The following is a 51,266-nucleotide window of genomic DNA, read 5'->3' as shown; positions in this document are numbered from 1 at the left end:
CCCATTTTGACGGCAAATCTCGGCAACCCGATGTTTATTCCTGGCTACTTCTACCCCTAAACCATCCAATTCCACTAATAAAACTGACTCGGCATCCCGGGGATAACAGCCGGTGGCCACCACATCCTCCACGGCGTTGATACTGAGATTATCCATAATCTCCATCCCCGCCGGAATCATTCCCGATTTAATAATATCCGCCACCGCTTGGCCCGCCGACTCGATACTGGTAAAATCGGCCAGTAAAACACAGATAGACTCGGGAGTTTTCAGGATTCTTAGGGTGATTTCCGTGGCGATGCCTAAAGTTCCCTCGGAACCCACAAATAAACCGGTTAAGTCGTAGCCCGGTTGTTCTGGTACTGCCCCCCCCACATCGCTAATTGAACCATCGGGAAGGACGATTTTTAAGCCCATAACGTGATTGGTAGTCACACCGTATTTTAAACAGTGAACCCCGCCGGAATTTTCCGCCACATTACCGCCGATCGAGCAGATAATTTGACTAGAGGGATCCGGTGCGTAATAAAATCCCGCCCCGCTTACCGCTTGCGTCACCCAATTATTAATCACCCCGGGCTGTACCACCACCCTTTGATTATCTAAATCAACCCTGAGAATCTGATTCATCCGCGCCGTGACGATGAGAATCCCCTCTTCTAAGGGTAACGCCCCTCCCGATAAGCCCGTTCCTGCACCCCTCGCTACCCAGGCAATCTCGTTATCGTGACAGAGTTTCACCACCGCCGCAATTTCTGCGGTGCTGCGAGGTAGTACCACAAGAGCGGGTCTTTGTCTGTATCCTGTGATACCATCGCACTCGTAGGTTAATAATTCGTCTTTGCGACGGATGACTCCATCTTTACCGAGGATCGCTTCTAGCTGTTTGATCAGATTGGGGGAGATTTTCGGGGGATTTTTGAGTAACATAGGTTTCAGGGCGGCGGAGTCGCCATAAAATCGCTCTATAGGTTAAAATATCGTAAAAAAGCCAGAAATGAAGCTTTAAAAGCTGCTCTCTCCTATTTTAGCACTAGAACCCCTTCCTCTGTAGATAGAAACCTGCAAGGGTCTGGATTATAGAGAAAATTGCCGATAAATTTCCCAGTGCTTGCCGTTATGAATTAGGAGGGTAATTTCATCGATTATCACCTCAAAAAATAGCTCTTGATCAGCATATTTTGACCAAGCTTTCCAGAAATTATCTTTAGTTAAATCTCGGAAGCCAACGGTTAAATGGGGCGAAAAAGCTCGGCTTTTTGAGGCATTATCGCTGATATTCAAGGAAGATTCTAGCTGCTGTAAAAGCCGTTTTTGTAGGGTTAATAATTCTGGGGTTTTCTGGACATTAATATAAATGACTCGCGGTTTAAAGGCGGCAAAATTCTGGAGAATTAGGGGAATAGGAGCGTGCAAGCCAGCAAATTCCTCTAAACATCTTTCTAAATCCGGTAATTGTCCTAAATTCCACCGGAAAGGGGGTTGGAGAGTGACGTGGGGAGGCGATTTCAGGGCAGCGCGACTATTGTAAATTTCTGCAAACTCTAACTTGATTTTTGTGGCAATTTCCTGTACTTCTGGCGGCGGCAAAAGTGCGATAAAAAATAGAGATCCCTGGGGTTGATTCATGGAAGCAAGCAAAGCTACAGAAATAAAGCTGTCACCTCGATTCTAGCAGTCTTCCACAACTCTAAGCTAATTGTATATCTCTGTTACATGGCACCATCGACGGCCAAGATTAATCGGTATAATTATATGATTGTTAATCAGTCCTAGCCTCCTGAGAATTTATGCCCTGGTTTGTCAAGATAGAAAAAGGCATTGTTGATAAAACTACCTTCGATCGCTATGTCAGCGCCCATAAGGACTATGTGCGTGATTTAATTAGCCAAGGACGAGCAGCAAAAACTGGTTATTGGGCAGAAAGGGGCGGCGGAATGTTATTATTTAAGGCCGATTCTCTTGAGGAAGCCCAAGCAATTATAGTTCGCGATCCTTTAATCGAGAATGGTTGTGTGGAATACGAACTCCATGAATGGCGAATTGTCGTCGAGTAATCTAGCTTTTCAGGGAACAGTAATCAGTAATCAGTAATCAGTGAAAACAGAGCAAGGTTAAGCTGTTGATTATCTAAATATTACTCGTTAATACTGCCTGGGAGTGGGGAGATGGGGGTGGGGAGTGGGGAGTGCCGGAGATGAGAGTGGGGAGATGGGGAGCTTTTTGGCTGTGGACTGAAAACTCGCATCTGAGTTACTGATTACTGATCACTGATGACTGATAAGCTATACTGGGGGAATTGTGCTAACAGCACGGTTGCTGCTGCCGTTCGTTAAATTGTCTCTAGTGAAATTGAGGAATTAACTTTGTCTAAACAAGATCTGATTGAAATGGAAGGAACCGTCACCGAATCTTTGCCTAACGCCATGTTTAGGGTGGATTTAGATAACGGTTTCAACGTCTTAGCCCATATATCTGGCAAAATCCGCCGTAATTATATCAAAATCCTCCCTGGCGATCGAGTCAAAGTGGAACTGACCCCCTACGACCTAACCAAAGGCAGAATTACCTATCGCCTGAAAAATCAAAAAAAATAGCGATAAATAGGGGCAGAGAAGCCAAAAAGTCTAATAAGCGTCCAAATTTATTTTAAAAAAATAGGTGACACGGGTAAAAGAAATCTGATATAATAATAAGCTTGCAGTGTTGCCAGAATAGTTAGGCATGAAAGTTAGAGCGTCTGTCAAAAAAATGTGCGAAAAGTGCCGCGTCATCCGTCGGCGCGGTCGAGTCATGGTAATTTGTTCTAACCCCAAACACAAGCAGAGACAAGGTTAAACCACCAAAGTCACTGTCTTGGGGCAGAGAATCGTTACCGTTAATTGTAGTCGTTTTTGGAAAAAAATCGTTCATAGGGAGAAAGAAAAAGCGTGGCAAGGATAGCTGGTGTAGACCTACCTCGCGATAAGCGTGTGGAAATCGCCCTGACCTACCTCTACGGAGTGGGTCTATCGCGTTCCCAAGAAGTCTTATCTGCGACGGGTGTTAACCCTGACACTCGGGTCAAGGATCTCAGCGATGAAGACGTGGCGGCGCTACGGACTTATATCGAGACAAATTATCAAATCGAGGGGGATTTGAGACGCTGGGAGGCGATGAACATCAAACGCCTCGCCGATATCGGCACCTATCGAGGTCGTCGGCATCGGCTAGGATTACCCGTGCGCGGGCAACGGACGCGAACCAATGCGCGGACCCGTCGCGGTCGTCGGGTGACAGTGGCAGGGAAGAAAAAAGCCCCCTCCAAGAAATAATTTTTTATTCATTGCGATATCCCCCAATCAAGAAAAACTATGGCGCGACCAACCAAAAAAACCGGACCGAAAAAACAGAAGAAAAATATTCCTACCGGAGTCGCTCACATTCAATCGACCTTCAACAATACCATTGTCACGATCGCCGATACCAAAGGCGATGTGATCTCTTGGGCATCGGCGGGATCGAGTGGTTTTAAAGGAGCCAAAAAAGGAACCCCCTTCGCCGCCCAAACCGCCGCCGATAACGCCGCCCGCCGAGCAATCGAACAGGGAATGCGTCAACTAGAGGTGATGGTGAGCGGCCCCGGGGCAGGACGGGAAACCGCAATCCGGGCCCTGCAAGGAGCAGGATTAGAAATCACCCTGATCCGGGACGTGACCCCCATCCCCCACAATGGTTGTCGTCCTCCCAAACGCCGGAGAGTGTAAACAGTGAACAGCTTTTTCAGGTGACAGGGATCTTGAGGCCAGCAGCCGTTAGCTTTGAGCGCATCAGCAGGAGAATCCGGTCGTCAAAGACCATCTGCTCAAAAAACTGAACGCTGAACGTTAAATGCTGAACGCTAGAGAAAACTGATAACTGATAACTGATAACTGATAACTGAACAAGGGAGGTCAATCGGTGGCGCAATTTCAAATCGAGTGTGTAGAAGCAAAAACTTACAAGAATCAGAGTCAGTACAGTAAGTTTGTACTAGAGCCTCTAGAAAGAGGCCAGGGTACGACCGTAGGTAATGCCCTGAGACGGATTCTCATTTCCAATCTGGAAGGAGCGGCCGTGACGGCCCTGCGGATCGCGGGAGTCAATCACGAATTTGCCACCGTCCAGGGAGTACGCGAGGACGTGATGGAACTCATGCTCAACATGAAAGAAATCATCCTGAAAAGCTACACCAATCAAACCCAGATCGGGCGTTTAGTGGCAACTGGGCCGGCGACAGTAGTGGCGGCACAATTCGATTTACCCTCAGAAATCGAGATAGTTGATCGCAATCAGTACGTCGCCACCCTAGCCGAAGGAGCCAAGCTAGAGATGGAATTTCGCGTGGAAAAAGGCAAAGGCTATCGGGCGATTGATCGCAGTAAAGAGGAGGCCACTTCGCTAGACTTTCTGCAAATCGACTCTATCTTTATGCCCGTAACCAAAGTCAACTACAGCGTCGAAGATATCCGTTCCGAAAGCGGTCAAGCTAGAGATCGTCTGCTCTTAGAAATTTGGACAAACGGGAGCATTAACCCCAAAGAAGCCCTTTCCCAAGCGGCCGATATGCTAGTTAATCTCTTTAACCCGCTCAAGGATCTCAACGCCCTCGAATCCTCCGGTAACTTTGACGACCAAGAGATCAACCAAGAAAACCAAATTCCGATCGAGGAACTACAATTATCCGTGCGCGCCTACAATTGCCTGAAGCGAGCGCAGATCAACACCGTAGCCGACCTCCTCGATTACAGCCAAGAAGATCTCTTAGAAATCAAAAACTTTGGGCAGAAATCGGCTGAAGAAGTCATTGAAGCCCTACAAAAACGGTTAGGCATCACCCTACCCCAAGAAAAAAGCAAGTAAACCCAATTCCAGGAAAATACCATGAGACATCGGTGTAAAGTGCCTCAATTGGGTCTGCCGGCTGACCAAAGAAAGGCACTGCTGCGCAGCTTGGCCACCCAGCTAATTCGCCACGGTCAGATCACCACCACCCTAGCGAAAGCGAAAGCGGTGCGAGCAGAGGTAGACCACATTATCACCCTAGCTAAAGACGGTTCCCTGAGCGCCCGTCGCCAAGCTATGGGCTACATCTACGATAAACAACTGGTTCACGCCCTCTTTGAAGGCGCACAAGCCCGTTATGGCAGTCGTAACGGCGGTTATACCAGGGTCGTGCGTACCCTGCGCCGTCGCGGGGATAATGCCCCCATGGCGATTATCGAACTGATGTAACGATGACAGCTTGCCCCCAGTCGCGGATCGCCCTAGTTATCCAGTATGTGGGAACTAATTTCCACGGCTGGCAACGGCAACCCCATCACAGGAGCGTGCAGGAAGAAATCGAGAAGGCTCTGGCCGATATTCTCGGTCATGCCGTCACTCTGCACGGGGCAGGACGTACCGATAGCGGTGTTCACGCCGCCGCCCAAGTTGCCCATTTCGAGCAGCAGAGTCCGATCCCACCCTCCCATTGGTCCAAGGTTCTCAATGCTCGGCTAGATGACGATATCGTCATTCGGGCCTCAGCCCGGGTTCCCGATCGCTGGCACGCCCGTTTCTCGGCCCTCTGGCGACGTTATCGTTACACCCTCTATACCGACCCCATCCCCAATCTCTTTGTTAGCCCCTTTAGTTGGCACTACTACCATCGTCCCCTCGATGCCGATTTGATGGCCAGGGCTTTACGGCCCCTATTGGGCAAGCACCATCTGGCCGCCTTTCACCGTGCTAACTCTAGTCGCGACCATTCCTGGGTAGAAGTACAGGGGGTGGAATGCTACCGTCAAGGGCCGTTTGTACAGATGGAAATCCAAGCCAATGGCTTTTTGTACGGGATGGTGCGCCTATTGGTGGGAATGTTGGTGGAGGTGGGAACTGGTGAGCGATCGCTAGAAAACTTTACCGACATCTGGGTCAATCAGCGCCGAGAATTGGTCAAATACGCCGCACCAGCTAAAGGACTATGTTTACTGCGGGTGGGTTACGCCGATTTTCCCTTTGCCGATAGCGTCTGGTGCGAGACTCAGCCTCTTTATTATTTCCGAGCAGAGGGGATAGGGGAATAGGGAGATAGGGAAATAGGGAAATAGGGGAATTCCAACTAAAACCCTAAAACTCTAACCCCCCAACACCCAGGTGGGCAATAAAAAAAATTAATTTTTGTAAACCAAGGCAAACTCACCATGAACAAAACACCTCTACCAAATTTAGAGACTCTAGAGCAGAAATGGTACGTCATCGATGCGGCCGATCAGCGTCTAGGTCGTCTGGCCACCGAAATCGCAATGATTCTACGGGGCAAAAATAAAGCCACCTTCACCCCCCATCTGGATACGGGGGATTTTGTCATTGTTATTAACGCCGAAAAAGTGACGGTGACGGGCAAAAAACGTCAACAGAAAGTTTATCGCCGCGACTCCGGCAGACCGGGTGGTATGAAGGTAGAAAGCTTCGATAAACTGCAAAAACGCATTCCCGAACGGATTATCGAACACGCTGTTAAGGGAATGCTCCCGAAAAATAGCTTAGGTCGGAAATTGTTCACGAAACTGAAAGTTTATGCCGGTGCGGAACATCCCCATCAGGCACAACAACCGGAAGTTTTAGCGATTAATACGATTCCCGCAGGAGGAAATTAAGTCAATGCAAGCCACGGACAGTAAAAATAAGGTAGTTTATTGGGGAACGGGACGACGCAAATCGGCGGTCGCTTCCGTGCGTCTGGTGCCGGGGACGGGGGCAATTACCGTTAACGGTCGCGATGGGGAAACCCATTTTAACCGCATTCCCACCTATATCCAGACGATTAAGGCTCCTCTGGAGACTTTGGGACTAGAAAACGAGTATGATATCATTGTTAAGGCCGAGGGCGGTGGTTTGACCGGTCAGGCGGATGCGGTGAAATTAGGTGTCGCTAGAGCTTTATGTCAATTGGCCCCGGAAAATCGTCCTCCCCTTAAGAGTGAAGGTTATCTGACTCGGGATCCCCGGGCGAAGGAACGGAAAAAATACGGTCTTCACAAAGCGCGCAAAGCGCCTCAATACTCGAAACGTTAGGTTAATAGAGAGGTTTATTATGCCGAAAAAAATTCATCCTACTTGGTATCCGGAAGCCAAGGTGATCTGTAATGGTGAACTGGTGATGACGGTGGGTTCGACAAAACCAGAAATTCATGTGGAGGTTTGGTCGGGTAATCATCCTTTTTATACGGGAACTCAGAAGATGATCGATACCGAGGGTCGGGTCGATCGCTTCTTGCGTAAGTACAAAATGGGTGATAAGTCAAGTAAAAAGGCCGAGCAGAAATAATTCTTTACTTTTGCCTTTTTGACCTGGTGGGGAGATTTTCCCGCCGGGTTTTTTGCTATCTTTAGGCTAGTACAGTCATTATAGAATCCATTTGGTATCTTAGGATACAGGCTCTCTTAGGTTTGGTGGGTAAAATGTATTTTAAGATACAGTATTGCTGGCGAGGGAGTGGAGGGAACCACAGAGACACAGAGGGCACAAAGATCGATCGATCATAGAGTAAGTTAAACTTATCACACAGAACCTAGAAGAGCCGGATACAGCTAATTGTCGTAGTAGAAGTCGAAGAAAACAGAGATGAATTTTGGTAGTGGAGTGTTCTAAAGTGCGCTCAAAATTTTTGACTAAAGATTTGCATCGTTCCATCCAAGAATTACTTCTTTCAATCACCCATCGAGTTTTTACAGGTACGAATCCTGATAAACCCTTCTCCGCTTTTTCGGTTTTTGACGGTTTTGGAGACAGTTCAAACTGAATTTTAGTCATTATCTCTGGATAGACCTTAACCAACTCTTTCTCTATTTTGTCAGGATGATAACCATTATCTAGAAGAATAGTCGTCTTAGACAGTTCCGACGGTTTTAACTTGAAATAGTCAATACCTAGAGTTAACAACTCAATCAATCCCTGGTCATCAGATAGGTTGGCGGGAGTACAATGAGCGAAAAAGGGAAAACCAAGACTATCCGTCCCTAGATGACGTTTAATTCCATTGGTGCACTTGTAGAAACAAAATCCTTTCGTCTCAACACTCGCATTACAGGTATTTTTGACGGCTTGAGAATCAATCATAATTAGATTCGTCCACAAGTTTTTTTTCTTGTTGTCGTAATCTGCGATGTAATTCTTCCATTATTTTTTGGATGATTCCCTGACTTCTCCACTGTTTATAATGCCAGAACACGGTGGAGTAGGGAGGGAAATCTTTCGTGAGGTCCCGCCAATTACCGCCATTTTTGAGTTGATAGAAAATCCCATCTAAAATCTGTCGTTTTGTCCATTTCGGGGGGCCAGTCAATTTCTTCTTTGGCAATAGCGGTTCTACGATAGACCACTCTTCATTCGTCATACTACTTGAGTACATTTTGGCTTACTCCAAAGTATCGATTTTCGGGGACGACTAGACGGTGGCGCATTCACTGACGGGGTTCAGACCAAAGTATTGCCGTTAAACAGGCTACAGACTCTCTTCCCTGAAACCTATAGTGGACAAGGTTTTCGCTTCACCTTTTCAGCCTAGCATCTACATTATAAAAGATACCAAATGGGTTCTATAAAACCGTTGTTCCCGCTAATCCTCTCGTACAGATGAAGATTACTGTTAAAACCATCGGTTCTCTCCTGCGCGGTAACGCTTTAGCTCCTTAAAATCAATTGATAACCAGAAAACCCAATCTCCCCATGGCGGTGGTTGGGTTTTCTTTTGGGTTGTTTCATCTCCTATCTTCTCTAATTTAAAAAAAAATAAGGTATGTTATACTAAATCCGTTGATTATAGGCTACATATTAGGATATGACTAAAAATTCCTTCTTCAATGAGCAAAAAGAACAGTCCTTGATCAAAGCTAGGATTGTTGAGAAATATTTCTGGGCTTGGGCAAAAGTTATAATTTCAAAAGTTAAGGGATCGTCTTCAGTCCAGAAAATCGCTTATGTTGACCTTTTTGCTGGTGCAGGACGATATAAAGATGGCTCAAAATCAACCCCAGTAAAAGTTCTAGAAACTGCCATCGCAGATCCAGATATGCGAAATATGCTGGTGTCGATCTTTAACGATGCCGATGTCGAAAAAGTTAATTCTCTTCAACAAGCTATAGATTCAATTCCGGGCATAGAAAATTTAAAATACCGCCCTCAAATATCAAAATATGAGGTTGGAGAGGACATAGTTAAAACCTTCCAAAGCATGAAATTAGTTCCCACTTTATTTTTTGTTGATCCTTGGGGTTACAAGGGACTATCTCTTCAACTTGTTAATTCGGTCGTCAAAGATTGGGGTTGTGATTGCATCTTCTTCTTCAATTACAATCGCATCAACATGGGTTTAAATAATGATGCAGTCAAAGAACACATAAATGCGCTATTCGGACAAGTAGGAGCAGATCAACTCCGCAAACGATTGAAAACATTTACACTTACTCCACAAGAGCGTGAGTTAACCGTTGTAGAATATATCTGTGAAGCCTTGAAAGAAATGGGGGGTAAATATGTTCTTCCATTTCGTTTCAGACATGAAATGGGAAATCGTACTAGCCATCACCTAATTTTTGTAAGCAAGCATCCTAAAGGCTATGAAATTATGAAAGAGATAATGGCTAAAGAGAGTTCTGAACAGACGCAGGGCGTACCATCTTTTGAGTATAATCCTGCAACTCTTCAACAACCATTACTCTTTGAGCTAACCAGTCCTCTTGATCAACTGGAATCTATGTTGTTGGACAATTTTTCAGGTAAAACTATGACGATGGCAGAGATTTACGACCAGCATCATCCGGGAAAACCGTACATTAAAAAGAATTACAAAACTGCCCTTAGCAATCTTGAATCTCAAGGAAAAATCACAGTACATTCACCCGAGGACAAAAAACGGCGAAAAGGAACGTTTGCGGATGATTTAAAGGTTACATTTCCAGTTAAGCAATAAGCTCTAATTTTTCTGAACGCCTCGCTGATTTAAGTGGGACACTTCCCCATGTTTGGATATGCTGATTCCAGGCATTAGGCATCTCGTCCCAGATTTTATCATCAAGTAATCTACCCCCTGCTTTCGGTGTCCTTCCCCCAACTTGTTTGAAAAAAAATGCTACCCCTGAATTTTGACATTGATTGCGGATATCCCTTGCCCAGTCAAGTTTCATCTGGCGATGTTTTTGCCCGGATTCTCCGCCGACAATAACCCAATCAATGCCAGTTAAATTAAGTTCTAGGGGTCCTAAAAGTGGCTCACATGAAATGAAACGCACTGAAACAGGAACTGTCCGAAGATATTCAATCCGATCTATGTGGTTTTGGTTCTCGACAGATACACCTAGCCAAATGTTTTCTGGAAAATCTAATTTAGACGCTAAATCACCTAAACGGCTTTGTCGCTTTGTTAAAATCTGATATATATGCCAAGGTGTTAAATGAATAACTGAGAAAACTTGTCTGATAAAGTCGAGAGGCACATCATCATGAAAAAGGTCACTCATTGAGTTGACAAAAACTCGACTGGGAGTGCGCCAACGTAAGGGTTCTTCCAATCTTTCTGGATGCAAAGTTAAGCTGAATCCATTGGGAAAGTTTTTGGGAAAACGCTGTGTAATAGCTTCGGCATAACAATGCAGACAGCCGGTGCTAATTTTATCGCACCCGGTTGTTGGATTCCACGTTTTATCAGTCCACTCAATACCAGTGTTTATACTAGACATATTTTAACTCCACAATCTATATCTATGACAGACGCTACCTGCCGATAATTAGCAATTTACTTGTACTATATCATTGTTTGACAAGTACAATTGTCGCCGCACTCACTTTCTACATTACGCAATCGTCAATGAGTTGCGGTGTACACAAAATATTACATCGTTTAACGAAAACAACAGGCGCTTACAGCCGGTGCTATGAAATCTAAGCGATGATCGCCTCACCTCAAATCTAGAGAACTAAGGCTCTCTTAGTACCATAATTCCGGAATCAGGTCATAATAACCAGCTTGGGGCGGTGGGTAAATACCCGCTTCGATTTTTTCGATAATAGTCGGCCAAGCTTGCCTAAAAGCGGCAGAGCGCTCGTTGGGGTGCAGAGTCCAACCCTTGGCATTGGTGAGAGTGGCGCGATAATAGTTGCTTTGTTCTAGGGAGCGAGAAACCATAATTTCCCAAGAGTCGAGTTTTCCTTTGCCGGTCAAAATATTGCCCCAAGCTTTTAAACCATCGGGTAAGTGATCGAGAAAGGTATTTTTATAAGAGCGCCAGAGGGGGGTCATCGGTAAAAGGCGATCATAGCGACGACAATTAAGTAGATAGGCACGACTGCCAAAAAATTTAAATTGATAGAATCCGTCGGTATTTTTCGTGCAAGGATGGGGAGAATAAATCGTACCATCGGGCCGCGGTGGACCGGACAAAGGACGCACAAACATCATTTCTGGATGGGTTTCCATTAACTCGATCCCTTCGCGGATCCAACTGTAATCCGGTTCTTGGTAGAGCATCATGTCACTGTCATAATGGACCATATAATCACTGCGACAGGACTCGATTTTGAAGATTGAGCCAAAAATCGGATAACCTTTGTAGTTATGGGTGGAACGGAGGGGACTGCCGAAATGCTTTTGATAGATACGCTGACGATAGCTGGGATCGTAGTTAAAATCCACTAGGCGATCGATTATGCCATCTTTAACTAATTTTTCGCCACAGGCTCTTAATTCCTCCATTGTACCCAGTCCGGGGCGATTAACCTTTTCCCCGCTTAAAGGGGCCGTATCAATAGCGAGTACCTTTTCCTGGAAGGGAAACTGACTCATTTTGACTAGATGAGGGATAGTATTCATCATAAACCAGACATCGGTTCGCGCCGTAAAAAACCAGAGCGAACAACTTGGCAATCCCATTTTGTATAAACCTCACTTTTGTTTGGGTCTTAAATGGGATACATTATAGGGGAATCTTAGCGACAAGTTGACACAATTCTTTATTAACCTATGACTATAGCCATCGATCGCCTACCCCAATCTTGGCAGGATTTAACCCATCGTTTAACTTATAAGTATTTTCAGATCCGCATTGATACACCCAAGGACCCCTATAAAATCCTCTTTCGTCCCCAACCCTATCAGGTTTTATTTATCCTTAGCCATATGCGATCGGGTTCGTCTTTATTGACCCATATCCTCAATTCTAATCCCGAAATTATCGGTTTTGGCGAAACTCATCTGGTTTATGAGAGTGAACAGGATTTTAAAACTTTAATGTTTAAACTCTACTGGCGTTTGAAAGATTTAAACATGAATCATAAATATATTTTAGATAAAGTTCTTCACGATCAGAAGTTTTTAGATCATAGTTTTTTACAATCTGATCCAGTTAAAACCATATTTTTACTACGAGAACCGCGGCGCACTTTAGCTAGTATTTTAGATATTAAACCCCATCAAAATGAGCAGCACGCCCTGGGTTATTATACTGGTCGTTTAGCCACCTTAGAAAGTTATGCTCGATTAATTAACAGCAAAGAAAAGAGTTTATTTATCACCCACGATCAAGTATTAAACCAAAGTCAATTGGTCTTTAATAGTTTACAGAGTCATCTCGATACTAAAACGGGATTTTCTGAAGAATATCGAGTTTTAAACACTACTGGCAGCCGTGGTATAGGAGATTCTTCCGAGAATATCAAAGCGGGTAAAATTATCAAACAAGCCAGAAAATTAGATATAGAAATTTCCGACGATGTTTTAACCCAAGCCCAAAAAGCCTACGAGCGATGCTACGAAACCCTCAGCCATTATTGTCATTGTATCTAAGCTGAATTGGGGATTAGCAATAGCCTTGATTCTCTCCTCCGAGTCCTAAGAAAATCCCCCTAACTCAACTCTAAGTTAATCATTTAAAAGGTCTGATTAGCCTTCAATATTAGCAATTGTAAAGCCCATCTGACACTCGTAGAGATTGGGCTGTTGGCTGCCCCCTTTACCCAAGGAGTGACCACAGCCTAGTTTACCCTCTCGCCACCGGGGTTGCCCCTGCTGGTTGGCTAAAAGACAGCCCTGACACACAGAACCCGTATCGAGAATGTGTTCGTCGGTTAAAATCACTAACATGACGTTCACCCCCATTGATCTCCGATCATTCTTGTCTCCATTGTAAGAGGTTTTTTCTGAGATGTAGTGCCGCGCTATACAGTCCGCTACTTTTTGGCTTTTTTTCGCCTGGAATCTTCTTATACAAGGTATTTACCGATCAATTATGAATGGTCAGAAGATGAGGCCGCTCTTCTAGGTTCTGTGTGAGGATGTTATAATATTAATACAGAATAGGAGGTGGGTTATGTGGATAAATTTTGATCAACTCCTCGATTTACCAAATGTAACAGTGGTCAATTATCAAAAAATTGATGAGACAATTTAATCTGTTTGCTTGCTTTAATTGATAACAAAAAGTAACAGAGGAAAACCAGAAGAACCGATATTAAGGCTCAAACAATTTAACAACAACCATGAAAACCCTGACGCGTATTACCTTTAATCTGGAAGTCATGGGAGATAAACCCTGTATTCGTGATTAGCGAGTCACCGTGAGAACCTAACTAAAAAACTTTATGAACCCACCAGAATTAGCCATTGCTACCGTTGGTTTAACCAAACAATTTGACCGCCATGGGGCTGTTAATCAAGTGGATTTACAGATTGAAGCGGGGGAAGTTTACGGGTTAATCGGTCCAAATGGAGCGGGAAAAACCACTTTAATTAGGATGTTAGCGGCAGCAGAAGAACCGACAACCGGAGAAATATATCTGCACGGAGAACGTCTTTTAAGAGATGAGAGTAATCCCCGTCTCAAAAGAAATTTAGGTTATCTACCCGATAATTTTCCCCTCTACGATGACTTAAATGTCTGGAATTATCTTGATTATTTTGCCCGTCTTTATCATATCCCGCGCTCCCAACGTCATCGCCGCATTTATGAAGTTCTAGAACTGGTACAATTAACCAATAAAAGCCATAATTTGATCGCTACTTTGTCCCGGGGAATGAAACAACGTTTAAGTTTAGCCCGAACGATTATCCATGAACCTTTAATTTTACTTCTCGATGAACCAGTTTCTGGATTAGACCCGATCGCTCGCCTACAATTTCGTGAGATTATTAAAGTCTTACAATCGGCAGGTATGACTATTTTAATTTCCTCCCATGTCCTTAGTGATTTAGCGGAACTTTGTAGTTCTGTGGGCATCATGGAATTAGGTTATCTAGTGGAAAGTACCTCTTTAGAGGAATTAAATCAACGTCTAGCTGGTCAATACTTGCAGATCACGACTCTAGGCAATTTAGAAGCCTTAGAAACCGCTCTTAAACAATGTGTTTTTGTGGAAAGTTGGCAAAGAATTATTAATACTAATACTCTCCGGGTTAGATTTACGGGAACCCTAGAAGATAGTGCCGAATTGTTGAAATCTTTAGTCGTTTCTGGCCTGAACTTAAGCGAGTTTTATACTTGCCGCGAAGATTTAGAAACTATTTTCCTAAAACTGGGACATCGACAGGCATCCTAAGGGGAAATATTAACTTTTAAATCTCGGATAGTAACTTTTCGACTAATTGAATTTGCTCCTGACTAAAACCAGCTTCCTTCAGATGTGCCAGAAACCATTTTTGGCGATAACGACCGTCTAAATCCCTAGCCTTTTTGTAGGTATCCCGCGCTTTTTTACTATCACCTTGGTCTAAATAAATCATTGCCAAAGCCACAAGAGGATGGGGATTATTTGGCTCTAATTTAACTGCTTTTTTAGCGTTAGTAATAGCTGAATTAAAATCTTTTAAGCGATGATAGGCGAGGGATAAATTATAGTAGGCGATTTCATTATTGGGTTTTAAATTAGCGGCTTTAGTATGAGTGACTACGGCTTTTTCAAGATGACCACCGACAAGATAAACAATACCCAAAGCATTATAAGCAGCCACATGATCGGGAGCAATTTTAATCGTTTCTTCGAGGGTTGTTTGTGCCGCTAAAGGTTGTTTAGCTAGGTGTTGTGTCCATCCTAAAATTACTCTCCCGTCCAGATGATTGGGGTTTAACTGTACCGATTTTTTTAAAGCCTCAATACTTTTGATAAAATCTCCCTGTTGACGATACTGTAATCCCAATTGACGATAACGATTAGCGGCCTTAATCTCCGATGCGGAAATAATCGGACTGGGAGAAGGAGAAGCGATTATCTTAGCCGTCGGTTCTTTTTTAGGGGGAGAGGGAGGACTACAGCCCCAAAAAACCGGGGAACTAAACATGATCAAAATAGTCAGGAGTCGATAACTATTCATGGGACAATTAATACCAGTCCAATTGTTAAGGGTGTCATCAAATTATGAATTATTCCCCTGAATCCGTGCAACGGCTGCTCGATTCCAATGATTATGGCGATCGCTTATCGGGAGTTAATCAACTGCGTTATTTAGCCCCAGAAATCGCCTTCGAGATGTTACAGCCTTTAATTAACGATAGTAACGCTAGGGTGCGTTATTCGGCGGTAAGTCAGCTAGATATCCTCGGTCGTCAGAATCTTGATCTGGCCTTAACTATTCTGCGCGATCGCTTGTTGCATGATCCCGAAGCAGACGTGAAAGCAGCCGCGGCCGATGCGCTCGGGGGGTTAAAATTAACGGCAGCCTACGATGATCTGGTGGCCGTCTATCAACAATCCTCCGACTGGTTAATTCAATTTAGCATTGTGGCCGCTTTGGGCGAATTGGGGGAACCCCGGGGCTTTGAACTGCTCGAAATCGCCCTAAACTCCGATAATGAATTGGTAAAAACGGCCGCCGTTAGTGCTTTTGGGGAACTAGGCGACCCTCGCGCCGTCTCTTTACTTGTTCCCTTGGCTAATGATGATGACTGGCAACTGCGCTATCGTCTCGCTCAAGCTTTAGGCCGCTTAGGGGGGGAAGATGCGATCGCTGTTTTGACCCAGTTAACCAGCGATAAAAGCGCCCAAGTTGCCCAAGAGGCCCGCAATAATCTCGTTCAAGGGTGATGCAGAATGGTTGATTTTTGTCAATAGCATTTACAATAAATTTTAATTAAGAATCGTTAACAAAGATGAAACAATTTACCCGTTTAATCTTGCTCGTCGGTCTTCTCGCGGGGGGCTGTTTCTCCCCCTCAATTGCGATCGCTGATAATCCGGCGGGGGCAATCGTGAGCAGGAATTCACAGGTTAACGAACTACTGCGTCAAGCGCGGCAATTGGTCAGAAATGGCAATTATGGGGAAGCTATAGCCGTTTACGAGCGGGCTGCCGCCCTTGATGGCAATAATGCCAAAATTTTCTCCGGGATCGGCTTTTTACAAACGCGGCAAGGGGATTATAACGCCGCCGCCCAAGCATACCAAAAAGCTTTAAGTCTCGATCCGAGTAATCCCGACTTTTTCCATGCTCTCGGTTATAGTTTGGCTAATATCGGCGATTATGACAATGCAGCCACCGCTTACTACTACGCTATCCAAATAGAACCGAAAAACGTCCAACACTACCTCGGTTTAGGGGTGGTATTATTACGGCAAAAAAACTATGCAAAAGCGGGCGAAGTTTACCAATGGGTTTTAGCTCTCGACCCCAATAATCAGCAAGCCCACGAAATCATGGGCAAAGCCTTGATCGAACAGAATAAAAGCACCGAAGCCCTCGATTTTCTCCAAAAATCCCTGCAAAGATTCCCTAACAATAGTGAATTAAGATTGCAACTGGCCAGCCTTTTGCTCAAACAGGGCGATTTAAATGGCGGAACCCAAATTTTAAAGGAAATAGAGCGACAAAGTGCAGGAAATTTTTTAATTCAGCTAAAAATAGGGATTTTACTCGAAAAACAAGAGCGTTTTGATGAGGCTCTCCCCTTTTATCGTCGGGCTGTTTTCCTACAACCCCAATCTTTGGAAGCACAAGCGGGAATCGGTCGCATCCATCTGGCCAGAAAAGATTATCTTGCAGCAATTATCGCCTATCAAGATTTGGCCGAAATCGCCCCCAATAACGCCGATGTCTATCTTAATCTCGGTCGGGCCTACGCGGGCCGGGGACGAAAAACAGAGGCGGAGGAAGCTTTTAAGCAAGCGCGAGCGGTTTATGTGCTGAAAAATAATCAATCTGGCCTGGAGGAAGTGGATGCCCTGCTGAAGAAATTGGTTGAGTGAACCCAGATCAGTGATCAGCTTCTCAAGGCAAGAGGCAAGGGGCAAGAGGCAAAAAGCTCCTTTCTCCCAACTCCAGTACCGTCCTAGGCAGTGATTTAGATCGTCAATAGTTTATTCCCAATCGATTGGCAGCCATTGATTATCTAAAACCTGTTCGAGATTAAAAATTATCTGACTAGGTAAACCGCCGGGGGATAAACCCATTTTTTTCCGGACGGTCTCTAAAGCTGTATGGTAGGATGGCTCAAAAATCTCCCGAAGATAGGGCTTTAAACTAGGGCTATCCTCCAGTAAATCTTGAATTTCTGCCCGAAAATTATTGATTTCTCCATTCCAATGATTGCCATTCCGGTCTCTTTCCGATTGCCAGTAAGTTAATTTGAGTAAATGTTCTAGGAGACGAGTTAAAAGACTTTTGAGCGCGTGTCTTTCACTTCTCCCCATCGATTCAATCTCCTCAATTAAGTTGTCTAAATCCACCTCGGCAAACCGGCCTTTTTTTAATTGTTCTGCCGTGGTTTTTAGCCAGAGATAAAAATCTTCTTCGTATAATGTTAGGGTCGCTGTTTCTGTCGATCTAGTCATGACGGAACTGCCACAGGTGAAAACTAATCGGGATTCTATATTAATTAAACCGAAAAAAAAGAGAGCTTGCGCTCTCCTTCTGGGTTATTTGCTAATTTTACTAACTAGCGACAATATATTCCTTGACATTAGCCCGGCGACGGCGTAAATGAGCCAAGGCCTGGTGTTCTAATTGTCGCACTCGTTCCCGACTGATGTTCATTCTCTGACCAATTTTGGCTAAGGATAACTCTTTACCATCGGTTAAACCGAAACGGAGAGTAATCACTTCCCGTTGTTGGGGAGTTAATTCGGCCAGGAGATTGGCTAAGTCTTGCCGTAATAACTCTTGGGTGATGAAGGTATCGGGAGAAACTCCGCTATCTTCTAATAATTCCGACAATTCCGTATCTTGGTTATCGCCGACGCGCACATCAAGGGAGATGGGTTGACGGGCCATACTGAGATATTCGCGGATTTGAGCGGGTTCTAGCTCTAATTCCAGGCCAATCTCGGCAGGAGTGGCACTTCTCCCCAGTTTTTGGGCGAGTTCGCGCTGGGTTCTTTTGATTTTATTCAGTTTTTCGGTGATATGGATGGGTAAACGAATGGTGCGGGCCTGTTGAGCGATCGCACGAGTAATCGCTTGCCGAATCCACCAGTAGGCATAGGTAGAAAATTTATAACCTTTGGTGGGATCAAATTTCTCTACACCTCTTTCTAATCCCAGACTACCCTCTTGAATTAGATCTAGGAATTCCATGTTCCGCTTTTGATATTTTTTGGCGATCGCAACCACCAAGCGGAGGTTAGCTTCAATCATTTTCCGTTTAGCTCGATCGCCGGTTTTCAAGGCGCGATCCAGTTCATTTTCGCTTAAATTCACCGAATCCGCCCACTCCAAGCGATCTGGTTCCCGTCCTAATTGCTTCGATAGTGCTTCTTTCGCTTCTAACAGGCTCATCATCCGTTGGACTTGTTTGCCGTAAATAATTTCTTGTTCGTGAGTTAGGAGGGGAACTCGCCCAATTTCGTGCAGATAGGTACGCACCATATCGGCATTGAGGGTGGGCTGTGATTGAGTTTGGTTGGTTTTTGCGGTGGGCATTGGTTTGGTGGTGACTCCTTGACACAGAAAAAGTCTGTTACTATTCCGACTCGCGGGTGAGTCTGGCTTATCTGAAGTCGGTATGAGTTTGATCGGAATTTCTTTGATTGTATCCTGCGCTTTTAGACGCGGGCAATCCCCTAAAGGTTCAAAGTTAATTCATTCTTTGGTATGATGTTAAGTTTATGCTTTTTTCTCAACATCCAGAACAAAAGTATTATAGTGTAGGACTATCAACTACAATCGCTTGTTTTTGGGTCGCTTTTTCCTGAATCCTCGGTAGTGCCTCTGATACTGTTAGGTAAGATTACAAAACAAAAAGGTGATTTTCCCGATTAGCTGTAAACAATCTGGCCGACTTTCGACCTTTTCGCCCTCAGCTTTGAGAGCAAAGCAGAACCAAGCTGAAAACTGACAGCCGAGAACCGACTTCTATATATATAATGACCGATCAACACCAGCAAAGGGAGATGTAATCATTGCGGATTTCCGAACTATTTTCTGTAGTATTTGCTACAAAATGCCAAATTAGCCGCGATTGAGAATCGGGAAAAATTGTTATAAAAATTAGGATTGCTAGGGGGGTAATAACTATCATAGAGACAGCAGGGCGGAGATCGGGATAAATTATCGTTGAAACCAAGCTCGATCGCACTCTCCACAATACCGTTCTGTGGAACTCCTGAACAATGAGGACTTACTATGACTAAAACCGTCGTTATCGATCCCGTCACCCGGATCGAAGGCCATGCCAAGATCTCGATTTTCCTTGACGATGGGGGGGAAGTGGATGACGTGCGTTTTCATGTGGTCGAGTATCGCGGTTTCGAGAAATTCTGCGAGGGACGGCCGATGTGGGAGATGGCGGGAATTACTGCCCGAATTTGCGGGATTTGCCCCGTTAGTCACCTACTTTGTGCCGCCAAAACCGGTGATAAAATTCTAGCGGTGCAAATCCCCCCCGCGGGGGAAAAACTGCGGCGCTTGATGAATTTGGGACAGTTAACCCAATCCCATGCTTTAAGCTTTTTCCATCTTAGCAGTCCCGATTTTCTGCTTGGTTGGGAAAGTGATCCCGCCAAACGGAATATTTTCGGTTTAATCGCGGCCGATCCCGACCTAGCGCGAGCGGGTATCCGTTTACGTCAATTTGGACAGAAAGTTATCGAACTTTTGGGGGCGAAAAAAATTCACCCCGCTTGGTCTGTCCCGGGGGGTGTGCGTTCTCCCCTGAGCGAAGAAGGGCGACAATGGATTAAAGAACGACTGCCGGAGTCTAAAGCGACTCTTTACAGGGCTTTAAACCTGTTTAAAGGACTTCTAGACAATTTAACCACAGAAATCGCCGCTTTTGGTAATTTCCCTTCCCTGTTTATGGGATTGGTCGGTAAACGGGACGAGTGGGAACACTACGGCGGTCATATTCGTTTTACCGATAGTCAAGGCAATATTGTGGCCGATAACCTGAGCGAAGACAATTATCGCGATTATATCGGCGAATCAGTGGAAAAATGGTCTTATTTAAAGTTTCCCTACTATAAACCCCTCGGTTATCCCAACGGTATCTATCGGGTTGGTCCGTTGGCACGGTTAAATGTTTGTTCCCATTTTGGCACGGAGGGAGCGGATATCGAGTTACGCGAATATCGCCATCGGGTCGGTGGTGTAGCGACGTCTTCTTTTTACTATCATTATGCCCGTTTAGTGGAGATTTTAGGCTGTTTAGAGCGTATCGAACTTTTAATCGACGATCCCGATATAGTTTCTCAACGCTGCCGGGCCGAAGCGGGAATTAATAATCTGCAAGGGGTGGGAGTTAGTGAAGCGCCCCGGGGTACTTTATTCCATGATTATAAAGTGGATGAAAATGGTTTAATTGAAACGGTGAATTTAATTATTGCCACGGGTAATAATAATTTGGCCATGAATCAAACGGTGAAACAAATCGCCCAACATTATATCCATGGTGGCGAAATTCCCGAAGCGATGTTAAACCGGGTGGAAGCGGGTATTCGTTGCTATGATCCCTGTTTAAGTTGTTCCACTCACGCGATGGGACAAATGCCGCTACAGCTAGAGTTAGTTAATGCAGCCGGTGAGGTGATTAATACTCGACAAAGGGGTTAATTAGGGTTTGCTGAATAAATTACTTTTTCCCTGAAAATTAGGTAGTTGACCACCTGAAAATCGATAAAACCCCACACCCCACACCCCACACCCCACACCCTGCCACCACCGAAAAACTTTTTCAGCAAGCCCTAATTATCTAAGTTGTTAGGGTGTTGGGAAACAGGGCAAATTCCTCGCGCGTTGATAGTATCAATCTTAATTGAAATGACTATATTAACCTCTCACAATAAACCGCGATAGCGGATAAAAACGAGGATTACTGCCCAGGAACCTAAAGCTACTTTAACGGCGACTAAAATGTTTAGTATTGGTAAAATGCCGCCACTAAATAGCGCTCCTAATTCCCCGTGGGGTAACTCAAATCCTGAGAGAGTAATGGCGGCTAAAACAATAAAAACTAAGACGGAAATTTTCTCCCATGTTGCCGCTTGCCAACGGCGATAAATTGCTTGCATCCATTCGGGAGACGAGGTAATGGCTATTAAACCAATTGCCGTACCTCCGGCGACTCCGGCGGCAAAACCTCCCCCCGGACTTAAATGTCCGCGGATAGCTAATTCAATGCCCACTAAAGCGGTAATTGTTGCCCCTAAACGGGCTAAAATAATTGAAGGTTGGTCGGTAAATTGATGGATTTTACTGGCGGGTTTTTCGGTGGCTAGAAGAAAATTCGCCCCCATAATGGCAATGGTAAAAACAACCACTTCATAGATGGTATCGTAGAGACGATTACGAAAAATAACCACCGAAACCGCATTAGGAACACCGCCGTCGCGCACCAAGGATTCAACAATGTCTAAGGATAATACAGAGGAAGCAGTATTCGGAATAATTACCATTTTGATAGCAAAGGCAATGGCGGCTAGAGTGTAAATCCATTTCATTAGTGTTTCTCCTCTAATTTTGGGGTTTCAATACAGGTTAAAATCGTGTTTGCTGCCGTTAATTCATTTTTAAAAATATCGTAGAGATAGGGTAATCTAATTGTGGTTTCGTAGGGGATGTTTTCTGGATTGTCTTGACGGATACAGACGGCATGAACATCTTTATCCCTAAGTGCCTGTTGCAAAGCTTGTTTATCACTGTAGGCAACTAATTCTAAACGCATAAAACGCTTACTTAAAACCGTTTGTAGTTGAGTTTTTAACTGTTCTAAAACCGTATCGGTTTCCTCGGCAATTACTCCTAAACGCATCACTAAAGAGGAACGAATCGCCACCGCGTAGAGAGTTACGGCTAACATGGTTCCCATCAAAGCTTCGGTTAAAGATACATCTGCCGCCCCTAATAAAGCATAAACTAAGGCTGCTATTGCCCCTAAAACCCCGCGAATTACTAGAGCTTGGTAGGGATTGGATTGTAATATCACCATCGCCGCAGTTAAAGGCAAGAGGGCAACAATAACATAGAGATAACTTTCATTCATCTTTAATTTTACTCTCGATCGCTAGAAGTATAAGCTAAAACGTAGCCTAACATGGTGTTCCAAATTGCTAGGGAAATTATTGCCAATAATAATAAAGGCCAATTTTGGGGAACTTTCAAAAGTAGCCCGAAAATAATCGCCATGGAACCCAAAGTATCAGCGACAGATAGACCATGTAATTTATATAATACCGAGCGCTTGTCTAAAAGATGCGCCGTTCCCCAAAACCAGAAAAACACTCCGATAGTGATGCAGATATAACTGAAAATGTCAATCATGATTCGTTCAGTCGTTTAAGAATTTGTGCTAATAACATAAAACCGGCATTACCGACACTGAGAATAATCACTGCTACCACTCCAATCATCCAATCATCCCGCAGAACCGACACCACTAGAATAATAATTGATGATTTACTGGAAGCACTGGCAAAGGCGGCCATTTTTTGCCAGATGTCATCATTTCTTGCCACTTCATAAAGGGGAATTAATAGGGCGACAATCATGGCAATGAGAACAATATTCATCCCTGGTTACTCCGTTTAATTATATGTACTTCATAACCCTCATTTTCCTTGTATTCGGTGACGATAGTTTTCGGGGTAAAAGTAATGAGAAATATATCCCAAAAAGCCAGTCTGGGTGAACGTTTACCCGAAATTCTCTCTAAAATAATTTCTTCTTCCTTGTGGGGATGAAGGATAATTTCAAACGCTTCTTTATAAGCTTGGGGAATAGCCATAAAGACTTTAATTATTACCTTTAACCAATCGCCTAAAGTTTCGCTAGAGGCGAAATTACGGGGCAAAAGAAAAGCAATAGCCACCCCGATCATAATATTAGCGGGGGTAAAATTAGCGGTGAGCAAAAACCACATAGTTAAACGCAGAATTATATGTCCGATCATGCTAAGACCATCCAAAACAATAGAACTAACATTATACTCATCATCCCGACGAGATTATCAAATTGTTCCCAGGCTCGCGATAATTTTAGGGATAACTTTTTGAAAACTCCCAGATATAACCACCACCCGGCACCAATGACAGCTAAAGCTTTGATAATATTGGGTAGATTATAAGCTTCAACATAGACAGCATTGGATAAAAATAGGGCGGCAAGGAGCAGAATTATTGCCGTCCAGAAACCGATAGTTAGCTTCTGTTTACTTTCGCCACCAGCGTGGGGTAAAAAGATAAATTTAGCAAAGGAAATCGCCGTCCCCACCGCCACAAGATTGATCATAATTTCTTGCCAGGGGACTAAATTTTTCATCGTTAACGCTTTCGCCCCAAAACCGGATAATAGGGGGAATCCAGAGATAGAAAAACTAGCAACCACTAGGGCAATCCAGAGAGAATTAGGGAGCGATTGTTGCTGTAATTCTTTAAAATTGCGACTGGGTAAAACTCCCGCTAACAGAAATAGGCAAGATTTAACTAAACCGTGGGTAAGGGTATAAAAACCACTGACTACCGGGGCGGCTAAAATAAAACCTAACTGGGAAATAGTATGGAAGGCTAACATCCGCTTGCTATCCTTTTCAAACACTGCGTATGACACGCCAAAAATCGCCGTTAGCACCCCGAAAAGCCGAATTAGGACATCTAAATCCTCTAGGATTAAAGCACAGCGCAGGAGGGGAAAAATGCCAGCTTTTACCACCACCCCCGACATCAGCGCCGAGACGGAGGTTTCCGATTCCGAGTGTGTCATCGGTAGCCATAATCCCGAGACAAAGATTCCCCCTTTGACTAATAATCCCATGAAGATTAAAGCCAAGGCTTCGGGAGGTGCGTCCTTTAAACCAGCAAAAGCAAAGGAATTATTGGCTTTATAGACTAAAACTGCGCCAATAAGGTAAAATAACATCGCCACATTGCTGATAAACAGATAACGCAGGGCAACCCAGAGAGAGCGATCGCTGCGAGGATAGGCAATCATCAGAAAAGCGGCAATACTAATTACCTCTAGGGCAACGTAAACGCTAATAAAATCTTCACAGACGAAGACAGAGTTAATACTGCCGTGGAGAATGATAGCTTGGGCGTAAAAAAAGGCGGTTTTGCTACTTTCCCAGTTATAAAAAATAACTGCCATCGTCACCAGGGCATTGGTGAGGATAAAATAGGCACTTAACTGATCGGCTACCAGTCTCACGCCATAATTATCCAGTAGGTTAAGGGTTATGGGGGAGGATTGGCTAAATAAAAGGAGAGAATAGGCGAGAGAGATAATAGTGGCGGCGAGAGCCAGATATTTGTCTAATCGCGGCAATAAATAAATGATAAAGCCGATCAAAAAGGGTAAACTTATCCAAGCGATCGTTAAAGTATTCATGGTGTATTATTTTTTTCTATCTCACTGCTGTGGAGGGTGGGGTTATCTTTGGCTAATTTCATTACTCCCACCAGCATTAACGCCTGAATGGAAAAACCGATGACGATCGCTGTTAAAATCACTGCTTGGGGTACAGGATCGGCGTAATTTTGCTGTTTAACTGTACTGAGGATGGGAGTAAATAAACCATCACGGGAAGAAATCACCACATAGTAGGCGATAACGCCGGTACTCATGACATCCATGGCGATAATCTTCATGATTAAGTTTTTTTTCAGGAATGTTCCTAAAAATCCGCACAAAACGGTGGCGAATACAAACAACTCTAGCGGGGGGATCGTCACTGGGCTTCTTGATTAGATTTGGTTATGAGTCAAAATACTTTTTCTAATTATCCTCGATCGAGTCCCAATTGATCAAAAAATTCTCAAGATTATGGGGGGAATTTTCGGGCAGCAAATAGATTGTTTTGGATCTATAATTATTATTGAAAAAAATAAAAGCAAGCGGTTTCGCTTTAATAATGTATATCTTGCCAGAGAGCGCAATCAGTAGTGTTTTGGAAATCTTTGATATTTTTGCTGGCAATAATAACCCGAAGATATCCCGCCCGTCCGCTTCATCAACTTGTTAGTATTTGTGTAAGAATAACCTGAAAAATTTTTATAGGAAATATAGATTCACACTACATTTAACATAAAAGTTGTAGGTTCTTCCGAACTTACACTGTAGAAAATTCCTCAAGCTCCCTCTCTGCACAGTAAGGCTCTAAAGTTGATAAATATCAATCTAATAAAAACTCAAAGCCTTAGTATACAAGCTTTACAAGCATGAGTTGTTGATAGTTTTACATGACAGGTTCGGTAGAGCCAAGTTGTACAACTTATTTTTACATAATGCCTTAGCCTGCGTTGCCACTCACCGACAACTCCTACAACTCATCGATCATTACTAACCCAGCTTCTGTAACGTCATTAATTTAAAGGTTGAATTTTTTGTAAGGGTTGTTGTCTGGCGAGTTGCCAATTATTTTGTAATTCTAATTGATGAAGAGTGATCGAATTTAGGTGTCCTGGAGTTTGTCTAGGCGATTCAACTGAAGCTTAGGAGAGGCTTTTGGTAGGTTAACGAAATAATTTTTTATGATTGATAAATCGCCGATATCAAGAAAATAAAATTAATAATTTATCGTTTTAAAGTATTCTTTAAAAACTGGAGCAATAGTGTAATTATTTTCATTTTTTGATGTGGTGGAATGGTTCTCAATTAATGAGCGTCTAATCAAGGATTGAACGGTATTAATAATCTGGTTTTTAGGTTGGGAAAATATCTCGAATAATTGGATCAAAGAGTTTGGAGTATCGTTAACAGCCAGATGGGTTAAAATTTCTTTTTCTAGGGGAGATAATCTATCAATTTGACTACGGAGAATCAGTTGTAGTTCTTCTGGCAATAGACAAGTTGTAGTTTGAGGTATTGTAACCCGACCATTAAATAATTGATTGAGTAACGTGGCAACTAATTTGAGATAAAGAGGATTACCTTGATAAAGGGTGATAAATTCATCCCAGTTTTCTTGATTATTTAAATCTTTTTCCTTGAGAATACTTTTTGCATCTTGACCTAAGCCTTTAAGAGGAAAAACAGAAACGCCAGGGTACTTCTCGGCTAGATAAACAATATCTTGAGGAACTTCCCAACTATTCACAATAAAGCAACTACTTTGTTTAATTTTGCTGAAAAATTTGAAAAAGTCTTGATAGTCAGAGTTTTGATAATGACCAGCGAGTTGTCCATCTTGTAAAAGCGATTGCAGATTATCTAAGATGATTAAACAGCGATGTTGTCGAAGTAGTTTAGCTAGGTGACGAAGCGGATTATTGGTATTTTTTTCGTTTGGAGTTGTCGAGGCTAGTAGTCCATCAGCAAGAATTTCAATTAATTCCTGTTCTAAATTTTTGAGTTCAGGAAAGTCCTGTAAATCACGCCAGATAATAATATCAAAATGATTTTTAATTTGTTCAATTAGTTCAAGGGCTAAGGCGGTTTTACCAATCCCTGTCATACCCGCAATTATAATAAAATGAGAATGTTGTTGTAATATCCAATTTTGTAGAGTATCTAATTCTTGAGTACGACCATAAAAAAGACTACGGTGGGGGGCATCATCTAAGTCAAGGTAGGGTCTTTGTGTTAACTTTGCTTGGGGATTTTTGAGAGATTTTAAGTCACTGCCACAAATATTAATATGGGTTTGGGAATTAGGAGAAAAGTTTGAGGAAATGATTGAATAACTGGCTCTTTCTAAAGTAGTACGAATATTGGACTGGGTTATTTTTTCTCCGACTTCCTCAGATAGGATTTTCCAAAGACTAGCGGCAACTTCTCTAACGTAATTAACGGTGCAATCATGTCTTTCTGCAATTTTATTGTACTTACTACCCTGTAAAGTCTCTTCTAAAATATCACGTTGGAGATCATTTAAATGCTTATTTGTCTTGGCCAAAACCACATCATCGGCAAATCTTAAGATTTTCTTAAGTTCCATAACAGTGTTAATTGAGTGAGTTTACATATCTTAACGGCACATTATCTCATATTTTCCTATTTTTGACAATATTCTCATGAGAGATTAAGCAAAAATTATCCTAAATAATCCCAAATTTATCAATATTTTAGTTTTTTATGTTACAAAATTTAATATTTTCTGCGGCGGTATGATCAACTAAGAATTTTTTCATATCTAGTCATGGCTCACAACGGCGACGAAACAAAGGCAAAAGAAACAAAGTTAATCAATAAGACTTGGGTTAAGGCGGTTGGTGTTCTTGCGCTAATTGCAATTCCAGTGTCATCGTTTCTTCTCTGGCGAAACACCAGTCTTTGGCAAAACCAAAACACGGGCGGAATTCAAAAAATCACAATTGCTCAATTTGGTGATGTTTTTATTTATGCTCCTCTTTACATTGCCATTGATGCAGGGTTCTTCCAAAAGCAAGGCTTAGATGTGTCCCTGATCAGTACTGGCGGTGATGAAAAAACCTGGGCGGCTGTTATTAGCGGTAATGCAAGTTTTGGTGTTGCCGATCCTACGTTTGTAGCGGTATCAGAATCTAGGGGACAGCCAGGTAGGGTGATTGGTAATATCGTAAACGGTGTACCATTTTGGGGTGTGACATTCAACCCTAAAATTAAGGTTAGCAAACCGCAGGATTTAAACGGTTATTCCGTTGCAACTTTTCCCGCACCATCAACAGCTTATACTCTACAAAGACAGATGTTTATAGATGGTGGGCTTAAGCCAAACATTCGTGAAACAGCCTTCGGAACGCTTTTGACAGCATTAAAAGCAAAACAAGTAGATATTGCATTAGAATTAGAACCAAATGTTTCTCAATCTGTTCTTGGAGGTGCTAAAATCGCCTACTCTTTAGCTAGTTTATACGGAGATTTTGCTCTTACAGGCTTAACGGCAACACCTGAATCACTAAAGGAAAAACCCGAATTAGCTCAGAAGGTAGTTTGTGGTATTCAAATGAGTTTAGATTTAGCAAGAAAAGAGCCTAAATCTGCTTTGGCAATCCTTCAAAAACGCTTTCCAGAAGTCGATCCTAAAGTGGCAGAAGAAGCATTAAAAAGGCTAGTCAATGAAAAAATTATTCCCGCAAATGCTATTACTCAGCAAACTGCTTGGGATAAGGCAATTAAGTTAAGGTTTCAAGCTGGAGATATTAAAAATCCTAAACCTTTTGGAGAATATGTTGATAATACATTTGCGGAAAAAGCGGAAAAAGATTGTCGCTATTCTACCCCTTCAAGTCCTTAATTTTGTATTTGTAATCATTACCTTTTGAGATACCTATGGCAAAACTTCAAGAAGTTAATCGAGAAGTTAAAATTATACAAATTGATTTTTACTTTGTTTATTTACCCTTTTATTACGCCACGAGTAATAAGTTCTGGTCTAGTAAGCTAGATAACTATAGATTTAGTTATACTAATGATTTAGCTAAAACAGATAAACAGGTAATTGAGCGTCTTATGAATAGCAATGGCTCAGATATTGTCTTTGCCATTGCTGATCCCGCTTCAATTTTTGAATATCAAGCTCAACATGACGCTAAAGATATTGTTATTTTAGCCGCATTATTGACCAATGCCGCATTCTGGGCAGTCGATCATGATAATCATACAGTAGAAAACTTACAGCACTTAGATCAATTTGACAAAATTGTTGCTTATGGAGAAGGAACAACAAGTCATCGAATAGCTAGAACTATTAATCCACAAAAAACACAATCGGTTCCTCCAAAAACAGAAATAGAGGTTTTAACTCAAGGTAACAGACAGGAAAGTGTTATAGTTCTTACTCCTGATCTTGTAGGATTAGAAAAGACTTTGTTTAATAATAATGAATACCAAGTTAAGTTGAATGTTGGAAGTACGACAGAATTTGATGAGGTTTTAATTACTGCTCTTATCACCCGCCGTGATGTTATTGATCATCATCCAGAACTTGTTAAGGAAGTTCTCAAGGGTATTCAGAGGGCTTGCTATCTTGTCCAAATTGATGATGAGGGTTCAGTAAAATTTGCTGATCATTTTGCGGCTCTTCATCCTTTGCAGCAAAAAACTTCAGAAACAGAAGAAATACTTAGAAGTGCGCTAAACCGTGCAAACTGTTGTCGTGTTTTTCCCTCGGCAATTACAATTACAGAAGCTCAATGGAAAAGGGCTGCACAGGCATTTTGGCGATCAAAAGGAGAGGAGTTTACACAAGAAGTAGAAAATACAGCAAATGGAATTTATGAAAACAATATAAAACCTTATTGTGATTATTCACGAAACGCGACCAAGACTGTTTTAAGAACTATGTCTAAAGTCCCCATCCAGAATGATCCTTTTACACTGAGACAATTTTTATTCATAATGTCAAACTTACCAAAGCATCTAAAATATCTTTTAATTCCGGTATTGTTGATTCTAGCCACACTACTTATTCGAGGTTCTTATTCAATAATAATTGATTTTAAGAATTGGGTTTTTACTTTGAATCCTCCTAATCCTTCACCGATAAAGCCTGACCCTTCTCCTCCAATACAAGGGATGGTTTCTGTCTCTATGAGACTAAAATGGAGAGATACTAACGAGCCAATTCAAAGTGCTTACATTACTTTTTTTGATGGTGCAAAACCAATTGAAGAAGCGGCAACAAGGACTAACTCTGAAGGGAATTTTACAGTATCTCTTCCTAAGAAAACAATTAAATGTGAAGTAAAGCATCAAGATTTATTCAACAAAATAGAATCTTTTGATTTACTTTTACTATCTCATACTGGGAATGAAATTAATATTCCTGAAAAACAATTTCAAAAAAGAAAAAATTAAATGAGTAATTCTACAATTGATATTAAAGTTAAAAATTTGAGTGTCAAATTTCAAAAAAACTCTAAGTCTTTTTTTGCGCTAGATGGAGTTGATTTTGAAGTTAAGCGTGGTGAATTTTTCTGCATTGTTGGCCCTAGCGGTTGCGGAAAATCTACCTTACTTAAAACTCTGTTAGGATTTTTACAGCCCACCACTGGAGAAGTCCATATTTCAGAAGAACGGAAAAAAGCTGGTATGGTTTATTTACCCCAGTCTCCCTCTCTATTACCCTGGAGAACTTTGCTACAAAACGCCGCATTAGGTTTAGAAATTAAAGGAAAACTAAATAAAGATAGACAAGATACTCTTAAATTTGACATTAGTAAATTTGGATTGGGTGATTTTGAAAAACATTTATCTACAGAAATTTCTGGTGGAATGAAGCAAAAAGTCGAGTTAATTCGTGCCTTAGCGAGTGGGCCTCAACTTCTTTTTTGCGATGAACCCTTTGCCTCTATTGATTTTGTTAATCGTTTTGAATTAAATACTGAATTTAAACATCGTTGTACAATAGCAAGAACAACTACGGTTTTTGTAACTCACAACATAGAAGAAGCGATTTTCCTTGGTAACAAAATTGCTGTCATGAGTCAACGCCCTGGACAAATTATAAAAATTTATGAACCGAAATTATCAAAAAATGCTCACGATGCTATCAAATGTAGGGAATCCCCTGAGTTTGAAGATTTGTTTCAAAAAATCTGGGAAAATCTTAAAGGAAATTATGAATAACAAACATCAAAAATGGAAAATTCTATTTATTCAAACTTTAATTATCCTACTTTTTGCCCTGATCTGGGAAGGATTAGGCAGAAGTTCTAAAAATATCTTCTTTCTGATTGGTACTCCTCTAGCTGTCGCAGGTGAGTTTTGGCAACTTCTCATTGCAGGTAATTTCATCGGCAATTTTTTCATAACAGGTGCAGAAGCAGTTGTGGGCTTATTAATTGGTACTTTAATTGGGACAGTTCTTGGACTTTCTTTATGGTTTTCTGAATCGGCTGCTTTTATCGCTAAACCTTTTGTGACCGCACTTGGTGCATTGCCTGTCTTTGCTCTAGCTCCATTGATGATTGTTTGGTTTGGTGTTGGTTTTGGTATGAAGGTGGCCATCGCAGTTTTTTCAACTGTGTTTGTAGCCTTTAACCAAGCTTATAAAGGAGCCAATTCTGTAGCCCTAGAATATGTTGACACACTTAAAGGAATGAATGCGTCTCGTTCCCAGATTTTTCAAAAAGTAATCATTCCTGGTTCCTTAGATTGGGTATTAAGCTCTATTCGGTTAAATGTTGGATTTGGATTATTGGGGGCATTTATTGGAGAATATATTTCATCAAATGAAGGTTTAGGTTATCTGATTCTTCGTGCTAGTAATCTGTACAATATTCCAAGAGCTTTTGCCGCAGCGATCGGGATTATCGCCCTTGCCTTGATTTTGGATAATATTGCCCAGTTTATTGAACGACGACGTTATACGATTGTCCAATGGATCAGTGTTCCCCCGCAACTTTGGCATCGTTGAGGTGAACAACAGTCTGTAAAGATACCCTCAATTATCATTACAGAAAATTAAGTTGCGATCACCATATAAACAGAAAAAGCTGTCGGTTCTGATATGGCTAACCCTTCCAAACGCATTCCTTGCTGGTGGAAGGCGATCGCCGTAAACTAGAGGATTAGCGCAATCCCCCTATGTAAACGACCAAAACCGCCAAACCAATAGCTATACTGTTACAAGAGCTATTTCCCGCAATTAGACCGCCAAGAAAAATTGAATGCCAACGATAACAAAAGAAACCCTTAAGCAAGAACTCGATCGCCTTAATAATCAACAACGTCAAATCTTAAATATTCAACCTTAAAAGGAGCAAACCTAATGACAACTAGAGAAAGACTGATCCAAGAAATATCTCAAATCTCCGAAGAAATTGTTGAAGAACTGCTTGACTTTTTATTATTTACCCAAGCCAGAAGGAATCAACAAAAAGAGCCAAAAACCCCTAGACCCTACGCCCTCTGTCAAGGAGAATTTACCGTTCCTGCTGACTTTGACGATCCCTTACCCGATGAAATCCTACAGGACTTTGAAAACCCTTTATAAAAATCATGCGACTTTTACTCGATACTCATATCTTTCTCTGGTTTCTTAATGGAGATACTCAACTTTCACAAGATTTTTGTGATGCCATTAAAGACGCTAAAAATAGCGTATATTTGAGTGTAGCCTCCATCTGGGAAGCCATTATTAAATATCAATTAGGTAAACTTCCCTTGCCAGAATCACCAGAAGTTTATCTGCCCAAACAACGCGATCGCCATCAAATAACGAGTTTAACGATTGATGAAGAAAGCATCGCCTATTTAATGAAATTACCTCCCTTGCATCGTGATCCCTTTGATAGACTGCTAATTTGTCAAGCAATGCAAAATGATTTAATCATTATTACAGTTGACCAAAAAATTCGCTCCTACCCAATCATTACAACCTTATAATTAATCAGACAAAAATGGCAGAAGTAAACGTTTATTATGATCCAATGGGTAACACCTCAACCGTTGGGTTTGGCGCACCGCACGATCATTAGAGTATTCATGGTGTAGGATTTTCGGGTTGTCTTATGCAAGGTCTGTCTCTATAAGGGTTTCATTCCTTATAGAGACAGACCTTGCTGTGATTTTTGCCAATTGTTTTCGATCTAGAACTAGCTAATCAATTAAGTCTCTTGTCAGATAAGGATTTGGTCGATTTATGCCCCCCGATCAAACCATACCAAGTAACGAAGAACCAATAAAACTATAAGTTAAACTCGATCGCGATGACGGCGATCAGCAATAAAAGACTCTACCAATTTAACATCTTCGACACTACCGATCACTAAAGGTGTGCGGTAGTGTAATTTATCGGGAACGATATCTAAAAGATTTGTCACCCCATCACTAGCTTTACCTCCTGCCTGTTCAATTAAAAAAGCAAGGGGTGCAGTTTCATAAATTAATCGCAATTTTCCCTGGGGATTTTTAACAGTACCCGGATAGAGAAAAACACCACCCTGCATTAAAATTCGATGGATATCTCCCACTAATGCCCCACTGTAACGGGCCGTGTAACCATCATGACGGTGAACATAACGAGTATAGTCGCGAATTGCCTCATCCCACTGCCAAAAATTGCCCTCATTGGTACTATAAATCGGGCCATGGTCGGGGATAATAATATTCTCTTGGGCGAGGATAAATTCCCCTAAACTGGGGTCAAGGACAAAGGCATGAACACCGCGACCGATCGAGTAAACTAAAATAGTCGAGGGTCCGTAGAGAATATAACCGGCGGCGATTTGTTGACGACCATTTTGCAGTAAATCCCGCGCCTCTCCGTCTAAATCATTGCCTTCCTGTTGACGGATGGCAAAAATCGAACCCACATTTAGGTTAATATCCACATTGGAAGAACCATCGATCGGGTCGTAGAGTAGGGTATAGCGACCGATGGGACAGTTTTCTGGGATATAATAGGGTTTATCCATTTCCTCGGAAGCAAGACGGCAAACTAAACCACTTTGCTTAAAAACCGAGATAAATACTTCATTGGCAAAAACGTCCATTTTCTTGACCGATTCCCCTTGGACGTTGGTTTCTCCGGTAAAACCTAGCACATCCGCCATTAATCCCGCTTTACTGAGACGACGGGCAATTAATTTTCCCGCTAGGGCAATTCGACTCATAATTGCGCTTAAATCCTGCGCGTCGGGGGAAAAACTTTGTAGTTGTTGCAGGACGTGACGGGAGAGGGTGGTACAATCTCGATCGAGGCTATGTTCGGGGATAGAAAAGGGAATATTGCTAACCATAACTGTAATTGCCAGTAATAAAGTAAAAAAGGAAAACCCGTCTAGTCTCAATTATGACTATGATTTGATCCTAGCCAAGATTTTCTCTATTGTTGGCCAATTTTTAGATCAGTTTCATAAGTTGGCTAATTTTTCCCTTATTGATCATTAAATTTTGGTCAATAAGTAGCTGGTTATAATTAAATTGAAGATGGATCCCCCCTTAATCCCCCCTTGATAAGGGGGGTGCCAATCCCCCCTTAATCCTAGGGTTGATTCCGGGTAGGGTTGATTCAAGGTAGGGTTGATTCATGAATCAACCCTACCCTTGATAAGGGGGGTGTCTGACAGTTTTTAACACCTAACTACTTACTTGCCATCTCAATTTAAGTCGATGGGGATACACCGGGCAAGCGTTTATATTTCAAGTAATAGGCAAAACTTGTTAATAAAACAATAATTATTGTGCCGATACCTAAATAGTTAGGAACCCAAAAAGCCGCCGCAATGCTGTTAATTTCTCCCGGTTTTAAATGCCAAATTAACTGATTATCAACTTGTTCTAACGGGGGATTTAATCCTGAGTCATCATCAATATTTTGACCAGGAAAGGGAGTCTTTAAAGCGAAGTCGATATCGACTAAAGAACCGGGACTAACGATAATATTTCCCTGTTCGGAAAGCACACCTAAAGCTCGCAGATCAACAGTTAGTTTTAAGTTTTTCTGGGTCAAAAAGAACCAATCTTGTTCTGTTACTGCCAGTTGTGAATCTAGTTGCAGTAACTTTATATCATCGGTATCGGCAGAATTTTTGATTTTAAAGGAAGAACTAGGATCAAAAAATTGATTGAATTTTTCCTCTAATTCCTGACTATTACTAAAGGGAATAGTGACAATTATTTCTCGTTCGGAAATAGGAGCGGTTTTCCCCTTAAGTAATTTTGCCCTCTGTTCGATACTATTTAACCATTTAGTGGCTTCGGTTTGACTGAGACTGGTTAAGCGTTGTCCGAGGGTGATATGTTGAATAATTTCCCCGTGGTGTTGGTGGGGAAAATTAATGCCCACATCGTAACGGACACAGCCGGTTAAAAAGAGAAAAATACCGCATAAAAAGGGCAGAATAAAGCGGGTTTTTCCGATTTTTTCGGTGGTTGGTTGATTCATAATTAATCTTCTTCTAAGTCGTCATAACTTGCTGAACTGCCACCGCTAACCGTAACTAGATCGATTTGCTGACGATAATAGTCTACATCTTTTACCTCCACTTCTACCTCATCACCGAGACGATAGGCAACGCGATTTTTCCGTCCTACCAAACAGCTATGACGGGCCCGATATTCGTACCAATCATCCTTGAGAGAAGAAACATGAACCAACCCTTCCACTAATAAATCGGAAATTTCCACGAAGAAACCATAGGATTGTACACCGGTAATTAAGCCGCGAAAAACTTGACCCATTCTTTCTTTCATTTTCTCGGCTTTTTTCAATCCTTCTAGGTCTTTTTCCGCATCTTCAGCAATTTTTGAGCGATCATTGAGATGGGAAACAATGAGATGGCTTTCTTCTTCTAACTCCTCCTGAATTTGACTTGGGAGAATATTCCAATTAATCTGTCCATGACAGCTATTACTGCCCAAATTAACCCCGACTTTGACGATTTTGCTGCGGCGATCTTTCCCCTCGGTTAATAGGAGTTTTAACACCCGTTGTACCCAAAGATCGGCATATCTTTGCAGGGGTGAGAGACAGTGGGTATAATTGCCAGTATAGGCCAAACCAAAATGGGGTAAAGGATGGCTGCTATATCTAACTAATTTGAGAGTTTCTTGCAGGAGATAATTGAGGACTTTCACCGATGTGGAAGCGGAAAAAGTGCGGGTGAGATTTTGATAGTCATTGGGTTTAATCTCCTCCTCGGCAGTTAAATTTAATTCTGCCCCTAAATTATTGGCTAATTTGAGTAAATCCTCCAATTCATCCCAATCCGGTTCCGATTGTCCACAGTAGATACAGGGCAATTTTAAGGCCTGTAAATGTTCAGCGACAACTTTGCCGGCTAAAATCGCCACTTCTGTCAGTAAAGAACGGGCAGGTAAATTATTAGAAGCGAGAACAGTCCCCCCCCGTCCTTCGTCTTTGTAGGGAGAGATTTTGTCTAATTGAATATCAAAACTACCCCGCTGCAGACGTTGGGATTTTAGGGTGGGGCAAACGCTGAAAAATAAATCTTTCAGGGTTTCAACGGTATCGGTGGGGGCAGCTGCGCTATCTTCTTCACTGAGCAGATCGCGCACCTGTTGATAGGTAAAATGTTGATCCACTTGGATGAGGCTGCGGATGATTTCGTACTCCACTAGCTCCCCCTTGTCATCGAGGGTGACGAGGATAGAAATAGCGGGGCGCTGTTCTTGGGGTGACAGGGAACAACGACTGGCAAGGGCAGCCGGGACTAATGGCAGCACTTTTTCGCCTAAATAGACGGCAGTTCCCCGTTTTTTGGCAACTTTATCCAATAATCCGCCCCGTTCAATGTAACGGGTGACATCGCTGATATGAATGGCGACTCGCCAGCGATTTTGGTTGATTTTCTCTAAAGAAAAGGCATTTTCAATGATCGGGGGATAATCTAGGGGGGTGTCATCTTCGATGGTAAAGGTGAAGAGTGGGGTTAAATCTCGCAGTTGTTCTTTTTCGCCACTATCGAAGAAATCCGCTAAATTATCGGCAATTTCGAGGGCTTCCGGCGGAAAATTATGGGGTAGATCGTGTTTACAGGAGACGATATCTGTATCGGCAGCGGACTCGGCCGTGGAACCGAGAATCCGAGTAACTTTACCGATGGGAGGCATTTCCCCTAGGGGATAACGGAGGACGGAAACATGAACGAGGTGATCGATGTTTTCTAGGAGATTTTGACCATTTTCGAGGAGATTAAGGGTAAATTTCAGGCGATCATCGAGGGGAACCGCCACGAACTGCTCATTTTCCTGTTTTACTTGCGCTAGAAGCGAAGGATTAGCCCGTTCGAGAATTAATCTCACCTCTCCCTCTGGGGAACGACGACGGGTCCCCTCGCGGATGATTTTGACTAAAACTCGATCGCCATTCCAAGCGTTACTTAGATGATTTTTCGAGACGTAGATGTCATCAGCATCTTCGATATCTTGGATAGCAAAGCAAAATTCTTTACTGGAACAGCGCAGCTTTGCTTCTACGATATTTTCCTCGATCACACGACGATAGCGCCCGCGTTCTTTGGCAACCATTCCCAGACGTTCCAAAGCATCGAGAATCACTTGCAATTTTTCGCAGCTTTCGGGATTGTCTTCGCAGCCCAGTTTTTTTTCGAGAATTTTACCCGTAGCTAATTTATCATCACTAAGATGAGAGAGGAGTGTGGCGATCGAGAAGTCCATCTAACAATAATCCTTACTTACAAGACACTGACGGAATCGTGAATAATTAAGTTTAAATACTTAATAATGAGAAGATTGATTTAAACTATTGACTCGAGAGATTATCTCTGTCGGGGTAATTGCGATCGCTGGTGGTGACAGTGAAGGTAAACTGAGCAAGCATCGAACACCCGAACCTACCTTGAGAATTATCGAAGCCTTCGTTAGTATAAGCCAATAGCGAACACCGGCAAACTTTTCGGCGATCGCTAGTCTTTCTGGCAGAAGCTTCAGCCTAGTAGAATCTTGTTACTGTGGGCAAGGCTAATCCTAGGACTGAAAATTTTATCTAACCTTTAATCTTAGCAAGAACTTGCTACATTTTTCCAGAATTACGATAGAGTATTCTAATATAAGTACAAAAGAACTCGAAAAAGTCACCATGTTGCAAAAGTTACGCCAACGTTACCCCCAAGTTGCCCTGATTAGCGAGTTAGTTCAAATCGATCACGGCAAGTATATTGTGAGAGCGATCATCGAAATTGAGGGAAAAACGGTCGTTACAGGTTTAGCTGCCGCAGATACGGTGGAAATAGCGGAAGATAGAGCCAGAGAACGGGCTTTACTGCTTTTAGAGGCTGAAAACACCCCCGATCTCCAGCTTGTGGAAAAAGTCAGCCCCAATAATATTTCTCTACCGTCCGATTTACCTAAACCCGTCGCTAGTGCCAAAAAATCGACCAAAACGGCTAAAGTCACTGAAATACCTCGTCCTGAAGCTAAAATTGAACCGGAATTACCCCAAGTTAAGGATATTCCCCCGGCTAAAATTGAACTGGAAATACCCCAAGTTAAGGATATTCCCCCGGCTAAAATTGAACCGGAATTACCCCAAGTTGAGGATATTCCCCCGGCTAAAATTGAACCGGAATTACCCCAAGTTGAGGATATTCCTTTACCAGAACCAGAGCCTTTATTATTAGAAACGGAAACCGATAATTACTCCTTATTATCAGAATTGCCAGAAGAAGCGAGTTTAACCGAAGAAGAACCCCCAGAACCGGAACCAGTTGTTGTTATTCCCGAAGAAATCGATTATTCAGTTCTTAAAACTAAAATTGATGTGGAGATGAAACGATTAGCTTGGACCACAGAAAAAGGTCGGGAATACCTGATTTCTACCTATGGCAAAAAGTCCCGTTTACTGCTAACTAATGAGGAGTTATTAGAATTCTATAACTACTTATCTAGTATCAGTGCCTAATCACTAAATCTGCTGCATAAATCAAAAATCTTTAGTTAAGTGAGGAGTCTCCGAGCCAGTATTATCCGAGTCAGGAGAAGCAGAAAGAAATAGATTATTTCCTGGCAGTAGAAAAGCGATCTTTTTCTGAAAAAATCCTTAAATTAAGGACTTTAATAGCATCTGCGATTAAAAACTCACTTTTGCGGGAGATATAATAAAAAAGTAAGCTATTAGCTGCCAGTCTTTTTCTCCCTATCTCCCTATCTCCCTATCTCCCTATCTCCCTATCTCCCTATCTCCCTATCTCACTGATAACTGATAACTGATAACTGATAACTGATAACTGAATTAGTTTCTCACCGCTTCTGTTTCCGCTTCTTTGGGAACAACCACTGGCAATCCGCTGACCGTTTCAATTTGATAAATAACGCGACTTAATTGGGAAGGACAACAGAGAGGATCCGTATCTTTATAGCGATTAAAAACCACAATAATTCGATCGCTATTTTGTAAAACAATTCTCTGAGATGCCCCATCAGCGCGAGAATCCATCGGTCGCGGGGAAAGAGTGCCAGCGAATTTACCATCGACAAAAACAAAGTCTTGATAACCCATCGGTCGGCACATTCCATCCACTCCACTCATGGCCGAAATAATGCTAGTTTTACCATAGGTTTGCACGGCCCCGTACAGTAACCATCCCGCTTTATTAAGCGCTTGATCATTGGCAGTAATTGCCGGACGAACCTGTTCACGACACTGGTTATCAATCACGGTTTTAACGGGAGATTTGGGGATAGGTGCCTTGGCTTTATTCCAATTAGTTAATGGTCGATCAAACCAAGCTCGCGGAGTCTCTTTTTCTGGGGTTTGGCTAATAACTTCTAATAGCTTCCATGTTTCCGAATTTTGATTATTAGTTGGATTGGATACGGTTTCAACGCTAACTTTAATTTGATATAAAAATCCCGGTTTATAATCAAATCCCTCGATACTATTAGGGAACAATCTCCAGTTTTCCTCTGGTTTTTCTCGCATCTGTAAACAGTCTTTGGTTGGGCCTTGGCTACAGGGTTGTTTCCGAGAATTGATATAAATTGTCTTTTCCGTGCGCGTGGTGGTCGGTGCGGGGGTAAAAGTGAGTATTCCTAAACCTTCGGGAGTACGATAAAATAATTGTAAATCGCCTTTAGCTGTCACTTGGAATTGTTCCACTCCTTGCAAGGCGGCCAGATATTGATTTTCTTGTTTCATCTGCGGTTCTGGACAAGCTTTTTTCGTAGTAGCGATCGCTTGGTTAACCTTGAGCGTGTCATCATTGACTTGATAGCCGGTATTATACTGGTTGCATCCAGCCGAACCACTGAGGATATTTTTCTGGAAAGCGGCAGTAATTTCCGTTTCTTTGACCAAACTTCCGGCTGTCCACCCCCTTAGTTTCCATCGAGTCCCCTCCAAAGGGGAAGTATTAGCGATCGCTGCTTTCCCCGCTAAAGCACAACTTAGGGCAATTGTCAAGAAAATTCCCGTTTTTTTGGCGTTCAAAATTGCTATTCTCCTCGTCAAAGCAACAATTGTATTATGGCGTGGGGTAATCGACTGAGTGGTTAGGATAATTTTTCGGATTTCTCTTTCTGACCATCCCGTGACGGATGAAGAGAGAACAAGTTCCCTCAAACCTTAACCCAGTCAGAAAGTCATCGTTGTCATTAATCACTTTTTGCCCTCAAATGGCCAAAAGTTGACCCCAGTTCACCTTAAGCAGTACAATAAAAACCTTGAGTGACCCCTTAAACAAAAAAAAACATCATGGCACAAGGACAAGGATTCGGATTCGGTCTCGGTAAGATTAAAGAATTACAAGACGCTTTCCAAAAAGCGCAACAGGTGCAACAAGGGGCGAAAGTTCTGCAAGAAGAACTGGAAACTATGGAAATTCCCGGCCAGAGTGAAAATGGCTTGGTGACAGTCTATCTCAGTGGCAACCAAGAACCCCGGGGTATTGAAATCGATCCGGCTCTCCTCTCCCAAGATCTGGAGATTGTGGCTGGGTCTATTCTAGAAGCCATGAAGGCCGCCTATACTGCTTCTACGGAAACCATGCGCGCCAAAATGGAAGAACTGACCATGGGTTTAAATATCCCCAGTATGTAATCGCTTTTGACCGCAATGGTAGAATGGAAAGTTGGACTAACAAGCGAGGAGGTTCAACTTTGCTGACTTTGGGTGTCAATATCGACCATGTGGCCACAATTCGCCAAGCGCGTCGAACCGTGGAACCGGATCCCGTGGCGGCGGCAGTTTTGGCCGAAATCGGCGGCGCTGATGGCATTACCGTTCACTTGCGCGAGGATCGTCGTCATATCCAAGATCGCGATGTGCGGCTCCTCCGGCAAACGGTGCGGACTCATCTGAATCTGGAAATGGCCCCGACGGAGGAAATGATCGCCATTGCTCTCGATCTTAAACCCGATTATGTCACCCTTGTCCCCGAAAAGCGCGAGGAAGTGACCACGGAAGGGGGGATCGATATGCTGGGCAATTTTGACCGTTTTTGTCGGGTTGTAGAGCGCCTGCAATCGGCTAATATCCCCGTTAGTTGGTTTATTGATGCCGATTTTGCCCAAATTCAAGCGGCCGCTAACACGGGGGCGAAATTTATCGAACTCCATACCGGTCAATACGCCGAAGCACAACAGGAGAGCGATCGTCAAGCAGCATTAACAATTCTTAAAGAAGGTTGTGAATATGCTTCCTCCCTCGGTTTGCGGGTGAATGCCGGCCACGGTTTGACCTATTGGAATGTTTATGCCGTCGCCTGTTTGCCCAATATGGAAGAATTGAACATTGGTCACACAATTATCAGTCGTGCGGTTTTGGTCGGGTTAGAACGGGCTGTTAGGGAAATGAAATTGGCTATGCGTGGGGAATTGTAAAAGCCATCAGCTATCAGCTAATCTCCCGACTCAGGAACAATTACACTGAAAAATTAAAGGAAAGATCATGACAACTTATTATTATTTGGTAGCCAGTCAAAAGTTTTTAGAAGAAGAAGCGATCGAAAAGGAAGTTTTGAAGGAAAAAATCAGGAATTATCAAGAAAAAGGTCAAGAAATTGATTTTTGGTTAATTGCCAATCCAGCTTTTTTAGATACTCCCGGTTTTGCCGATATCAAAAAGAAAACTCCCCAACCGGCAGCGGCGATTGTTTCTCTCAATCAACAGTTTATTACTTGGCTAAAATTGCGTCTAGAATACGTTATTACCGGACAGTTTGAAGCTCCTTCCGATAGTATTCCCGAACCGTTAAAATAACCTTTTTGGACTGGGGCAAAAAATGCAGACGAGGCAATCATCACCAGCTGACTTTGCCTTGCAGCTTGTTGATTTTTCCCTGACCGATTCCCGATACTCGATCCAAATCTTCTAGGGAAGTAAAGGGTTTTTGTTGCTGGGCTGCGATAATTTTTTCGGCTAATTTGCCACTGATACCGGGTAAACTATCTAATTCTTCTTTGGTGGCGGTGTTTAAATTAATTAAGCGCTCGCTTTTAATTGTTACAGATTGGGAGCAGTTTTTTCTATCCTGTTCGATCCGATTTTTAATAGTTTCTGGCAGTCCTAATTTAGCGGTACGGTAAAGATATTGAAATTCTCGATCGAAATGAGCGGCAACGGTGGGATTATTGATAATAACTAAAGCTTCATCGTTTTGATGGTTAGCGGCTCTTGACCAATTATGAGAACCAGTAATCACAATTTTATCATCGATTAAACCGAATTTATGGTGTAATTTATCTCCCCGGGCTAGATCGGGAACTCCTAGGGTATTAATTGGGTTTTGCCAAGGCTGATTATCTGGTTCATAACGACATTTATTACTGAGAGCAACTCCTAATAAATCTAATCCTTCGCTATAGTATCGGAAGGCAAAACTAGGATCAATTAAAGCCTTAATTTCTATCCCTTTTTGATGTCGTTGGGCGAGAATATTAGCTAGAGGCTGTTCCGTAAAGACAAATAGGGCTAAGTCCACGGATTTTTTAGCTTTATTTAAAGTTTCACCGATCAGACCATTGCTAGTAATTGCCCAGGGATAAGTGGTAGAATCGGGGGAAAATTTTACCGTCAGACTACTATTACCGATAGGGATTGTTTGCGGTTTTCTGTGGGGTTTATCTAACCCAAATCTAGAACGATCTTCCCTTCCCCACATCAGATTAAATTCTCTTTGAAAAACTCTAGCTAGTGGGGGATTAGTAATCACTAATAAGTGATTGGCATTACCGACAGTTTTGGGATTAGAAAAGTCTCCATGAATATCACTTAAGGTATAGTTAGCTGAACTAATTAAAGTAGTGTAATTATCAATAACCATGAATTTATGGTGCATTAAACCGCTACCTTTTGAGCGATCATTTCTATCATCAATTAGGGGAATACCAGCTTTTTTGAGGATAGTAATTGCATCTCTTTGGGCGATTTCCTCTGGAGTTAATTTACCATCGCGATTTATGTCAACTAAGTCAAAAAGGTTTTGATAACGTTCCTGTTCTCGATCGCTTAATTGTTCTTGGTTTTTGGCTAAACTATTAATAGGTTTATTGTAAATATTTTCGAGGATAACCCTAACTTTAATTCCCTGTTGCTGACGAGCAACTAAAGCTTGAGCGATGGCGGGTAAACGTAACTCTTGCACTGCTAGATCGATCGAAATTTTTGCCGAGTTTATCTTATCAAGAATAACCTGTTCTAAATTATCCCCTGGGCGATTAATTTGGCGATAGGGATCGGTATAATTTGAATTTCGGGCTTGATTATGATTAAAATAGACTTGAATATATTGATCTTGGGGCAAGGGTTGCGGACGATTTTGGATAGCATTCAAAGAATGACAGCCACCCAAAAGAAAAACTGTCCCTAACAAAAATCCTAACTGTCCCATAGTCCGAATTTTTTTTAATCTCCATTTATCTATTGCCATTTTTGCCCACATAATTATCATTCCCCTAGGATTCAGGAGTGAGGAGGTAATTTTTACCTAAGCAGGTTCTCGGAAATCGGTATGTACTAAATTGATTATAATCAATCATGATTCTAGATTCAAGACTAGGGCCTTGTCCTTGATTGCTTAAATTACTGAGCAAAGATGTGACATCTAGTTAGGGAATTTTGTTATCATGTGGGGAATAATAGCACTGTTCTTCTAGATCTGGGTTTTACCATGACTGAACTTTTACCCCAATGCAGTAATCTGGCTGGTAATGTTAACAGTATAATTGAACTATTGAAAGGCGAATCGTCTCTCCGCAATCAACAGGATACCAGCAAGATAGAAATTGCCCTACAAAAAGCCATTTCTCCCAAATTTGAAATCGTTTTTGCTGGTGCTTTTAGTGCCGGGAAATCAATGTTAATCAATGCACTTTTAGAGCGAGAATTGCTCTATAGTGCCGAAGGACACGCAACGGGTACAGAATGTTATATTGAGTACGCAGAAGCTGATGAGGAAAGAGTGGTTTTAACCTTTCTCAGCGAAGTAGAAATTCGTACTTTAGTCGATACCGTCTGTCAAAATCTACAATTAACTAATCCCAGTAACATTAATTCCCCCGAATACTGTAGTCAGTTAAACCAATACTGTCAAAAAATTATCGAACAGGAAGGGGGAGAAGGCAAATCCGAGCGAGCTAAACAAGCTCAGGGTTTAAAATTATTAATTGAAGGATTTACTCAAAATCGTGAGCGGATCCATACCCTGCATAATGCCACCTATTCCATGGAACAATTTCACTTTTCTAATTTAGCAGAAGCGGCCAGTTTTGCCCGTCGTGGTAGCAATAGTGCCGTCTTAAAACGTCTAGAATATTACTGTCATCATCCTCTCCTTAAAGATGGTAACGTTTTGGTAGATTTGCCCGGTATTGATGCCCCAGTCAAAAAAGATGCCGCATTAGCCTATCGTAAAATAGAGCATCCTGATACTTCGGCAGTGGTTTGTGTTTTAAAGGCTGCTTCTGCGGGAGAATTAGCCACAGAAGAAACGGAATTACTCGAAAAAATTCGCTCTAATGCTGGTATTCGTGATCGAGTTTTTTATGTTTTTAACCGCATTGATGAAACCTGGTACGCAGCCCAACTAAAACAACGTTTAGAAAACCTGATTCAAACGCAATTTCGTGATACTTCCCGCCTCTACAAAACCAGTGGACTTTTAGGATTTTATGGGTATCAGGTGAAAAATCAAACCAATATTAATCAGCGTTATGGTTTAGATTCTATCTTTGCCGAAAGTGTGAAAAATTTAGGAGGACAAGAAGAAACACCGCAATTTGTCAGCGAGTTTAATAACTATTGTGCCAACTCCGGTAAATTACTGGCAACTCCCTTTAAAGTTTCCATCCACGGTTATGAAACTCCCAATAAAAATTATTTCCGAGTTTTAAGTGAGTGGGGAACTCCTTTATTAGAGCAGTTAATTGCTGATAGCGGTATCGCAGAATTTCGCACAGCAATTACTCGTTATCTCACCGAAGAAAAACGTCCGCAATTGTTTGCTAATTTAGCTGATGATTTACAATCTCTCTGCATTACTCTCAAAAATCATTATCAAGAGATTTATCGTGATTTAGAAAGTCAACCACGAGAAATTGAGGCGATGAAAGCTCTGGAGTTAAATCACCTCAATCAAGAATTAAAAGAAGTGGGAGAGAAATTAACTAAACATATCGATGGTTATGTCAATGCTATCGTGGTTAATAGCGATGAAAACTTTGAGGAAGACTTTAAGAAACTGAAAGCAAGAATGGTATCAAGATTAGATGAGTTATTAAATACTTTTTCTGTCAAAAATGCCTACTCGCAAGCGACTTTAAACCATCCTCGCAATGCCACAGCACCTTTATTAGCAGTATTAGTAGAAGCTTTTTATTATCTGTCTAACCAGCTAGAAGATGTGTTAATTGAGGAGTCAACCAGTTTAATTACTCGCTTTTGTCAGCGTCTTTTAGATGCGGTAAGGCAAGGTGATTATTATCGGCAAATCTATCGTTTATTGGGTAACGATGGGGGCATAGAAAATCAGCTAAAACAGCTAGAAGATCAGTTAATTCATGCCTTAGTTTCCGAAGCGAGAACAGAGTGTGATCGCTATGTAAGAGAAAATAACAATTTTTACAACGAAGGCACTTTTTCTATCTTTCAATTTCGGCAAACTGTCCAACAAACTGCCCAAGGTTATGACTGTGAAAGTATTCTTGGTGCTGAACCCGCTATCCGTCAATTACTTAAGTTAGATTTTGAGCCAAAAGTATCAGTGACAATTCAGAAAAACTTCCGTCAAACTATTAATAATACTTTAAAAAATCAATTGATACCAATGGCGAAAAAACAAGCCGATACTATTCTACAACAGTTCAATCAAGCTCGTTATTATCTAGAACAAACCTTAGAACAGGAAGCGGCGGAAAAAATTGCGAATAATGCCCGCAAACAGGAAGAAATTCACCAAAAAATTGAGGATTATAACCAAGCGATAAACTCTCTCAATACTTGTTTAACTGCTATGGGTTTACAGAAAAATCATTTACCTATAATTGGTGAACAAGAATTAGAGATTGTCCCTGAAGTTGTTAATCACTCCAGCAATTAATATGGGGAGTGGGAAGGTGGGAAGTGAGGGGGAACAATCCAAAAAATTAATTAAAATTAAAACTGATCGGGGGATAAGCGATCGAAGTCTTGTTATTCTTAAACTGGTAGGTTTCGAGATGTTTTTAGGCTCGCAGCTGAACCTGATCAACCGATAACCGATAGAGGGGTGCAGAATGGGAGAATGGTTAGATTTTACCGATGAGGTGGTCACTGTTAATAGCAAAGGTGAGGAAATTAAACGGGAAAAAGTCACTAATCGAGGTTATAAATATTTTTTAAGCAAAAAAACCTTTTTAGAGATGATTTCTCTCCCTAGCGGTCAATACCTCATCGGTGCGCCCAAAAGCGAGTTAGGCTGGAAATTGAGTCAAAGTCCCCAATCTCCGGTTAATATTCAGGCTTTTTGCCTGAGTCGCTACCCAATCACCCAACGACAATGGCGCGAGGTGGCAAAATTAGAACCAGTAAATATTGAACTTAATCCCTATCCGGCCCATTTTGAAGGTTATGATCGCCCCGTAGAACAAATTAACTGGTGGGAAGCGGTGGAATTTTGCGATCGCCTATCCCGTCTCACGGGACTCAATTATCGTTTACCCGCAGAAAAAGAATGGGAATACGCTTGTCGGGGAGGAACATCAACCCCTTTTCACTTCGGCCCGACAATTTCCACTGATTTAGCCAACTATTCCGGGGTGGACTGGGATTATGGCGGAAAAGTGTGCAGTTCTGGTCGTTATGGGGAAGGTTCCCTAGGCTGCGATCGCAGAGAAACCACACCGGTGGGAATGTTTGCCGTCGCTAACCCTTTCGGACTCTACGATCTGCACGGAAATGTCAGGGAATGGTGTGCAGATTACTGGCGCGATAACTACGAAGCAGCCACAATAGAAGATAGGGACAGACGAGTTTTACGCGGGGGTTCCTGGAATGACGGCCCTAACAAATGTCGCTCGGCCTACCGGGTCAAATTTCTGGCTACTGCTGGACTCTATGATATCGGTTTTCGTGTGGTTAGCGATAATTCCCCTTTATAGAACCGATCAATCTTTGTGTCCTTTGTGTCTTTGTGGTTCGTTCCAGTCGCTCACTGGCAGGAATGTATCTTAGAATACATTTTACCCACCAAACCCAAGAGAGCCGATAGTGTTTCTTGGGGACTTCTGGAGTTTTCGAGGATGAAACGGGAATTAGAGAATTTATTGGGACGGAAAGTTGATTTGCTAACGAAAAAATCGATCGAGCAGAGTCATAATTGGATTCGTCAACGAGAGATTTTAGAGACAGCACAAGTGATTTATGTGGCGGGATAAGGCTTTTTTACTAGATATTGTCCGAGCCGGTCAATTAGCTCAACAATTTGCCGAGCAACTGGCAAAATTGGCAGGTGTTGGTCAGACAATTTTTTAAAATGTACCGCTCCTCGATCGAGAGTTAGAATTGATTTTAGAGACAATAAAGGTGATTTAACCAAATGATTGCTAACTTTGACCATAACTATCTTTCCCCGGAAGATTATTTAGCAACGGAGAGAATAGCCAAGGATAAACACGAATACATTCGCGGTCAAACCTACGCCATGGCTGGTGCAAGTAAAGCCCATGGTATGATTATTATCAACTTAGCCACACTTTTAAAAAACCGGCTGCGGGGTAGTGGTTGTCTTGTCTATGCCACAGATATGAAAGTTCGTCTAGAAATAGCTAATAGTTATTTTTATCCCGATCTTGTGGTCACTTGCGACTCGCGAGATAATCGGTCTTTCTCGGAAGATTTTATCCGTTATCCGCGCTTGATTGTAGAAGTATTATCCCCCACTACTGCTGCTTTTGCTCGCAACGCGCTCGCGAAGCGAGATCGGGGCGATAAATTTGCCGACTATCGTTCCCTTGAAACTTTAGAAGAATACGTTCTTATCAGTCAAGAACGCATCAGTGTAGATTGTTTTCGTCGCAATGACGAAGGATTCTGGGTTCTTTATCCCTACAGCAAAGGAGCAGATATTTATCTAGCTAGTATCGATTTTCACTGTGCGATCGAATCTTTATATGAAGATATAACAGAAATCTGTTAAAAAATCAGATAAGTTTTTTCTGTTTACTATTTACTTTTTACCTGATTAATGCTTGTCATCCTCTCCGCTATTGTTCCAGTGGGTTTTATCATCCTCATCGGTGTGATAGCAGGAAAAATTCTCACTGTGGAAGTGCATTCCCTTTCCCAAATCACGGTATATATTCTTGCCCCCGCTTTGGTGATTGATGGACTCTATCGCACCACTTTATCCGCCAGCAATATCGGTTTAATTCTCCTAGGCTTTGCCCTTATTTCATTGGTAATGGTGATTGTCGTCGAAATTATGGCCTATTGTCTCAGTCTCGATGATGATACCCGCAAAAGCCTCATGGCTGCCGCCGTGATGCCCAATAACGGTAATATGGGTTTACCGGTGGCTAGTTTTGCCCTGGGTGCGGCCGGACTGGAAAGAGCGATAATCTATATGATTGGCTCTAGTATTCTTTTATTTGGTATTAGTCCCGCTTATTTGCGAGGAAAAAGCTTTCTTTCAGGATTTCGCCTAGTTTTTCGCTTGCCCTTAATCTGGTCAATTTTTATCGGCATTAGCTTTCAAACTTTCTCTTTTCATCTTCCCCTGCAATTAGATAAAAGTGTTAGCTATCTGGGACAAGCGGCAATTCCTTTGGCTTTAATTATCCTAGGTATCCAATTATCTCAGCAAAAATTAGCGATCGGTAAATTAGAATTATTAGGGGTCTGTTTGCGTCTTTTAGTCGCTCCTCTTTTGGCATTTGCGATCGGCAATAGTTTAGGATTAACTGGTATGGATCTAAAAATTCTCATCCTACAAAGTGCCATGCCCACCGCCGTTAATACTGTCATTTTAGTCACAGAATTCGGTGGTTCAGCAGCTTTAATGGCCCGCACAGTTGTGGTCACTACCCTTGCTAGTTTTCTGACTATTCCTTTCTTTCTTTGGTTATTAAAAGTCTATTTATAATTAGGGTTTGCGGCAAAAAGTTTGTTGGTGGGGTTGGGAGTCAGGAGTCAGGAGTCAGGAGTCAGGAGTCAGGATTCCGGAGATAGGAGTCAGGAGATAGGAGTCAGGAGATAGGAGTCAGGAGATAGGAGATTATTTTTATTTATTCTCCCCTCTCCCCAATTCCCCAATTCCCCAATTCCCCACTTCCCCAATTCCCCAATTCCCACACCCCACACCCCACACCCTACACCCCACTTCCCAATTCATAATTCATAATTCATAATTCATAATTCATAATTCATAATTCATAATTCTTCATAATTCATAATTCATAATTCATAATTCATAATTCATAATTCATAATTCATAATTCATAATTCATAATTCATAATTCATAATTCATAATTCATAATTCATAATTCATAATTTAACCTTTGACTCACCCCAGCAATGGCAGCCAAGAGAAGCCAAACAATAGTATTAATCTTGACATCGGAGAGGGTAACATCGACGAGATTAAATAAAACACAAGCACCAAAAGCTACCAGATAGGTAAAGATAATTAACTCACCCCCGGCTTTTTGTTGCCGTAGAAAGATAAATAAACGCACCCCTTGGGCATAAATCCAACCCACCCAAACAGACAATAAAATTAAGCCGATAATTCCCGTTTCTGCCATTAACATCAAATATAAATTATGGGGATGACCTAACCATAATCCCTGACTTTTTTCGTAGAGAGGTGTAAAACTGCGTAATCCCCAACCGAATAGGGGTCTTTCTTGGGTCATTTCTAGAGTAAAACGCCATTGAGTTGCTCTGAGCGTAGCTAGAGGACGATTGGGGAACATTTCATCGGATAATCGCGCCCAAATCGCCCTAGGAACCAAGAAACGGAAACTATCCCTGAAAGGATTGGGTCCCCAAGAAGCAAGAGAAATCACCCCTCCCAAGAGGACAAAACCGGCGACTAAGGCATTCCAACCTAGATAAAGGGCGAAAATTAGGCAACCTAAAAAGGCTAAGGCCCAAGCATTGCGAGAATTGCTTAAAAATAGCCCTACACTATCGATAAATATGGTTAAAGTTAAAAACCCGATTTTGAGATTTAAAAGGTTATTTCTTTGTCTGTGCCACTGCCGCCAAGTTAGAATTAATAGACCGATCGCTAAAATCAGAGTTATCAGTAAATAAGCCCCCAAAAGATTAGCATACATAAAAACCGAAGACATTCGCCCGCTCGGTTCACCCCCCACCCCGTAGGGCCAGGTAAAAATCCCTTTTAATGCTTCCGGTTTTTGCCAACCGAGAAAAATTTGTCCCCATCCCATCACCACTACCCAAACTGAGGGGATAACCATCACCCAAGCTAGTTGACGCAATTGAGAGGGTTTTTTAATTAATTGCCGAATATTGCTAAAAAAGAAGAAAAAAGGCAGGAAATTTCCTAAACCAATCCAAGCATCCCCCGGAGTTGGGGAAAGACTGGCACTAATCATTAACCAAAGTGTGACGATACCGAGACCTTGATTGAGACGCGACTGGATAATTGCCCGAAAATTGCCGGTAAAAACCCTAATTAACACGATAATAATGCCGATACCCGCCAACTCTGGCAGTATCATGGCGATAAAAACTGAAAAAAGTATTAAATTCCACTCCCACCCTTGACAAAAAATCTTTTTCATCGAAAATTTGGGTCTGAAACCCCGTCGTTCTACGACGGCTTTACCGTCAAATATTAGCACATTTACACGATATATGCTAAAATGTGAGACATGGAAAAAGCCTATTCTTACCGATTTTACCCCACACCAAAACAAGAGTCGCTATTGCGGCGCACATTGGGCTGTGTAAGATTGGTTTACAATAAAGCTCTCCACGAACGAACACAAGCATGGTACGAAAAGCAA

56 protein-coding genes and 2 pseudogenes are annotated in these 51,266 nt (G+C 42.2%); 34 read left to right on the top strand and 24 right to left on the bottom strand.

Features of this window, described 5'->3' with window-relative positions:
* Together LW728_RS11045 and LW728_RS11040 are read right to left on the bottom strand one after the other, a co-directional pair.
* The coding region (locus LW728_RS11045; RefSeq protein ID WP_287766679.1) for an FAD-binding protein at positions 1-930 on the bottom strand (930 nt) is incomplete at its 3' end.
* A 147-nt stretch (positions 931-1,077) separates the two neighbouring features.
* Positions 1,078-1,629 (bottom strand): 2'-5' RNA ligase family protein, encoded by a 552-nt coding sequence (locus LW728_RS11040; RefSeq protein ID WP_287665043.1) that lies wholly within the window; start codon positions 1,627-1,629, stop codon positions 1,078-1,080.
* 161 nt (positions 1,630-1,790) lie between these two features.
* Between LW728_RS11040 and LW728_RS11035 the strand changes: the two genes are divergently transcribed.
* From LW728_RS11035 to rpmE, 11 genes are all read left to right on the top strand, one after another.
* Entirely contained in the window at positions 1,791-2,057 is a 267-nt protein-coding gene (locus LW728_RS11035) for a YciI family protein (RefSeq protein ID WP_002736524.1), read from the top strand.
* A gap of 309 nt (positions 2,058-2,366) precedes the next feature.
* Positions 2,367-2,597 carry a translation initiation factor IF-1 gene (gene infA, locus LW728_RS11030; RefSeq protein ID WP_002737109.1) on the top strand — a complete coding sequence of 77 codons (231 nt, stop codon included), beginning with the start codon at positions 2,367-2,369 and terminating at the stop codon, positions 2,595-2,597.
* A 127-nt stretch (positions 2,598-2,724) separates the two neighbouring features.
* Positions 2,725-2,838 carry a 50S ribosomal protein L36 gene (gene rpmJ / locus LW728_RS11025; RefSeq protein WP_012593611.1) on the top strand — a complete coding sequence of 38 codons (114 nt, stop codon included), beginning with the start codon at positions 2,725-2,727 and terminating at the stop codon, positions 2,836-2,838.
* Positions 2,839-2,930: 92 nt separating this feature from the next.
* On the top strand, positions 2,931-3,314 hold the full coding sequence (rpsM, locus tag LW728_RS11020; RefSeq protein ID WP_002735415.1) for a 30S ribosomal protein S13: 384 nt from the start codon (positions 2,931-2,933) through the stop codon (positions 3,312-3,314).
* Between the two features lie 39 nt (positions 3,315-3,353).
* Positions 3,354-3,746, top strand: a complete 393-nt coding sequence (gene rpsK / locus LW728_RS11015) for a 30S ribosomal protein S11 (protein WP_002735413.1) — start codon at positions 3,354-3,356, stop codon at positions 3,744-3,746.
* Between the two features lie 193 nt (positions 3,747-3,939).
* Entirely contained in the window at positions 3,940-4,881 is a 942-nt protein-coding gene (locus tag LW728_RS11010; RefSeq protein WP_002766101.1) for a DNA-directed RNA polymerase subunit alpha, read from the top strand.
* Between the two features lie 21 nt (positions 4,882-4,902).
* Positions 4,903-5,253, top strand: a complete 351-nt coding sequence (gene rplQ / locus LW728_RS11005) for a 50S ribosomal protein L17 (protein WP_002801078.1) — start codon at positions 4,903-4,905, stop codon at positions 5,251-5,253.
* Positions 5,254-5,255: 2 nt separating this feature from the next.
* Positions 5,256-6,086 (top strand): tRNA pseudouridine(38-40) synthase TruA, encoded by an 831-nt coding sequence (truA, locus tag LW728_RS11000; protein ID WP_287665040.1) that lies wholly within the window; start codon positions 5,256-5,258, stop codon positions 6,084-6,086.
* A 117-nt stretch (positions 6,087-6,203) separates the two neighbouring features.
* Positions 6,204-6,659, top strand: a complete 456-nt coding sequence (rplM, locus tag LW728_RS10995; protein ID WP_002735375.1) for a 50S ribosomal protein L13 — start codon at positions 6,204-6,206, stop codon at positions 6,657-6,659.
* A 4-nt stretch (positions 6,660-6,663) separates the two neighbouring features.
* Positions 6,664-7,077 carry a 30S ribosomal protein S9 gene (rpsI, locus tag LW728_RS10990; RefSeq protein ID WP_002737094.1) on the top strand — a complete coding sequence of 138 codons (414 nt, stop codon included), beginning with the start codon at positions 6,664-6,666 and terminating at the stop codon, positions 7,075-7,077.
* A 19-nt stretch (positions 7,078-7,096) separates the two neighbouring features.
* On the top strand, positions 7,097-7,330 hold the full coding sequence (gene rpmE, locus LW728_RS10985; RefSeq protein WP_002801083.1) for a 50S ribosomal protein L31: 234 nt from the start codon (positions 7,097-7,099) through the stop codon (positions 7,328-7,330).
* Positions 7,331-7,672: 342 nt separating this feature from the next.
* Here rpmE and LW728_RS10980 read toward each other — a convergent pair.
* Together LW728_RS10980 and LW728_RS10975 are read right to left on the bottom strand one after the other, a co-directional pair.
* Positions 7,673-8,122, bottom strand: a pseudogene (locus LW728_RS10980) (transposase); the annotation flags it as partial.
* Positions 8,115-8,414 carry a transposase gene (locus LW728_RS10975; RefSeq protein WP_069475083.1) on the bottom strand — a complete coding sequence of 100 codons (300 nt, stop codon included), beginning with the start codon at positions 8,412-8,414 and terminating at the stop codon, positions 8,115-8,117. The pseudogene LW728_RS10980 and the gene LW728_RS10975, both read right to left, overlap by 8 nt.
* Positions 8,415-8,843: 429 nt before the next feature.
* Here LW728_RS10975 and LW728_RS10970 point away from each other — a divergent pair, with 429 nt between their 5' ends.
* Complete coding sequence (locus LW728_RS10970; RefSeq protein ID WP_287665035.1) at positions 8,844-9,974, top strand: three-Cys-motif partner protein TcmP; 1,131 nt, start codon at positions 8,844-8,846, stop codon at positions 9,972-9,974.
* On the opposite strand, the gene LW728_RS10965 is transcribed toward LW728_RS10970, so the two are convergent.
* Together LW728_RS10965 and LW728_RS10960 are read right to left on the bottom strand one after the other, a co-directional pair.
* On the bottom strand, positions 9,964-10,740 hold the full coding sequence (locus LW728_RS10965) for a DUF5131 family protein (RefSeq protein WP_069475081.1): 777 nt from the start codon (positions 10,738-10,740) through the stop codon (positions 9,964-9,966). The genes LW728_RS10970 and LW728_RS10965 overlap by 11 nt on opposite strands.
* Before the next feature lie 248 nt (positions 10,741-10,988).
* Positions 10,989-11,930 carry a hypothetical protein gene (locus tag LW728_RS10960; protein ID WP_287766678.1) on the bottom strand — a complete coding sequence of 314 codons (942 nt, stop codon included), beginning with the start codon at positions 11,928-11,930 and terminating at the stop codon, positions 10,989-10,991.
* 90 nt (positions 11,931-12,020) lie between these two features.
* On the opposite strand from LW728_RS10960, the gene LW728_RS10955 reads away from it, so the two are divergent.
* Positions 12,021-12,842 (top strand): sulfotransferase family protein, encoded by an 822-nt coding sequence (locus LW728_RS10955; protein WP_002801085.1) that lies wholly within the window; start codon positions 12,021-12,023, stop codon positions 12,840-12,842.
* A 96-nt stretch (positions 12,843-12,938) separates the two neighbouring features.
* Here the strand turns inward: LW728_RS10955 and LW728_RS10950 are convergent, their stop codons facing one another.
* Positions 12,939-13,139: a hypothetical protein gene (locus LW728_RS10950; RefSeq protein ID WP_002735656.1), complete on the bottom strand. Its 201-nt coding sequence runs from the start codon at positions 13,137-13,139 to the stop codon at positions 12,939-12,941.
* Between the two features lie 497 nt (positions 13,140-13,636).
* Here LW728_RS10950 and LW728_RS10945 point away from each other — a divergent pair, with 497 nt between their 5' ends.
* Positions 13,637-14,590, top strand: a complete 954-nt coding sequence (locus LW728_RS10945; protein ID WP_287766676.1) for an ABC transporter ATP-binding protein — start codon at positions 13,637-13,639, stop codon at positions 14,588-14,590.
* A gap of 16 nt (positions 14,591-14,606) precedes the next feature.
* Here the strand turns inward: LW728_RS10945 and LW728_RS10940 are convergent, their stop codons facing one another.
* A complete protein-coding gene (locus LW728_RS10940; protein ID WP_287766674.1) occupies positions 14,607-15,362 on the bottom strand; it encodes a tetratricopeptide repeat protein in 756 nt (251 codons plus the stop codon).
* Between the two features lie 44 nt (positions 15,363-15,406).
* Here LW728_RS10940 and nblB point away from each other — a divergent pair, with 44 nt between their 5' ends.
* Together nblB and LW728_RS10930 are read left to right on the top strand one after the other, a co-directional pair.
* On the top strand, positions 15,407-16,072 hold the full coding sequence (nblB, locus tag LW728_RS10935) for a phycobilisome degradation protein NblB (RefSeq protein ID WP_287766672.1): 666 nt from the start codon (positions 15,407-15,409) through the stop codon (positions 16,070-16,072).
* A 65-nt stretch (positions 16,073-16,137) separates the two neighbouring features.
* On the top strand, positions 16,138-17,229 hold the full coding sequence (locus LW728_RS10930; protein WP_287766670.1) for a tetratricopeptide repeat protein: 1,092 nt from the start codon (positions 16,138-16,140) through the stop codon (positions 17,227-17,229).
* Positions 17,230-17,340: 111 nt separating this feature from the next.
* Here LW728_RS10930 and LW728_RS10925 read toward each other — a convergent pair whose 3' ends face one another.
* Both LW728_RS10925 and LW728_RS10920 read right to left on the bottom strand, forming a co-directional pair.
* Positions 17,341-17,814: a DUF29 domain-containing protein gene (locus LW728_RS10925; protein ID WP_287766669.1), complete on the bottom strand. Its 474-nt coding sequence runs from the start codon at positions 17,812-17,814 to the stop codon at positions 17,341-17,343.
* A gap of 100 nt (positions 17,815-17,914) precedes the next feature.
* Positions 17,915-18,901 carry an RNA polymerase sigma factor, RpoD/SigA family gene (locus LW728_RS10920; protein ID WP_287665011.1) on the bottom strand — a complete coding sequence of 329 codons (987 nt, stop codon included), beginning with the start codon at positions 18,899-18,901 and terminating at the stop codon, positions 17,915-17,917.
* Between the two features lie 702 nt (positions 18,902-19,603).
* On the opposite strand from LW728_RS10920, the gene LW728_RS10915 reads away from it, so the two are divergent.
* The gene (locus LW728_RS10915) at positions 19,604-21,028 is read left to right on the top strand and encodes a Ni/Fe hydrogenase subunit alpha (protein WP_149974281.1); all 1,425 of its coding nucleotides are present in this window, start codon (positions 19,604-19,606) and stop codon (positions 21,026-21,028) included.
* A gap of 224 nt (positions 21,029-21,252) precedes the next feature.
* Here the strand turns inward: LW728_RS10915 and LW728_RS10910 are convergent, their stop codons facing one another.
* The 8 genes from LW728_RS10910 to LW728_RS10875 all read right to left on the bottom strand — a co-directional run bounded on the left by LW728_RS10910 (position 21,253) and on the right by LW728_RS10875 (position 27,344).
* Positions 21,253-21,915 carry a Na(+)/H(+) antiporter subunit B gene (locus LW728_RS10910; RefSeq protein WP_002801099.1) on the bottom strand — a complete coding sequence of 221 codons (663 nt, stop codon included), beginning with the start codon at positions 21,913-21,915 and terminating at the stop codon, positions 21,253-21,255.
* Positions 21,915-22,457, bottom strand: a complete 543-nt coding sequence (locus LW728_RS10905; protein WP_287667946.1) for a DUF4040 domain-containing protein — start codon at positions 22,455-22,457, stop codon at positions 21,915-21,917. The genes LW728_RS10910 and LW728_RS10905 overlap by 1 nt, the downstream gene beginning before the upstream one ends.
* A gap of 8 nt (positions 22,458-22,465) precedes the next feature.
* Positions 22,466-22,735: a monovalent cation/H(+) antiporter subunit G gene (locus tag LW728_RS10900; protein ID WP_002796741.1), complete on the bottom strand. Its 270-nt coding sequence runs from the start codon at positions 22,733-22,735 to the stop codon at positions 22,466-22,468.
* Complete coding sequence (locus tag LW728_RS10895) at positions 22,732-22,983, bottom strand: hypothetical protein (protein ID WP_002771873.1); 252 nt, start codon at positions 22,981-22,983, stop codon at positions 22,732-22,734. Before LW728_RS10895 ends, LW728_RS10900 begins: the two co-directional genes overlap by 4 nt.
* Positions 22,980-23,363, bottom strand: coding sequence for a Na+/H+ antiporter subunit E (locus LW728_RS10890; RefSeq protein ID WP_287667942.1), 384 nt, complete (start codon positions 23,361-23,363; stop codon positions 22,980-22,982). The genes LW728_RS10895 and LW728_RS10890 overlap by 4 nt, the downstream gene beginning before the upstream one ends.
* Positions 23,360-24,796 carry a cation:proton antiporter gene (locus tag LW728_RS10885; protein WP_287766666.1) on the bottom strand — a complete coding sequence of 479 codons (1,437 nt, stop codon included), beginning with the start codon at positions 24,794-24,796 and terminating at the stop codon, positions 23,360-23,362. The genes LW728_RS10890 and LW728_RS10885 overlap by 4 nt, the downstream gene beginning before the upstream one ends.
* Positions 24,793-25,140, bottom strand: coding sequence for an NADH-quinone oxidoreductase subunit K (locus LW728_RS10880; protein WP_287667936.1), 348 nt, complete (start codon positions 25,138-25,140; stop codon positions 24,793-24,795). The genes LW728_RS10885 and LW728_RS10880 overlap by 4 nt, the downstream gene beginning before the upstream one ends.
* Before the next feature lie 833 nt (positions 25,141-25,973).
* Positions 25,974-27,344 carry a helix-turn-helix domain-containing protein gene (locus LW728_RS10875; protein ID WP_287667933.1) on the bottom strand — a complete coding sequence of 457 codons (1,371 nt, stop codon included), beginning with the start codon at positions 27,342-27,344 and terminating at the stop codon, positions 25,974-25,976.
* 201 nt (positions 27,345-27,545) lie between these two features.
* Here LW728_RS10875 and LW728_RS10870 point away from each other — a divergent pair, with 201 nt between their 5' ends.
* From LW728_RS10870 to LW728_RS23405, 7 genes and pseudogenes are all read left to right on the top strand, one after another.
* Positions 27,546-28,622: an ABC transporter substrate-binding protein gene (locus tag LW728_RS10870; protein WP_287667930.1), complete on the top strand. Its 1,077-nt coding sequence runs from the start codon at positions 27,546-27,548 to the stop codon at positions 28,620-28,622.
* Positions 28,623-28,657: 35 nt separating this feature from the next.
* The gene (locus LW728_RS10865) at positions 28,658-30,184 is read left to right on the top strand and encodes a substrate-binding domain-containing protein (protein ID WP_287667927.1); all 1,527 of its coding nucleotides are present in this window, start codon (positions 28,658-28,660) and stop codon (positions 30,182-30,184) included.
* A complete protein-coding gene (locus tag LW728_RS10860; RefSeq protein ID WP_287766664.1) occupies positions 30,185-30,955 on the top strand; it encodes an ABC transporter ATP-binding protein in 771 nt (256 codons plus the stop codon). It abuts the gene before it with no gap.
* Positions 30,948-31,745 (top strand): ABC transporter permease, encoded by a 798-nt coding sequence (locus LW728_RS10855; RefSeq protein ID WP_002793259.1) that lies wholly within the window; start codon positions 30,948-30,950, stop codon positions 31,743-31,745. Before LW728_RS10860 ends, LW728_RS10855 begins: the two co-directional genes overlap by 8 nt.
* A 354-nt stretch (positions 31,746-32,099) precedes the next feature.
* Positions 32,100-32,324, top strand: coding sequence for a DUF2281 domain-containing protein (locus LW728_RS10850; protein WP_002796731.1), 225 nt, complete (start codon positions 32,100-32,102; stop codon positions 32,322-32,324).
* A gap of 5 nt (positions 32,325-32,329) precedes the next feature.
* Positions 32,330-32,716: a type II toxin-antitoxin system VapC family toxin gene (locus tag LW728_RS10845; protein WP_159249122.1), complete on the top strand. Its 387-nt coding sequence runs from the start codon at positions 32,330-32,332 to the stop codon at positions 32,714-32,716.
* Positions 32,717-32,834: 118 nt separating this feature from the next.
* Positions 32,835-33,015, top strand: a pseudogene (locus tag LW728_RS23405) (hypothetical protein).
* A 9-nt stretch (positions 33,016-33,024) separates the two neighbouring features.
* Here the strand turns inward: LW728_RS23405 and fbp are convergent.
* The 3 genes from fbp to LW728_RS10830 all read right to left on the bottom strand — a co-directional run bounded on the left by fbp (position 33,025) and on the right by LW728_RS10830 (position 37,474).
* Complete coding sequence (gene fbp, locus LW728_RS10840) at positions 33,025-34,071, bottom strand: class 1 fructose-bisphosphatase (RefSeq protein ID WP_002801107.1); 1,047 nt, start codon at positions 34,069-34,071, stop codon at positions 33,025-33,027.
* A 365-nt stretch (positions 34,072-34,436) separates the two neighbouring features.
* The gene (locus LW728_RS10835; RefSeq protein ID WP_287766663.1) at positions 34,437-35,219 is read right to left on the bottom strand and encodes a DUF3153 domain-containing protein; all 783 of its coding nucleotides are present in this window, start codon (positions 35,217-35,219) and stop codon (positions 34,437-34,439) included.
* A gap of 2 nt (positions 35,220-35,221) precedes the next feature.
* Entirely contained in the window at positions 35,222-37,474 is a 2,253-nt protein-coding gene (locus tag LW728_RS10830) for a ribonuclease R family protein (RefSeq protein WP_002801109.1), read from the bottom strand.
* 421 nt (positions 37,475-37,895) lie between these two features.
* Between LW728_RS10830 and LW728_RS10825 the strand changes: the two genes are divergently transcribed.
* Entirely contained in the window at positions 37,896-38,717 is an 822-nt protein-coding gene (locus LW728_RS10825; RefSeq protein ID WP_287667913.1) for a slr1353 family protein, read from the top strand.
* Between the two features lie 330 nt (positions 38,718-39,047).
* Here the strand turns inward: LW728_RS10825 and LW728_RS10820 are convergent, their stop codons facing one another.
* Positions 39,048-40,244, bottom strand: coding sequence for a DUF4377 domain-containing protein (locus LW728_RS10820; RefSeq protein WP_287667910.1), 1,197 nt, complete (start codon positions 40,242-40,244; stop codon positions 39,048-39,050).
* Positions 40,245-40,508: 264 nt separating this feature from the next.
* On the opposite strand from LW728_RS10820, the gene LW728_RS10815 reads away from it, so the two are divergent.
* The 3 genes from LW728_RS10815 to LW728_RS10805 all read left to right on the top strand — a co-directional run bounded on the left by LW728_RS10815 (position 40,509) and on the right by LW728_RS10805 (position 42,014).
* Positions 40,509-40,853 carry a YbaB/EbfC family nucleoid-associated protein gene (locus tag LW728_RS10815; RefSeq protein ID WP_287766662.1) on the top strand — a complete coding sequence of 115 codons (345 nt, stop codon included), beginning with the start codon at positions 40,509-40,511 and terminating at the stop codon, positions 40,851-40,853.
* Between the two features lie 59 nt (positions 40,854-40,912).
* Positions 40,913-41,635, top strand: a complete 723-nt coding sequence (locus LW728_RS10810; RefSeq protein WP_198285484.1) for a pyridoxine 5'-phosphate synthase — start codon at positions 40,913-40,915, stop codon at positions 41,633-41,635.
* A 67-nt stretch (positions 41,636-41,702) separates the two neighbouring features.
* Positions 41,703-42,014 carry an MgPME-cyclase complex family protein gene (locus LW728_RS10805; protein ID WP_287667903.1) on the top strand — a complete coding sequence of 104 codons (312 nt, stop codon included), beginning with the start codon at positions 41,703-41,705 and terminating at the stop codon, positions 42,012-42,014.
* A gap of 40 nt (positions 42,015-42,054) precedes the next feature.
* Here the strand turns inward: LW728_RS10805 and LW728_RS10800 are convergent, their stop codons facing one another.
* The gene (locus LW728_RS10800) at positions 42,055-43,695 is read right to left on the bottom strand and encodes a phospholipase D-like domain-containing protein (RefSeq protein ID WP_287766661.1); all 1,641 of its coding nucleotides are present in this window, start codon (positions 43,693-43,695) and stop codon (positions 42,055-42,057) included.
* Positions 43,696-43,923: 228 nt separating this feature from the next.
* Between LW728_RS10800 and LW728_RS10795 the strand changes: the two genes are divergently transcribed.
* From LW728_RS10795 to LW728_RS10775, 5 genes are all read left to right on the top strand, one after another.
* On the top strand, positions 43,924-46,350 hold the full coding sequence (locus LW728_RS10795; protein WP_287766659.1) for a dynamin family protein: 2,427 nt from the start codon (positions 43,924-43,926) through the stop codon (positions 46,348-46,350).
* A 175-nt stretch (positions 46,351-46,525) separates the two neighbouring features.
* Positions 46,526-47,389, top strand: coding sequence for a formylglycine-generating enzyme family protein (locus LW728_RS10790; RefSeq protein ID WP_002801123.1), 864 nt, complete (start codon positions 46,526-46,528; stop codon positions 47,387-47,389).
* 15 nt (positions 47,390-47,404) lie between these two features.
* Complete coding sequence (locus LW728_RS10785) at positions 47,405-47,665, top strand: hypothetical protein (RefSeq protein WP_223211089.1); 261 nt, start codon at positions 47,405-47,407, stop codon at positions 47,663-47,665.
* Positions 47,666-47,826: 161 nt separating this feature from the next.
* Positions 47,827-48,426 carry a Uma2 family endonuclease gene (locus LW728_RS10780; protein WP_287766656.1) on the top strand — a complete coding sequence of 200 codons (600 nt, stop codon included), beginning with the start codon at positions 47,827-47,829 and terminating at the stop codon, positions 48,424-48,426.
* 48 nt (positions 48,427-48,474) lie between these two features.
* On the top strand, positions 48,475-49,371 hold the full coding sequence (locus LW728_RS10775) for an AEC family transporter (RefSeq protein ID WP_287766654.1): 897 nt from the start codon (positions 48,475-48,477) through the stop codon (positions 49,369-49,371).
* Between the two features lie 395 nt (positions 49,372-49,766).
* Here LW728_RS10775 and LW728_RS10770 read toward each other — a convergent pair whose 3' ends face one another.
* Positions 49,767-51,041 carry an O-antigen ligase family protein gene (locus tag LW728_RS10770; RefSeq protein WP_287667886.1) on the bottom strand — a complete coding sequence of 425 codons (1,275 nt, stop codon included), beginning with the start codon at positions 51,039-51,041 and terminating at the stop codon, positions 49,767-49,769.
* Positions 51,042-51,131: 90 nt separating this feature from the next.
* On the opposite strand from LW728_RS10770, the gene LW728_RS10765 reads away from it, so the two are divergent.
* The coding region (locus LW728_RS10765) for a helix-turn-helix domain-containing protein (RefSeq protein WP_287766680.1) at positions 51,132-51,266 on the top strand (135 nt) is incomplete at its 3' end.

The sequence above is a fragment of the Microcystis sp. 49638_E5 genome (assembly GCF_021300285.1).
Taxonomy (GTDB): Bacteria; Cyanobacteriota; Cyanobacteriia; order Cyanobacteriales; family Microcystaceae; genus Microcystis; species Microcystis aeruginosa_C.
Note: the sequence above shows the minus strand (reverse complement) of the source record. Positions and strands in the feature narration are given on the sequence as shown.

Bases quoted from the DNA above. Each gene is read 5' to 3' on its own strand.
- LW728_RS11040 (WP_287665043.1), bottom strand. From the start codon at position 1,629: ATGAATCAACCCCAGGGATCTCTATTTTTTATCGCACTTTTGCCGCCG.
- LW728_RS11035 (WP_002736524.1), top strand. From the start codon at position 1,791: ATGCCCTGGTTTGTCAAGATAGAAAAAGGCATTGTTGATAAAACTACC.
- rpmJ (WP_012593611.1), top strand. From the start codon at position 2,725: ATGAAAGTTAGAGCGTCTGTCAAAAAAATGTGCGAAAAGTGCCGCGTC.
- rpsK (WP_002735413.1), top strand. From the start codon at position 3,354: ATGGCGCGACCAACCAAAAAAACCGGACCGAAAAAACAGAAGAAAAAT.
- rplQ (WP_002801078.1), top strand. From the start codon at position 4,903: ATGAGACATCGGTGTAAAGTGCCTCAATTGGGTCTGCCGGCTGACCAA.
- truA (WP_287665040.1), top strand. From the start codon at position 5,256: ATGACAGCTTGCCCCCAGTCGCGGATCGCCCTAGTTATCCAGTATGTG.
- rplM (WP_002735375.1), top strand. From the start codon at position 6,204: ATGAACAAAACACCTCTACCAAATTTAGAGACTCTAGAGCAGAAATGG.
- rpsI (WP_002737094.1), top strand. From the start codon at position 6,664: ATGCAAGCCACGGACAGTAAAAATAAGGTAGTTTATTGGGGAACGGGA.
- rpmE (WP_002801083.1), top strand. From the start codon at position 7,097: ATGCCGAAAAAAATTCATCCTACTTGGTATCCGGAAGCCAAGGTGATC.
- LW728_RS10975 (WP_069475083.1), bottom strand. From the start codon at position 8,414: ATGTACTCAAGTAGTATGACGAATGAAGAGTGGTCTATCGTAGAACCG.
- LW728_RS10970 (WP_287665035.1), top strand. From the start codon at position 8,844: ATGACTAAAAATTCCTTCTTCAATGAGCAAAAAGAACAGTCCTTGATC.
- LW728_RS10965 (WP_069475081.1), bottom strand. From the start codon at position 10,740: ATGTCTAGTATAAACACTGGTATTGAGTGGACTGATAAAACGTGGAAT.
- LW728_RS10960 (WP_287766678.1), bottom strand. From the start codon at position 11,930: ATGGGATTGCCAAGTTGTTCGCTCTGGTTTTTTACGGCGCGAACCGAT.
- LW728_RS10955 (WP_002801085.1), top strand. From the start codon at position 12,021: ATGACTATAGCCATCGATCGCCTACCCCAATCTTGGCAGGATTTAACC.
- LW728_RS10950 (WP_002735656.1), bottom strand. From the start codon at position 13,139: ATGTTAGTGATTTTAACCGACGAACACATTCTCGATACGGGTTCTGTG.
- LW728_RS10945 (WP_287766676.1), top strand. From the start codon at position 13,637: ATGAACCCACCAGAATTAGCCATTGCTACCGTTGGTTTAACCAAACAA.
- LW728_RS10940 (WP_287766674.1), bottom strand. From the start codon at position 15,362: ATGAATAGTTATCGACTCCTGACTATTTTGATCATGTTTAGTTCCCCG.
- nblB (WP_287766672.1), top strand. From the start codon at position 15,407: ATGAATTATTCCCCTGAATCCGTGCAACGGCTGCTCGATTCCAATGAT.
- LW728_RS10930 (WP_287766670.1), top strand. From the start codon at position 16,138: ATGAAACAATTTACCCGTTTAATCTTGCTCGTCGGTCTTCTCGCGGGG.
- LW728_RS10925 (WP_287766669.1), bottom strand. From the start codon at position 17,814: ATGACTAGATCGACAGAAACAGCGACCCTAACATTATACGAAGAAGAT.
- LW728_RS10920 (WP_287665011.1), bottom strand. From the start codon at position 18,901: ATGCCCACCGCAAAAACCAACCAAACTCAATCACAGCCCACCCTCAAT.
- LW728_RS10915 (WP_149974281.1), top strand. From the start codon at position 19,604: ATGACTAAAACCGTCGTTATCGATCCCGTCACCCGGATCGAAGGCCAT.
- LW728_RS10910 (WP_002801099.1), bottom strand. From the start codon at position 21,915: ATGAAATGGATTTACACTCTAGCCGCCATTGCCTTTGCTATCAAAATG.
- LW728_RS10905 (WP_287667946.1), bottom strand. From the start codon at position 22,457: ATGAATGAAAGTTATCTCTATGTTATTGTTGCCCTCTTGCCTTTAACT.
- LW728_RS10900 (WP_002796741.1), bottom strand. From the start codon at position 22,735: ATGATTGACATTTTCAGTTATATCTGCATCACTATCGGAGTGTTTTTC.
- LW728_RS10895 (WP_002771873.1), bottom strand. From the start codon at position 22,983: ATGAATATTGTTCTCATTGCCATGATTGTCGCCCTATTAATTCCCCTT.
- LW728_RS10890 (WP_287667942.1), bottom strand. From the start codon at position 23,363: ATGATCGGACATATAATTCTGCGTTTAACTATGTGGTTTTTGCTCACC.
- LW728_RS10885 (WP_287766666.1), bottom strand. From the start codon at position 24,796: ATGAATACTTTAACGATCGCTTGGATAAGTTTACCCTTTTTGATCGGC.
- LW728_RS10875 (WP_287667933.1), bottom strand. From the start codon at position 27,344: ATGGAACTTAAGAAAATCTTAAGATTTGCCGATGATGTGGTTTTGGCC.
- LW728_RS10870 (WP_287667930.1), top strand. From the start codon at position 27,546: ATGGCTCACAACGGCGACGAAACAAAGGCAAAAGAAACAAAGTTAATC.
- LW728_RS10865 (WP_287667927.1), top strand. From the start codon at position 28,658: ATGGCAAAACTTCAAGAAGTTAATCGAGAAGTTAAAATTATACAAATT.
- LW728_RS10860 (WP_287766664.1), top strand. From the start codon at position 30,185: ATGAGTAATTCTACAATTGATATTAAAGTTAAAAATTTGAGTGTCAAA.
- LW728_RS10855 (WP_002793259.1), top strand. From the start codon at position 30,948: ATGAATAACAAACATCAAAAATGGAAAATTCTATTTATTCAAACTTTA.
- LW728_RS10850 (WP_002796731.1), top strand. From the start codon at position 32,100: ATGACAACTAGAGAAAGACTGATCCAAGAAATATCTCAAATCTCCGAA.
- LW728_RS10845 (WP_159249122.1), top strand. From the start codon at position 32,330: ATGCGACTTTTACTCGATACTCATATCTTTCTCTGGTTTCTTAATGGA.
- fbp (WP_002801107.1), bottom strand. From the start codon at position 34,071: ATGGTTAGCAATATTCCCTTTTCTATCCCCGAACATAGCCTCGATCGA.
- LW728_RS10835 (WP_287766663.1), bottom strand. From the start codon at position 35,219: ATGAATCAACCAACCACCGAAAAAATCGGAAAAACCCGCTTTATTCTG.
- LW728_RS10830 (WP_002801109.1), bottom strand. From the start codon at position 37,474: ATGGACTTCTCGATCGCCACACTCCTCTCTCATCTTAGTGATGATAAA.
- LW728_RS10825 (WP_287667913.1), top strand. From the start codon at position 37,896: ATGTTGCAAAAGTTACGCCAACGTTACCCCCAAGTTGCCCTGATTAGC.
- LW728_RS10815 (WP_287766662.1), top strand. From the start codon at position 40,509: ATGGCACAAGGACAAGGATTCGGATTCGGTCTCGGTAAGATTAAAGAA.
- LW728_RS10805 (WP_287667903.1), top strand. From the start codon at position 41,703: ATGACAACTTATTATTATTTGGTAGCCAGTCAAAAGTTTTTAGAAGAA.
- LW728_RS10800 (WP_287766661.1), bottom strand. From the start codon at position 43,695: ATGTGGGCAAAAATGGCAATAGATAAATGGAGATTAAAAAAAATTCGG.
- LW728_RS10795 (WP_287766659.1), top strand. From the start codon at position 43,924: ATGACTGAACTTTTACCCCAATGCAGTAATCTGGCTGGTAATGTTAAC.
- LW728_RS10790 (WP_002801123.1), top strand. From the start codon at position 46,526: ATGGGAGAATGGTTAGATTTTACCGATGAGGTGGTCACTGTTAATAGC.
- LW728_RS10780 (WP_287766656.1), top strand. From the start codon at position 47,827: ATGATTGCTAACTTTGACCATAACTATCTTTCCCCGGAAGATTATTTA.
- LW728_RS10775 (WP_287766654.1), top strand. From the start codon at position 48,475: ATGCTTGTCATCCTCTCCGCTATTGTTCCAGTGGGTTTTATCATCCTC.
- LW728_RS10770 (WP_287667886.1), bottom strand. From the start codon at position 51,041: ATGAAAAAGATTTTTTGTCAAGGGTGGGAGTGGAATTTAATACTTTTT.